We start from the raw sequence: 55,425 nt of genomic DNA, 5'->3' as shown, positions 1-55,425 counted from the left end.
CAAGGACGGCAAGCTCGGCACATCCGACACTCGCGACGTCAACGCTGAAAATCCACTCGGCGTCATCGCCACCGATGCCAACGGCCAGGACGATGTCGTAGTGGAAGCGGCCGACCTGCACCTCCCGGTTGGCAAACCGGTCAAGATGCTGCTCCGCTCGATCGATGTGCTGCACGATTTCTACGTGCCGGAATTCCGCGCCAAGATGGACATGATCCCGGGCTCGGTCACCTATTTCTGGTTCACTCCGACCAAGACCGGAACCTTCCAGGTCCTGTGTGCCGAACTCTGCGGCCAGGGACATCCGATGATGCATGGCGTGGTCATGGTCGATACGCAGGAAGACTATCTGGCGTGGCTTGGCCAGCAGCAGACTTTTGCGCAGCTGTCCGCGCCCCAACAGATGGGCTCGGCAGAGTAGGAAACCGAAACGACGGTGCGCCGTCGGGATTGAAAATGTGCGGCAGGCCCGAACTGTCGGGCTTGGCCGAAAAGGGCACGGAGGTGTTCCTATGGTCGATATCACACCTGCAGATGCGGTACCGCCGGCCGAAGTCGCGGAAATGGAACTCTACCATCCGCACAGCTGGTGGACGAAATACGTTTTCTCGCAGGACGCCAAGGTCATTGCCATCCAGTATTCGGCGACGGCGACAGCGATCGGCATGGTCGCGCTGGTGCTTTCCTGGCTGATGCGGCTGCAACTCGGTTTCCCCGGCACATTCGATTTCATCACCCCGGAAGCCTACTACCAGTTCATCACCATGCACGGCATGATCATGGTGATCTACCTGCTCACCGCACTCTTCCTCGGCGGCTTCGGCAACTACCTGATCCCGCTGATGGTTGGCGCTCGCGACATGGTCTTTCCCTATGTCAACATGCTGAGCTACTGGATCTATCTGCTGGCCGTGCTGGTTCTGGTGTCGAGCTTTTTCGCGCCCGGCGGACCGACGGGTGCCGGCTGGACGCTTTATCCGCCGCAGGCGATCATGACCGGTACGCCAGGCGGCCAGGACTGGGGCATCATCCTGATGCTCGTCTCGCTGATCCTGTTCATCGTCGGCTTTACCATGGGCGGCCTGAACTATGTCGTGACGGTGCTGCAGGGCCGCACGCGCGGCATGACGCTGATGCGCCTTCCGCTCACTGTCTGGGGTATTTTCACCGCCACCGTCATGGCGCTGCTCGCCTTCCCGGCGCTGTTCGTCGCCTGCGTGATGATGCTTCTCGACCGGGCGCTCGGCACCAGCTTCTTCATGCCGGCGATCGTCGAGATGGGCGAACAGTTGCAGCACGGCGGCGGCAGCCCGATCCTGTTCCAGCATCTGTTCTGGTTCTTCGGCCACCCGGAGGTCTACATCGTTGCGCTTCCGGCCTTCGGCATCGTGTCCGACCTGATCAGCACCCATGCGCGCAAGAACATCTTCGGCTACCGCATGATGGTCTGGGCCATCGTCGGCATCGGCGCGTTGAGCTTCGTAGTCTGGGCGCACCATATGTATGTCAGCGGCATGCATCCCTATTTCGGCTTCTTCTTCGCCACCACGACACTGATCATCGCCGTTCCGACCGCCATCAAGGTCTACAATTGGGTGCTGACGCTGTGGCGCGGCGATATCCACCTCACCATTCCAATGCTTTTCGCCCTCGCCTTCATTGTTACCTTCGTCAATGGCGGGCTGACCGGCTTGTTTCTCGGCAATGTCGTCGTCGACGTTCCGCTGTCGGACACGATGTTCGTCGTCGCCCATTTCCATATGGTCATGGGGGTTGCGCCGATCCTCGTGATTTTCGGGGCGATCTACCACTGGTACCCAAAGGTCACCGGCCGGATGCTGAACGAGACACTGGGCCGGTTCCACTTCTGGATCACCTTTCTCGGCGCCTATCTGATTTTCTTTCCCATGCACTATCTCGGCTTGATGGGCGTGCCGCGGCGCTACAACGAATTGACCGACATGACGATCATGACGGAATCGGCCCACCACCTGAACTCGTTTATCAGCATCATGGCTTTTATGGTCGGTTTTGCCCAGATTGTGTTTCTGTTCAACCTCATCTGGAGCATCCGCCATGGCCGTGAGGCTGGCGGCAATCCGTGGCGGGCAACGACGCTCGAGTGGCAGACGCCGCAAACACCGCCCGCCCACGGCAATTTCGGCAAGGATTTGCCGATCGTCTATCGCTGGGCCTATGACTACAGCGTACCGGGAGCCAAGGAGGACTTCATACCACAAAACGTTCCGGGCTCCTTCGCGCCCTCCAGGGAGCCGGCATGAGCGTAATCCTGGTCTTCCTGCTCGTGATCGCCGGTATTGCTGGGTGGTGGCTTTCCCATCAGCGGCTAATGACGAAGCCGTGGCTCGAGCAAAGCATGGCCGGGGATTTTGTCGCTCTGGACCGATCGGCGCTGCCGACCGCAAAGATCGGTCTCGGCGTCTTCCTTGCCGTCGTCGGCTGCCTGTTCGCGCTGTTCACCAGTGCTTACTTCATGCGCATGGCGCTGTCGGATTGGCGGCCTCTGCCCATCCCGCCCCTGCTCTGGCTTAACACCGGCGTACTGGTCTTGAGCAGCATTGCGATACAGTGCGCTTCGCTCGCGGCGCGCAAGGGTCAAGTGGACATGGTCAGGCTCGGCCTCGCCACAGCTGGACTCACGGCGCTCGTCTTCCTGATTGGACAGCTTGTGGCATGGCGGGAACTGAGTGCGGACGGCTATTTTCTGGCATCCAATCCGGCCAACAGCTTCTTCTACCTGCTAACGGGAATGCATGGCCTGCATATACTGGGAGGACTGGTCGGGCTGGGCAGAACGAGCGTCGGTGCCTGGAACGGAGCGCAGCCGCAGCGGCTTCGCCTCAGTGTCGAGCTGTGCGCGATGTACTGGCATTTCCTGCTTTTCGTCTGGCTCGCCATCTTTGCGCTTCTGGCCGGCTGGGCTTCGACTTTAATCGACATTTGCCGAGGGTTGCTGACCTAGGAGGAACGGGCGGATGGCAGAGACGACACTGGCCCACATCGGCCGAACAGAGCCGCGGCCCGCAGGCTGGCAAGGCATCGCCGCCGACTGGTCCTCGGATCAGCGGGCGTTCAAAAACGTGTCCTGGGGCAAGGCCATGATGTGGATCTTCCTGCTCAGCGACACGTTCATCTTCGGCTGCTTCCTGCTCTCCTACATGACCGCGCGTATCTCAACACGCGTGCCGTGGCCCAATCCGAGCGAGGTTTTCGCCCTGCGCATCGGCGGCTCCGACATTCCACTGATCCTTATCGCCATCATGACCTTCGTGCTGATCTCGAGCAGCGGAACGATGGCCATGGCGGTCAATTTCGGCTACCGCCGCGACCGCCGCAAGACGGCAGTCCTGATGCTCTTGACCGCAGCACTCGGCGCGACCTTCGTCGGCATGCAGGCCTTCGAATGGACCAAGCTGATCACCGAGGGCGTGCGGCCTTGGGGCAATCCCTGGGGCGCTGCACAGTTCGGCGCATCCTTTTTCATGATTACCGGCTTCCACGGCACGCATGTGACGATCGGGGTGATCTTCCTGATCATCGTGGCGCGAAAGGTCTGGCGCGGGGATTTCGACGTCGGACGGCCCGGCTTCTTCACCAGCCGGAGGGGGCGCTACGAGAACGTCGAAATCATGGGGCTCTACTGGCATTTCGTCGACCTGGTCTGGGTGTTCATTTTCGCATTTTTCTATCTTTGGTGAGAGGCAGGACATGGCTGAAGCAACCGCAAACGGCCTGGGACAACACGCACTGGACAGCGCCCATGGGCATGATGCGACGACGACCGGCGTTACCCCGGCGGAGGTTCATCAGGAGCACCCGATCAAGCTCTATCTGGTGGTGTGGGCATGGCTGTTCATCCTCAGCACCTGCTCCTATCTGGTCGACTATTTCGGTCTCCATGGCTATCTCAGATGGTCGCTGATCCTGATCTTCATGATGCTCAAGGCCGGACTGATCGTCGCCATCTTCATGCACATGGCCTGGGAACGGCTGGCGCTGACATATGCGATCATCCTGCCGCCCGTGCTGGTGCTGGTGTTCGTGACGATGATGGTCTTCGAAGCGGACTACACGCTGCTCACCCGAATGGCGTTTTTCGGGGCCGGGCCCTGACATGCAGTCCGGATCCACGCGGTCCGGTCCTTGAGGCTTAGCCTTGAAACAATCCATGGCTGGTCCATTTCTGTTGATATCGGAAACGACAGGCGATGCCGGCGTTTCCACATGCGTCGCGAACACGAGCAAGGGGCGCCCAAGATGACCATCGCAAACAGACTGAAGGACTTCATCGATAGGAAAGGAATTTCCTACGACACCGTCGAGCATCACCGCACCGCGACAAGCAGACAATCCGCCATTGCGGCACATGTGCCCGGCAGCATAATGGCCAAATCGGTGGTCGTTCACCACGACCGTGGCTACGCGCTCGCCGTGGTTCCAAGCACGCACAGGATAGAACTCGCGACATTGCAGGATGTCATGGAGAAGCCTCTTGGACTTGCCTCCGAAGACGAGGTGGTCTCGTTGTTCGGCGATTGCGACGTCGGCGCTGTGCCGCCGATCGGCGCTGCCTATGATGTGCCGGTGGTTCTCGATGAAAGCCTCGGCGACGCTCCCGAAATCTATTTCGAGGGCGGCGACCACAAGACGCTTGTGCATGTGAGCGGCAAAGATTTCCGCGACCTGACAAAGGACGCGCGCCAAGCCCGTTTCAGCCACCCCGCCTATTGAAAGCTCTGCCTCACCCTGCCCGCACCGGCACTTTCGCCGGTGCGGGCAGAGTGCATTTTTTCAGCTCACGGTCTGGTCGCCGGCGGCGATTCCACAACTTTCCGGTAAACATGCCAGGTGGCATGGCCAAGGATCGGCAGCACGACTGCCAACCCGGCGAACACTGGCAGCGATCCGATGATCAGGGCGACGGCGACAATAAGGCCCCACACCGCCATCACGATCGGGTTGGCCAGCACAACGCGCACCGAGGTGTGGATGGCTTCGTAGGCGCCGACATCGCGGTCGAGCAACAACGGGAATGCGACGACCGTGGTGCACAACACAACCGCCGCGAACACGAAGCCGATGGCGTGACCCAGGATGATGAGCGTCCAGCCGCGTCCCGTGGCGAATATTTCACTGATGAAGCTGGACAGCGATTGCGGCGGCGCCGGTCCGAACAGGGTCTGGTAAAATATCTGGGCCGTCAAAAGCCAGGCGATGAAGATCGCAAGCAGCATGACACCGACCGCTGCAATAGCCGGCAGCGCTGGAGAACTCCTGACCTCAAAGGCGTGTCTCCACGAGGCGTCGAGCCCGGCTTCCCGCCGCCGACTGATCTCATAGAGGCCGATCGCCGCGAACGGACCAATCAGCGCAAAGCCGGACACAAGCGGAAACAGCAACGGCAGCGTGTTGTTGCCTGATGTCCAGACAGCAAGCACGACTCCGGCAATCGGATAGATCAGGCAGAGAAATACGATGTGCGACGGCTTGACCATGAAATCATCGACGCCACGCCTGAGCGCATCAAAAAGATCGGAGACACCGATTTTTCGAATTCTGGTGTGTTCCAGCGTCTCGCTGGCGCCTGCTATCACGTGAAAGCTTGCCATGACCATTCCTCCAGACCAGGTCCGGTAAGGTCGCGTTTTACGGTGCTGCCGTTCTGCATGATTGGCCCACGCAAACCGCGACCTGCACCATGATCAATATACTCTCATGCGGGGGACTTGTCGCGCTTTGTAGGAAGGCCCGGGAGTAGGAGGTCCCGGGTAGCCCGACTAGCTACGGACGTGGTTCTTCGATATGCTCTTCTAGTCGAAGGTGAAGGTCATGGACGGAAGGACAGTTCTCATACTCGGCCTTGGCGTCGTTATTCTGCTGTTGCTGGGATTTTGTGCTCTGCCAACGTGATTTTTTGAGCCGGAGTCAATAGCCGGCTGAAGCGATCACTCGCATTACAATGGTGTCGGCAAGCAACGCCGCAAATATTGCGAAAAGATAGACAATCGAATACGCAAACAGCGCCTTTGCCGGCTTCATCTCCTTGTCGGCGACGAGAACCTTCCAAGCCTGCCAAATGAAACCTGCACCCAACGCGGCTGAAGCAGTGCCGTAATATCCGCTCGCGAAGCCGAAGCCCCAAGGCAGCACGCCGATTGGCGCCAAGAGCAACGAATAGGCGAAGATTTGTTTTCTGGTCGAGTGCTGGCCGGCCACATTCGGCATCATCGGGATGCCCGCCGCGGCATAGTCGCCGACCTTGAAAAGGGCCAGCGCCCAGAAATGAGGCGGCGTCCAAAGGAAAATGATCAGAAACAGAATGAGACTTTCAATGCCTATTGCGCCTGTTGCGGCCGCCCACCCGATCACCGGAGGAAGGGCACCTGCCGCGCCGCCTATGACGATATTCTGTGGCGTCGAGCGCTTCAGCCACATTGTGTAGATAACGACATAGAAAAAGATGGTGAACGCCAACAACGATGCGGCGAGCCACCCCACCAACACGCCGAGCGTCATGACCGACAGTGCGGAAAGCACCAGACCGAAGCCGAGAGCTTCGCCAGGCGTGACGCGACCGGACGGAATTGGTCGCTTGGACGTGCGAGACATCAAGGCGTCTATGTCTGCGTCGTACCACATATTGAGCGCGCCGGCGGCTCCCGCTCCAACCGCGATTGCGCCGATGGCGATTACGGCGATAACTGGATTCATCACGCCGGGCGCCATCATCAGGCCGACGAAGGCAGTAAACACGGCAAGCGCCATGACCCGCGGTTTCAAGAGCGCAATGAAATCGCCCGCCGTCGCCTCCGAGAGGCGGATGCCGGTATCCTTGAGACGGCTTTCTTCAGTCGACATTCAGACGACCACCGATGGGAACGGCAGCCTAGCCGGCCAATGTCTTTTTTGCAACGAGCCGCCCTCACCACCGACACTGCCGGCAGATTGCGGCCGAGGCTATGCCTCGACCTGTTTGCGATACCAAGATCCGGCGGAAGAGCCGCGCTATTTGGAGAATTGCTTCAGGTAGGCGATGACATTGGCGATGTCCTCGTCTTTCTTGAGGCCGGCGAACGCCATCTTCGTTCCTTTGACCATCGCCTTGGGATCGCGAAGGTAGGTCGTCAGCGTGGCTTCGTCCCATTTGACGCCCGACTTGCCGGCCTCGGTCATGGCCTTGGAATAGCTGAACCCTGGATGCGTGCCGGCCGTTCGGCCGATGACGCCGTTCAACGACGGACCGACCTTGTTCTGGTCCTTGTCTGCGACGTGGCAGACCTTGCATTTGGCGAAGACCTTCTCACCCGCCGCCGCATCCTGTGCCCGCGAGGGGCCGGCAATGACGGTGGCGACGGACATTACGATAAAAAACACAATGGCACGCATGGCATTTCCTCCCTGATCGCCAATTTGCCCTGGCTGACCTGCGCAGGCCCACCTTTAGTCCGCTGGCATGCGCTCTTGAATGGCAGAACGGATATCCACTGCCTGGAGTTGCGGCACCTACATACCACGGAACCCGGCCGGCAGGTAGAGTTCGATCATGCAATGGATTAATGCGGACAATCCGCTCAAGGCAATTTGGTGTTGCAGGTGGCGGCGATCCGGCCGACCGCCTCTTCAACTCCGGCGAGGTCAAACTCGGCTTTGCCGCGCCCCGACAGCAGCCCGAACCGCCAGGACAGCAGCAGCCGGTCCGCGGAAATCAGTCGCCTGATGCCGTCAGCACCGTCGCGGACCAGCATCTTGCTGTGCGGCCCGACCGACCAGCTTTCGTTGAGCTTGGCGGATTGGTCGACAGTCACCGACATGGCGATGGTTCGGCTGGCGGAAACGGTGTCGCTCAGCTGCAGCCATTCGCTCCAACGCGGTTCGCCGGCTGTCCGGCAGGCGATCGTCAAAACCGGGCTGTAGCTCAATGCGCCGCCGCCGGTGATGAGCTTGTTGGTCGCGTAAAGCGAGGCGGTGACAAGGCCATCGCTGCTCTTGTCGAACCGCCAGTTGGCGAGAACCGTATCAGCCTGGGCACTGCCGCAGACCGACGCAAGCAGGAACGCCGCCGCCACGCTTCCGATACCGAAGAACTGTCTCAACGATGCCTCCAACAACCGCTGCGATTTCGCAACCCAGCGCAGATAATCATCAAAGTTTCGTATCGCTACCTCGACCGCCAGATACGTGAAATCCGTTGCGTCTGCGCCACAACGAAAAAGGCCGCCTCGAGAAGGCGGCCTTTCGGAATTCAGCAGGAACGTTATTCAGCGTCCTTGGCGGCCTTCTTCTTCGGCGCGGCCTTTTTCTTCGGTTCTTCGGCGTCGTCGTCGGCCTTCTTTGCGTCCGCTTTTTTCGCAGCCGCCTTCTTCGCCGGCTTGGCCTTGGTTGTCTCCGTATCCTCGTCGTCGGCCAGCAGCTCTTCCTTGCTGACCTTGACATCGGTGACCGAAATCTGGCCGAGCAGATGGTCGACCACCTTCTCTTCGAACATCGGCGCGCGCAACGTGTTCAGCGCTTCGGGATTGTTGCGATAGAATTCGAAGGCTTCCTGCTGCTGGTTGGCCGGATAGCGGCGTACCTGCTCGAACAGGCCGCGCTGCAGTTCCTCGTCCGTCACGGTGACGCCGGCCTTCTCGCCGATTTCGGCGAGAACCAGGCCGAGACGCACGCGGCGCTCGGCAAGCCGCATATATTCGGCACGCGCTTCTTCTTCCGTCGTCTCTTCGTCGGCAAAGGTGCGCCCGGCAGCTTCGAGATCGCGATTGACCTGGTTCCAGATGTTGTTGAACTCGGCCTCGACGAGCTTGGACGGCGCCTCGAACGAGTAGGCAGCGTCGAGCTGGTCGAGCAACTGCCGCTTGACTTTCTGGCGCGTTATCGAGCCGAACTGGTTCTCGATCTGACCGCGCACCACCTCGCGGAGGCGCTCCAGAGATTCCAGGCCAAGGTTTTTGGCCATCTCGTCGTTGATCTCAAGTTCGCCGGGCTTCGACACTTCCTTGACGGTCACGTCGAAAGTGGCTTCCTTGCCGGCCAGATGCGTCGCCTGGTAGTTTTCCGGGAAGGTAACCGTGACCTGCTTCTCGTCGCCGGCCTTGCTGCCGACCAGCTGGTCCTCGAAGCCGGGGATGAATTCCTTCGAGCCGAGCACCAGCGGCTGATCGGTGCCGGCGCCGCCGTTGAAGGCTTCGCCGTCGATCTTGCCGACGTAATCGATGGTCACGCGGTCGCCCTCGGCGGCCTTGCCGGTCTTCGGCTCGTAAGTGCGGGCGGATTCAGCGACACGCTTGACCTGCTCGTCGATCTCTTCATCCGGCACGTCGAACACCTGGCGCGTCACCTTGATGTCGGAGAAATCCTTGATCTCGATCGGCGGAATGACCTCATAGTTCAGGCGGAACTCGAAGTCGGCACCGCCTGCCAGGATCTTCTCGGCTTCCTTCTCGTCCTCGGTCATGATCACTTCGGGCTGCATGGCAGCCTTTTCGCCGCGCCCGGTGATGATCGAACGGGTCGAGTCATTGAGGATCTCGTTGACCACTTCGGCCATGAACGATTTGCCGTAGACCTTGCGCAGATGCTGCACCGGCACCTTGCCGGGGCGGAAGCCGTTGATGCGGACCTTGTTCCTGGCATCGGAGAGCCGCGCCATCAGCTTGGCTTCCATGTCACCAGCCGGCACGGTGATCTTGATCTCGCGCTTGAGACCGGAGTTGAGCGTTTCGGTGACCTGCATCATAAAACCTTTGTTCCACCAATGAGGCCGTCAAACGGCCCCTGCCGTTTACAGCCTGCCGGTATGATCTTGCCGGGAATGGCTTTTGGTGCGGGACTTGGCGATCTGTCCGCTCAGCGCGGCACAAATCCTCCAGAAATACGCTCCAAAATGTGAATAAGTCTTTGTTTTTCCTACTTCTTATCACATTCTGCAGAAGCGGATCGTCGCGTCCCGTCACATTCGACACGCCTTTTGTCACAGGCGCGGCCGATTTTCAACCATCTTTGCATTCCGGCCAATGATGCCGATGTGGGCTCTGACATTGACAGAATGATGGCTACATGGGATTGGCCGGGCAATGCGGATGTGGCGGAATTGGTAGACGCCCTGGATTTAGGTTCCAGTGCCGAAAGGCGTGGGGGTTCGAGTCCCTTCATCCGCACCACCCTTCGCTCTTCGAGCTTCGGGTGGCAGGCCACTCGAAGCTCCTCCGAAGCCCTGGCGAAGGAGGGTCATTGGCAAGGCAGTAGCGATCTAATAAAGCGGCTCCTCGAACAGTGTCTTGTCGCCGTCCACCAGCGCCTTGATCTGCGCCGTGCCGTTGGCCGCGATCGCCACGCGGATGCCGAACGGCCGCACCCGCATGTCGTTCTGGATCGCTATCCCCTCGCCTTTCGGCAGATAGAAGCGCTCGATGCCGTACTCCGGCGCGATCGTCGTTGCTCCCTGGCTGATATCCCAGCCCTCGGAGACGTGTCCGACGATATCGGCTTCACCGGATGCTGCCGGCGCCGGCGCTTGCCCGAACCAAGCCGCGGTCGGCCCCCAATAGCCATCGGCGCCCTGCTTCAGCCTGACCACGATCGACGTTTCCTCGCTGGAAAGCTTGCCGGCCGGAATGTTGCCGATCAGTTTCACCGGTATGCGCGAAATATCGTAGCCGAGCAGAATGTAGTCACCGCGCAAGAGATCGCGCGGATCGATCGGCTCGACCCTGAGCAGGACCTGCTTGCCATCGCGCAGGATCGCCGCGCGTCCGGCGATGATCCAGCTCAGAAAGCCGATCTGGACGAGCGCCAGGACCAGCGCCGAGATGATCAGTCTTTTGCCGGTCATCATGCCGCCGCTCCTGTCATGTTCGAGGCGTTCATGCGCTTTTCTATGCGGATGATAATGAAAGCAAGAACGGCGAGAAGTACCGCCGCCGCAAGCAAGAAGCCTGCCGTGTCGAGCATTGATTGCAGCATCACCACATAAATGATGGCGAGTTCGAAGGCGAAGCCCGCATAAGCAACCCAGCGCAGTCCCCGGCTCTCGCGGCCGCCCAGCACGATCGCCGCGACGATGCCGGCCAGCGCAACAGCCGAGGCAATGGCGAAGCCGCCATTGTAGCTGCTTTCATCCGCCAGTTCGAATTGGATCATCGCCAGGCCGGTGAGAAAGCCGATCAGCGCGTGCAAGGGCAACCTGCCGCCGAGTTGCAAAACCCTCTCGACCGGCCCGGCAGCAAAGATCGCAGCGGTAAAAAGCAGCACCGATGCGGCAACGAGCGGGATGGCGACGTGCAGCGTGTCATATTCCATGGCCAACAGCACGAGGTAGAAAAGGACCGACAGGATGATCAGGTGGCGCGCCGCCTGGCTGCGCGTCCAGAACGAAACGGCGAACAGAATTAGCGCCATGACCACGAAGAGATGCGGAAATTCCGTGCGCCGGAAGTAGTCGAACCCTCTCAGGAACAGCCAGGCATCGGCGATGCCGACGGCAGCGACGGTCAGCGGGTTTGAACGCAGCGCCACCGCCGCCAGCGCCGTACCGGCGCCCCAGGTGATCAAGGCCGAGGCCTCGTCGCCCGACAAATGATACATCTGGCCGATCAGCGCGATCGATCCGCCGAACGCTGCTGCCGCGACGATCCACAGCGCCTCGCCGATCGCCGCATGGTCGCGCATCTTCAGCACCGCCCCGCCGACATAGCCGGCAAGGATAACGGCAAAAAGTGCCGCGACCCGCACCAACCGCGGGATGACTTCCCAGTTGGCGGCGATGAAGATGAGGATAGCGGCGCCGAACAGCAGCGCCGCCATCATCGCCAGGATCGAGCCGAAACTCAGCGATTTGCGTTCGTTTGCCTCGACGTCGCGCGTCAGCGCAACGGCTGTCGGCGCATCGATCAGGCCGGCCTGTTGCCATCGTGCGATATCCGACCTGACCCGTGACGAATAGCCCGCCATGCCCCTCCCCTCTGCTTGGTCCTTTTAGCTTGTCCGGCCAAGCGTTTGACCTAACGGCATTTTTCCGATCTGGGCGGAAAACCGGACGCGCGTTAATGTTGCATTGCACAAATTGCATTGCTGCCATGCACCAATAGCGCTTTTAAATCGATATGACCCCACCTATTTTCACGGTGCACACAAAGACGGAATGATCCGAAAGAAAGACGAAACGAGACTACCATGAACCTGATCCGCAACTATCGCAACTGGCGCCGCTATAGGGACACCGTGTCCGAGCTGAGCCGCCTGAGCACCCGTGAACTGACCGATCTCGGCATCAGCCGCAGCGACATTCACTACGTCGCCCGCAAGTCGGTCTAATCCTTCGGGCCGCAAATGGTCCGAACCAGTTTTGAAAAGAGAACGACAATGAACCTGATCCGCAACTATCGTAACTGGCGCGTCTACCGCGAGACGGTTACCGAGCTGGGTCGCCTGTCGAACCGCCAGCTCAACGATCTCGGCATCGTCCGCGACGAGATCAAGATGGTCGCCCGCAGGGCGATCTAACCACAAGAATTTCGCCAGGGTCGACCTCCTCCCCGACCCTGACGGATACGGTCAGCCTTCACCTCCTCCCGAGGGTTGACCACAAAAACGGCGCCCGCCGGACCTCCTCCCCCGGCGGGCGCTGTTTCCAGGTTGTTTCTAAAAGGGTTTCGCGCCCTTCAAATGGCGAAAAGAATTTCGTCAAAGCCGACCTCCTCCCCGGCAATGACGAATACGGTCGATCTTCACCTCCTCCCGAGGATCGACCAACAAAACGACACCCGCCGGACCTCCTCCCCCGGCGGGTGTTGTTGTTTTTGGGGCGGCTTCCCCCGTCAGCCATGCAATTGCAATCCTTGCGCCAAGCGACTATTTCGGCGCTCATGAGCAAAAATCCCATTCACGTCATCGGCGGCGGTCTCGCCGGCTCCGAAGCCGCCTGGCAGGCGGCCGAAGCCGGCGTTCCCGTTGTCCTGCATGAAATGCGTCCCGTCCGCGGTACCGACGCGCACAAGACCGACGGGCTGGCCGAGCTCGTCTGTTCCAATTCCTTCCGCTCCGACGATGCGCAAACCAATGCCGTCGGCCTGCTGCATGCCGAAATGCGGCTCGCCGGTTCGCTGATCATGAGCGCCGGCGACGCGCATCAGGTGCCGGCCGGCGGTGCGCTTGCCGTTGACCGCGACGGGTTTTCCGAAGCGGTGACCAGAACGCTCGAAGCCCACCCGCTCATCACCATCCAGCGTGAGGAAGTGCCCGGCCTGCCGCCGGCGGAGTGGGACCAGGCGATCGTTGCCACCGGTCCACTGACCGCGCCGTCGCTCGCCCAGTCGATCGCGGAAGCGACCGGCGCCGACGCGCTCGCCTTTTTCGACGCCATCGCGCCGATCGTCCATTTCGACACGATTGACATGGACATCTGCTGGTTCCAGTCGCGCTACGACAAGGTCGGCCCCGGCGGCACCGGCAAGGATTACATCAACTGCCCGATGGACAAGGAGCAGTACCTTGCCTTCGTGCAGGCGCTGGTCGACGGCCAGAAAACCGAATTCAAGCAGTGGGAAGGCACGCCCTATTTCGACGGCTGCCTGCCGATCGAGGTGATGGCCGAGCGCGGCGTCGAGACGTTGCGCTACGGGCCGATGAAGCCGATGGGACTGACCGATGCGCATAATCCGTCTGTAAAGGCGTATGCCGTCGTTCAGCTTCGCCAGGACAATGCGCTGGGCACGCTCTATAACATGGTCGGCTTCCAGACCAAGCTGAAGCACGCCGAGCAGGTGCGCATATTCCGCACCATTCCCGGGCTGGAACACGCCGAATTCGCCCGCCTCGGTGGCCTGCACCGCAACACCTACATCAATTCGCCGACGCTGCTCGACGCTTCGCTGCAGTTGAAGTCGCGGCCCGGCTTGCGTTTTGCCGGCCAGATCACCGGCTGTGAGGGCTATGTCGAGAGTGCCGCCATCGGCCTGCTCGCCGGGCGTTTCGCCGCCGCCGAAAGGCTTGGCCATGCGCCGTCCCTGCCGCCCTTGACCACCGCTTTCGGCGCGCTGCTCAACCACATCACTGGTGGCCATATTGTCTCTGACGACGAGCCGGGAAAGCGCTCTTTCCAGCCAATGAATGTCAATTTCGGCCTGTTCCCGCCCGTGGAGGCGCCAAAGATCGAAGGCAAGCGGCTGCGCGGCAAGGACAAGACGGTCGCCAAGCGGCACGCGGTGACATCGCGCGCGCTCGCCGACTGCCGCGAATGGCTGGGGCTGCCTGCAACAGCGCAAGCTGCGGAATAGATCTCGGTTTTTGCGGATTTCGCGGCGGAGAAGTAGGATAATATCCTACTTTGTATCGCGAGCCAAATCCCATGGAATCCGCTGAGAAACTGTCCGTCACCGTAACACCCGCCATGGCGCGAATGATCCGCGAAAAGGTCGAGGACGGCTCCTACGGATCGGCGAGCGAGGTCGTCCGCGCGGCTCTTCGCGCCTTCCAGCGCGAAGAGGAAGAACATGCCGAGCGCATGGCCTCGATCCGGGCGCGCGTGAAGGCCTCGATCGAGGACACAAGGCCAAACCTTTCAGGCGAAGAAGTTCGTGCCCGTCTTAGGGAATTCGTCGCGCAGTATTCGAGCCGCGCCGATGATTCGGCGCCTTGAGGTCGAATATCGCGAAGACGCCCAAAATAATTTGGCCGATATTTTCCGGCATATTGTTGAGACTGGTGGAAATCCTGACGTTGCATTGAAATCGTCCTGCGCATCGAAGATCGATGTCAAAACATCGGCAATGCACCGCGTGGCGGCCAGCCGCGCGGCGACATTGCGCCAGGATTGCGAACGGTGCCGTTCGAGCACTCGGCTATCACCCGCCTATGTTGTCGACGATGATGTCGTCCGCATCGTCAACATCTTCTATGGCGGTCGCGACTATGAAATGCTGATGCGCGATGGCGGATCAAGTGATCCATCATGATGGAAACTACTCAGCCGGGCCGATGCTCGCCGCAGGCCGGATTTCCTCATTAGCAATCAGCCTTCACACAGCCGGCCAGCCTTGCGTCGCACGCCGGAACAAGAGCCAATGCCGGCGCAAGGCCGAAAGCCGTACCGCGCCATCAAGCGGTGAATGGCGGGAGCCGTCCATCTGGTCGAGATAGGCGCGCGTCAGAGCCAGCGGCAGAAAGGCCGGGCGCAGTGAAACCGGCAGAGCGAACGCCCCCTGCTCGAAAGCGGAAAGATGCTCGCGTGCCAGCGCGATCATCGCGGCGACCGCGCGTTCCGCGCCCGGCCCGCCGTCACCTGTAACGAACTCTTGCGGCGACGATCCCGCCGCAGCCAAAATATCGGCCGGGACAAAGCACTGTCCCCGCTTGCGATGCAGCGGCAGCAGAAGCAGGAGACCGGTCATCGCCTGCGCACAACCTGCCCTGCCGGCAAGATCGGCAAAGCGCGGCGCTTGGACCGGATCGAGCACCATCGCCGCAAGCTGGATGAGTGCTGCGGCAGTCTCGCCGCAATAGCCTTCGAGGTCGGTGCGTGACGGCATCGGATCGTCATAGAGATCGAAGATGCGCGCTTCGAGCATATTGTCGAAAGCGGCCTTAGGCAGGCGGTGAGCGGAAATCGCCGTCCTCAGCGCGTCCGCCACGGGATGGCCGATCTGAGTCCGATCCTCTTCGGCGGCGATGACGTCGCGCCACCATTGCAGCCGCACCTCGCCCGGCAGCGCCTCGTGGATGCGATCGCGTACGCCGGCGATTTCGGCGTTGAAGGCATAGAGCGAAAACAGCGCGTCACGCTTGTTCTCGGGCGCATAGAGCACGCTGAGATAGCGGTCATGGTCGGCGGCACGCACCGTCTCCATGACGAGTTTGGTGTTTTCGGCCACGTCAGTCGACGGCGATGAGCGCTGCGGCCACGGCGCGATCTTCCGCCAGCAGCACATTATAGGTCCGCACCGCCGCCCCCGTCGACATCGGATCGGCGGAAATGCCCGCTTCTTTCAGTGCCGTACGCAGCGCGGCAGGCAATGGTCTCAGATCCTTGCCGCTGCCAACCAGCAGGATCTCAACCTTGGCGGCCTCGTTGAACAGCTTGGCGAAATCCGCTGCCGTCAGCGCCAACGGATCGGCCGGCTCCCAGCCATAGATGCCCGAAGGCAGGCACAGCAGCGAGCCGCGATGCGACATGTCGGCAAAGCGGAAACCGCCATTGCCGTAAGCCTCGATCGGTGCGCGGCCCGGGAAATGCGCCTCGCGGATGACGATGCCCTTGGCCACTTTTGAGGCAAGCCGTCAGGTAGCTATGGCTTTGCCGCCGCCCACCGGCTTTTCCTCATCGGACGCTGTGGCCTGCGGCCGCAGCTTGAACAGGATAAGCAGTGGCGCGGCGATAAAGATCGACGAATAGGTGCCGAACACGACGCCGAACAGCATCGCCATGGTGAACGAGCGGATCACCTCGCCGCCGAACAGCACCAGCGCCAGCAACGCCAGGATCGTCGTCACCGAGGTCAGCGTCGTCCTCGACAGCGTCTCGTTGATGGCGTTGTTCAGCAGTTGCGGCAGCGGCATTCGCTTGTATTTTCGCAGATCCTCGCGAACGCGGTCATAGACGACGATGGTGTCGTTGAGCGAATAACCGATGATGGTAAGGATCGCCGCCAGCGACGACTGGTTGAATTCCAGGCCGGTGATAACGAAGAAGCCGATCGTCATGACCACGTCGTGCACGGTCGCAACGATGGCGCCGACCGCGAACTGCCATTCGAAGCGGAACCAGACATAGATCAGGATGCCGAGCAGCGCGATAAGCATGGCGATGGTGCCTTGCTTGGCAAGCTCGCCCGAGACCGTCGGCCCCACCACTTCGACGCGGCGGAAATCATACTGATCCTGCAGCTCGCCGCGCACCTTGTCGATGACGGTCTGCTCAGCGTTCTCGCCGCCCGCCTGCGTGCCGACGCGGATCAGCACGTCGTTCGGTTCGCCGAACTGCTGAACCTGCACCTCGCCGATATTAAGTTCCGTCAGCCTGCCGCGGATGTCGGCCAGATCGGCATTGCCGACCTTGGACTGCACCTCGATCAGTGAGCCGCCCTTGAAATCGATGCCGTAATTTATGTCGATGGTCATGAAGCCGATGACCGACAGCACCGAAAGCACGCTGGACAGTGTGAACGTCCAGCGCCGGATACCCATGAACGGAATTTTCGTGCCTGGTGGAATGAACGTCACAGGCGCCCGCGGCAACTCCTTCGGACGGGCGCGGCGAAGCCAGATCGACACGAGCAGGCGTGTGAAGGTGAAGGCGGTGAAGACCGTGGTCAGGATGCCGATGGCATAGGTGACGGCAAAGCCCTTCACCGGCCCGGTTCCGAGCCAGAACAGCACCACGGTCGCGATCAGTGAGGTCACGTTGGAATCGACGATGGTCGCCAGCGCCTTGCTGAAACCGGTATCGATTGCCTGAATGACCGAGCGGCCGGCACGTCGCTCCTCGCGGATGCGTTCATAGATGAGAACGTTCGAATCGACCGCCATGCCGATGGTCAGCACGATACCGGCGATACCGGGTAGGGTCAGTGTCGCTCCAAGCAGCGACAGCAGCCCGACGATCATCGCCACATGCACCGCCAGCGCGATGTTGGCGAGGAAGCCGAGGAAACCGTAGGCGACGAACATGAATGCCACCACCAGGATCGACCCGATGATGCCGGCGACCTTGCCGGCATGGATGGAGTCCTGGCCAAGTCCCGGCCCCACCGTCCGCTCTTCGATTACCGTCAGCGTCGCTGGCAAGGCGCCGGCGCGCAGCAGCACGGCGAGATCGTTGGCGCTCTCGGCGGTGAAATTCCCCGATATCTGTCCGGTGCCGCCCGGGATCGGTTCACGGATCTGCGGCGCCGAAATCACCTGATTGTCGAGGATGATGGCAAACAGCTTGCCAACATTCTGTGCCGTCGCCTGGCCGAACCGCTGCGCCCCTTTCGAATCGAACCGGAACGAAACAACCGGCTCGTTGGTCTGGGAATTGAACGTCGCCTGGGCATCGACCAGGTTTTCGCCGGAAACGATGACGCGGTTCTCGATCAGGTACGGAACCGGCGGGTCGTCCTGCGAATACAGCACCGAGGATCCCGGCGGCGGGCGGCCGTTCAGCGCATCCTGCACCGGCATCGACTGGTCGACCATCTGGAAGGTCAGCTTGGCAGTCTGGCCAAGAATTTCCTTCAGCCGTTGCGGATCCTGCAGACCAGGCACCTGCACCAGGATACGGTCGTCGCCTTGGCGCTGCACGATCGGCTCGGTGGTGCCGAGTTCGTTGACACGACGCTCGACAACCTGGATCGCCTGCGTCAGCGCCGTCGAGGTGCGATATTTGATTCCCGCATCGGTGACGGAGAATTTGAGCAGGCCGGGCTCGGAATCATCCAGCGTCATCTCCTGGATGGAGCCGCCGCTGAACAGGCCTGCGGCCACCGGATTGGTCAATGGTTTCAAGGCTGTCTTGGCAGCGTCGATCTGTGCGGGATCGGTGATGCGGACCTGCACCGTGCGGCCCGTTCCGGAAAGGCCGGTATAGCCGATCTTGGCATCGCGCAGCAGCGTCCTGATTTCGTCGCGCGTCGTCTCCAGCCGATCCTTGATCAGATCGTTCGGATCCATCCTGAGCAGGATGTGCGAGCCGCCCTGCAAGTCGAGGCCGAGCGTCATCTGCCGCTTCGGCACCCAGTCGGGCAACTTGGCCAGCGTGCTGGCGGAAAAAAGGTTGGGCGCAGCGAGGACCACTGTGGCGGCCACGGCCAGCCAGATCAGGATCATCTTGAAGCGCGAAAAATAAAGCATCAGTTCTTATCCGTTCAGGCGTACAAGCGGCAGCATTCCGCCATCGGTCGGTTTGCGGGCATATTTCTAATTCTGACCACGGCCGGCCCTATCGTGCTTCCTCGGCGATTGTCAATCTTGCTGGCAAGGGGCCGGTGCGCAGCAGCAGGGCGAGGTCATTGGCGCTTTCAGCGGTGAAATTTCCCGATATCGGACCGGTGCCGCCTTCAATGGGCTCTCGGATAACAGGCGCCGAAATAACCTTATCGTCTAATATAACCGCAAACGGCTTGCCGATATATTGCGTCGTAGCCCATTTGAAACGCGCCGTACCCCGGGAATCAAGCCGGAATGAGACGACGCGTTCATCGGTCGCCAAATTGCGGGTTGCTTGCGCATCCAGCACATTTTTACCTGAAAGGATAACCCGATTTTCGATCAAGTAGGGAACCGGAGGATCGTCCATCGAATAAAAAACCGCCGAGCCGACGGGCGGGCGGCCGCTGATTGCCTCGTCGACTGGCATCGACAGATCAACGAGTTGGAAGCTCAGGTGACCGGGCCGGGTGAGAATTTGTCCTAGCCTTTGCGGATCGGCAACGCCCGACGTGCGGACCAATATGCCGTCTTCATTCGTTGACCGAACCACCGGGTGGGTGGCGCCCAGGTCGCGGATACGATCTTTGATGACTTCAACCGACTGTGCAAGCGCGGCCGAAGTTCGATACTTCAAACCTGCATCCGTTACGGTGAATTTGAGCAGGCCGGGCTCACTGTCGTCCAGGGTCATTTCCTGGACGCCGCTGTCCGCGACAGGATCGGTCACCGTTTTGATTGCCGCCTTGGCGAGGTCAAGCTGAGCCGGATCTGTTATGTGCACCTGAACGGTCCGAGCCGAACTGGCAAGGCCGGTATAGCCGATCCTTGCTTCGCGTAGCAGCGACCGGACCTCGTCGCGTGTCGCTTTCAGCCGGCCCTCGATCACGTCGGTCACATCCAACCTGAGCAGGATGTGTGGACCATCCTGCTGGCTTGCTTCAACTATTGACTGGCTTTCGGCAAGCCATTCGGGTCGCGTGGTATGCAAACCGGCGGCGAAGATATTAGTCGCGTGGAAGACAACCGTGCCGGCCAAGGCAAGCCACTTCAGGATCATCTTCAGGCGCCAAAGGTGGAACATATGCCGTCGTTCGTCAGAGCCCTGCCCGCGGATCGTTCCGCCGACAATTCGGTTATTTCTTGGCGTTCTGGTTCGCCACCGGCTCGCCCTTGACGCGCACGTCGGCGATCGTCGAGCGCAGCGCCGTCACCTTGGTACCGCCGCCAAGGTCGATCTCGAGCTCGTTATCGTCGATCACCTTGGTTACCTTGCCGACCAAGCCGCCACCGGTGACAACGGTGTCGCCGCGGCGAACCGCCGCCAGCATCTCGCCGCGCTTCTTCAGCTGCGTGCGCTGCGGCCGGATGATCAGAAAATACATGATCACGAAAATCAGAGCAAACGGCACGATCTGGATAAACATTGCGGACGAGTCCCCGCCGATGCCTTGGGCGTATGCCGGTGTCACGAACATCGAGGTACTCCTGAATTTTAAAAACAGCCGCAAACCGTTCTGGGAATTTGACGGCCCCGCCAAATTTGGCCGGAATATAGTCGGTAACGTTGCCAATGCAACTGCGCGGCCGGGCAAATCGGCTGCTTTTCCGGCCTGGTGAGCCGTGTTAGAGGGTGATCCCGAAAAGCGACGCTCGGTTTTCGCAAAAGATGATGCCCGAACAAATGCTTGGGACGAGTTTCGAAACCGCTGAAATCAGGTAGGTTGGCCTGCCGCACCGTCCCGAATGCGAACAAAAAGACAAGAGATGACCGACAGCACCATCGATATCCTGAGCCAGAAGCTCGACCGTCTGATCGAGGCGATCGCCCGCCTCGCGCCGCCGCCGGTGCCGCAAACCGACCTCGGCGACGCCGATTGCTTCGTCTGGCAGGCCGATCCCGGCTATCTGGAGCCGGTGCTCAAGGTCAACCGCGTCGACATCGGCCTGATCCGCGGGGTCGACCGCGTCCGCGACATATTGGTCGACAACACCGAGCGCTTCGCCTCCGGCTATGCCGCCAACAACGTGCTGTTGTGGGGCGCGCGCGGCATGGGCAAATCGTCGCTGGTCAAGGCCGTGCACGCCGCGGTCAACGCTTCGACCAAGCTCGACCTGCCGCTCAAGCTCATCGAGATCCATCGCGAAGACATCGACACGCTTCCGAAGCTGATGAGCCTGCTGAAGGCAGCGCCCTTCCGCTTCATCCTGTTTTGCGACGACCTGTCATTCGACCATGACGACACGTCCTATAAATCGCTGAAGGCAGCACTTGAAGGCGGCGTCGAGGGCCGTCCGGCCAACGTCATCTTCTACGCCACCTCGAACCGGCGGCATCTGTTGCCGCGCGACATGATCGACAATGAGCGCTCGACGGCGATCAATCCGTCCGAAGCGGTCGAGGAGAAGGTTTCGCTGTCGGACCGCTTCGGCCTGTGGCTTGGCTTCCACAAATGTTCGCAGGACGAGTATCTCGACATGATCGACGGCTATGTCCGCCATCACGATCTCGCCATCGATCCCGAGACGCTGCGCGCCGAGGCGCTGGAATGGGCGACGACGCGCGGCAGCCGTTCGGGCCGCGTCGCCTGGCAGTTCACTCAGGACCTGGCTGGCAGGCTCGGCAAGCCGCTGAAGGATTAGCCGCTCAAGGACTAACGCCAGAAGAAGCCCGCGCCTTGCGGAGCGGACTTCCTCGGCGGGCTGAAGGTCAGGTGGCCGCAAATCGCTTTTCGTCGTCTATTCGAGATAGGTCGAAGGATCGACCGGCGCCGAGTTCTTGCGCACTTCGAAATGCAGTTTCGGCGAGTCGGTGGTGCCGCTCATGCCGGACAGGGCGATTTCCTGGCCGCGCTTGACCTTCTGGCCGCGCTGCACCTCGATCGAGCTGGCGTGGCCGTAGACAGTGACCAGACCGTTTTCGTGCCGCACCAGCACCGTGTTGCCGAATTCCTTGAGGCCGTCACCGGCATAGATGACGACACCGTTTTCAGCCGCCTTGACCGGCGTCCCCTCGGGCACGGCAATGTCGACGCCGTCCTTGCCGCCGCCGAAGCTTGAGATCACGCGGCCGCGCACCGGCCAACGCATCTTGCCGATGCCGGTCGCGTCCGGCGCCACCGCATCGTCGTCCTCGGCCTGCTGGATGACTTTCGCATCCTTCTTCGGCGGCGTGTAGGAGGCGAGCGTCTGCGTCGGCGTGGCCTTGGCCGGCGGCTGGGTGGTAGCCGTCGTCACCGGATCGACCTTTGCCGGCTTCACGCCGGCGACGACAGCGGTTCCGCCTGCCGGCACTTTCAGGGTCTGGCCGATCTTGAGCAGTCCATCCTGCATGCCGTTCGCCTGCTTCAGCGCAACGACGCCGACGCCGGTCTTTCTGGCAATGGCGGACAGCGTATCGCCTTGCTGAACCGTGTAAGTGCCGCCGGTACCGGCCGGTTTGGCCGTCGCCGAAGCCACCTTCGCCGCAGTCTTTCCATCCTTCGGCTGGCTCGCGGCAGCCGAGGCGTCCACCTGCGCGGCAGACTTGCCTTCCCTGAGCTTCGGTTGCTGCGGCAGCACGGCCACCTTCGCCGGCGCCTCGGCCGGCTGGTCGTGCCTGGTGCCGTTCGCGGGCTTGGCGTCGGCGACTTTCGGCGCGGCGCCGTTGCTCGAATACGCATAGGCCGGGATGACGAGCTTCTGGCCGGTCTTCAGCCCCTTGGTCGCGCTCAGCCCGTTGACTTTCATGATGGCATCGGCCGGCACGCCGTAGCGCCGTGACAGGCCGGAAATGGTCTCGCCGTCCTTGACGACGATCTCGGTTGCATGCGGCGCGCCGGCGGCCGTCGCCATGCGCGGCGCGTCGGGCTCGGCGTTCTTGAAGGGCCTTGCCGCCGGAGCGACGGTGCCGGTTGCCGTCCTGTCGACACGAGGAGCGGCAGGCGCCAGGGCCGGCGCGGCAGCGGTACGCACCGGCCGGGCGGCAGGTGCCAGGGCGGGAGCCGGCGGTGGCAATTGCTGCGCCGTGACCGGTTCGAGGCTTGAGCGGCTGACCGACTGGGTGTGGCTGCCGTCGATCGGCGCGGCCGCAACATCGCCCGGATAGGGCTGGGCAGCATCCTGCTTGTCGATGATGGCGCGCTGGTTGTTGGTCGAGGCGGTGAACACGTCGTCGACGCTGTTGAACCGCGCCACCTGGGAACTACACCCCGTCGCAGCGCCTGCGATCATGAGGACGGCGCAGCCACGCGCCAGATTGCGTCCGTTTGCCTTCAAAACACTGAATTGCATCGCACTAACCCGCACAGACCCGGTACAACTGAGTGTGATTAAAGCGCGTTAATGTTACCGGTCGGTTAAACCTGTAGAATCAGGCGCAAATTTTCTTAAAATATTCCAGGATCCGGGCGCCGGGTGTGCCGAGATTCAGGTCAGGCCGAGCCGAAAATGGTAGGTTCCGAGAACCGGAGCGGAGCGTACTTTTGGGTACATGAGCACCGGAAGCGGAGGAAACCGCCATTTGCAGGCCGACCTCACCTGAATATCGACACAGCCTAGATCACTGCGGCGACACCGTGCAGGATCGGCTGCAGGCGCACCAGGCCGATATCCTCGCGTTCGAAGCGGCTGCCGACCTTGGTAAGCTTGGCCAGCACCTGCTCGCCCTCGTCGGGTCCGATCGGCGCGATGACGATGCCGCCGCTCGACAATTGATCGAGGAGAAAGCGCGGCAGGCTGTCGAAGGCCGCCCAGGCAACGATGCGGTCGAACGGCGCTTCGTTGGCCAGTCCGTTGGAACCGTCCGCCTGACGCACGATGACATTGCCGATGGCGAGTGCCTCAAGGCGCTGCCGGGCCTGTTCGGCCAGCGTCTTGTAACGGTCGATGGTGACGATCCGCGCGGCAAGCCGCGACATCACCGCCGCCGTGTAGCCCGACCCGGTGCCGATCTCGAGCACGCGGTTGCCCGGCTCGATCGCAAGTGCCGCGATCACCGCCGCCTGCAGGTCGGCGCCTTCGATGGCCTCGCCGCATTCGATCGGCAGCATACGGTCCGACCAGGCTATGGAGTGAAAATGCGGAGACAGAAAGCCGCGCCGCGGCGTCGCCTCAAAGGCGGCGATCAGCGCCTTCGGCACCGTGCCCCTGCCGCGCAGGCGAAGCAGGAAGGCAGCGAAACCTTCGCGCTCGTCGACCGTTGCAGCGTGGTTTGAGTTCATGCGAGCGCCTTGGCCAGTTGATCGCGGATTTCATGCGCGGTGAGATCGAGCTGCAGCGGCGTCACCGACACCAGCCGATTGCGCAAGGCATGGAGGTCGGTGCCTTGCTTGCCCTCGACCGGCTCGCGGCCGAAGCGCAGCCAGTAGTAAGGCAAGCCGCGCCCGTCGCGCCGCTCGTCGACCCACAGGCTGTGGACCAGCTTGCCCTGCGAAGTAACCACAGTTCCGGCGATCTCTTCCGGCGTACAATTCGGAAAATTGACGTTGAGCAGCACGCCGTCCGGCAACGGCATGGCGACGAGCTTTTCGAGCAGCGCCGGCGCCAGCGCTTCGGCGGTCTCGTAGGGAACGACGCGGTCCTCGCCGACATAGGAATAGGCCTGGCTGATGGCGATCGAGCGCACGCCGAGCAGCGCGCCTTCCATGGCGCCGGCGACCGTGCCCGAATAGGTGACGTCGTCGGCGATGTTGGCCCCGGAATTGACGCCGGACAGGATCAGGTCAGGCGCTTCGGGCAGGATCTTCTTCACGCCCATGATGACGCAGTCGGTCGGCGTGCCGCGCACCGCAAAGTGCTTTTCGCCGATTTTCCTGAGCCGCAGCGGCTCCGAGATCGACAGCGAATGCGCATAGCCGGACTGATCCTGTTCCGGTGCCACCACCCAGACGTCGTCCGACAGCGTGTGCGCGATGCGTTCGAGTGATGCAAGGCCCTCGGCATGGATGCCGTCGTCGTTGGTCAGAAGGATGCGCATTATGTCGATTCGATCTTTTCCAGACCGCCCATGTAAGGCCGAAGCGCTTCAGGAATGGTTACGCTGCCGTCCTCGTTCTGGTAATTTTCGATGACGGCAATGAGAGCGCGGCCGACGGCGGTGCCCGAACCGTTCAGCGTGTGGACGAAGCGGTTGCCCTTGCCGTCCTTGTCCTTGTAGCGGGCGTCCATGCGCCGCGCCTGGAAATCGCCGCATACCGAGCACGACGATATCTCGCGATAGGCATTCTGGCCGGGCAGCCAGACCTCGATGTCGTAGGTCTTGCGCGCACCAAAGCCCATGTCGCCGGTGCACAGCGTCACGGTGCGGAACGGCAGGCCGAGCCGCTTCAGCACCTCCTCGGCGCATTCGGTCATGCGCTCATGCTCGGCAACCGAAGTCTCCTGGTCGGTGATCGACACCAGTTCGACCTTGTAGAACTGGTGCTGGCGCAGCATGCCGCGCGTGTCGCGCCCGGCCGAGCCCGCCTCGGAGCGGAAGCACGGCGTCAGCGCCGTATAGCGCAGCGGCAGTTTTTCGTGCGGCGTGATCTCGTCGCGAACGAGATTGGTGAGCGGCACTTCGGCGGTTGGGATCAGGCCAAGCCTGCCGTCCCCGTGCCGAACGAAGAATAAATCCTCCTCGAATTTCGGCAGTTGCCCGGTTCCGAAAAGCACCTCGTCGCGCACCATCAACGGCGGCTGGATCTCTACATAGCCGTGCTCGGTGGTGTGCAGATCCAGCATGAACTGGCCGAGCGCGCGTTCCATCCGCGCCAGGCCGCTTTTGAGTGCGGTGAAGCGCGAGCCGGAAAGCCGTGCTGCCCGCTCGAAATCCATCATGCCGAGCGCTTCGCCGATCTCGAAATGCTCCTTCACCCAGTTCGGCCGCGTCGGCACCTCGCCGACGACGCGCTTGACGACGTTGTCGTGCTCGTCCTTGCCGACCGGCACGTCGTCGAACGGCACGTTTGGCAGCACAGCCAACACATCGTTCAGCGCCTTGTCGAGCTCGCGCTCGCGCGCCTCGCCATTCTGGATGAAGGCCTTGATCTCGCCGACCTCGGCCTTCAGCCTTTCGGCAAGAGCGGCGTCGCCCGAGCGCATGGCATTGCCGATCTCCTTCGAGGCGGCGTTGCGGCGTTCTTGTCTGGCCTGCAGCTCGGTCAGATGCTCGCGCCGCGCCTCATCCGCCGCGATCAAGTCGTCGACCGTGGACCGCGCATCCTCAGCCGACCACGAGCGCTTCTGGAGCGCTTCGACAAGGGCCTTCGGGTTGTCGCGAATCCATTTGATGTCAAGCATGGTCTGTTCGTCCTTGAGTAGGCCAGAAGGGGGTAAACCGCATCGATGCAAGGCGTCAAGGCAGAGTTCCTTCGCGCCCCCCTCTGTCCTGCCGGACATCTCCCCCACGGGTGGGGAGATCGGCCGTCACTGCGGCTTTCGCCAATCTCCGGCGCTGAAAAAGCAAGCCATCGGCGAAGTTGCCAATCTCCCCCCCAGTGGGGGAGATGTCCGGCAGGACAGAGGGGGGCGCTGTCCCGCCGACCTCAGGCGGCAACACCGGAACTTCAAAAGGAAGAAACAAAAAACCCGCCCTGAGTGGGCGGGTTTTTGGAGCCAATTGGCACCATAGCCAAATTAGTAGCATAGCTGCCGGCACAAAGCAAGAACAAAGTTGCAGCGGCTGGAAGAAAGATGCTGTCCGCTTCAACCGAACCTACGTCGATGACGCGTCCGCCGGCTTGTCGGCCACCTCTTCGGTGGCGTCCTGTTTCTCGCGGGCCACACGGTCGCGCTCCTTGCTGCGCTCGATCAACCGGGCCGACCAGATCGAGACCTCGTAGAGCAGGATCGTCGGAATGGCGAGGCCGATCTGGCTCATCGGGTCGGGCGGCGTCAGCACCGCCGCCACGACGAAGGCGATGACGATCGCCCATTTACGCTTCTCGGCAAGGGCCGTGGACGACAGCATGCCGACCCGCGTCATCAGGCTTGTCACCACCGGCAACTGGAACACCAGGCCGAAGGAGAAGATCAGCGTCATGATCAGACTGAGATATTCGGACACTTTCGGCAGCAGCGAAATCTGCACCTGGTCATTGGTGCCGGTCTGCTGCATTGCGAGGAAGAACCACATTACCATCGGCGTGAAGAAGAAATAGACCAGCGACGCGCCCATCAGGAACAGGATCGGCGAGGCGATCAGGAACGGCAGGAAGGCATTGCGTTCGTTCTTGTAGAGGCCGGGCGCGATGAATTTGTAGATCTGCGTGGCGATCAGCGGAAACGCTATGACCATGCCGCCGAACATGGCGAGCTTGACCTGGGTAAAGAAGAATTCCTGTGGCGCCGTATAGATCAGCTCGACCTTGTGCGGGTCGAGCCCGGCCCATTGCGTGGCCCATTTGAACGGAATGACCAGAAGGTTGAACAGCCGCTTGGCGAAAAAGAAGCAGACCAGGAAGGCGACGAAAAAACCGCCGATCGACCAGATCAACCGCCGGCGCAGCTCGATCAGGTGCTCCATCAGCGGAGCCGACGATTTTTCGATCTCGTCCTTTTCCTTGTCCGAAACGCTCACTTGGCGGCTCCCGCCGTTTTCCTGGCGGCCGGCTTCTTCGCTGCTGCCGCCGGCTTCTTCGCTGCTGACGACTGCGGTTTCGGCTCAGCTTTTGCGGCGGCCTTTGGCGCAGCGGTCTTTGCCGGCTTGGCCGGCGCGGCGGCCGCGGCTTTCACGGGCGCCGGCTTCTTCTTTGCCGCAGATGCTTTTTGCGGCACTGCCGCTGCAGCCGTTTGCGCCTGCACGGCCGGCGCCACGACGGACTCGTCCGTCATCGCCGGAAAAATCGGCGTGGCCGGCGTCGGCTCCGGCGGGCTGACGCCCGGCATCGTCGTTGCGCCGTTGTTCAGCGGCTCGGCTGCCTGCTCCGTCGAAGCGGCGGCATCGACGGCCGGCTTGGGTTTCATCACGGCATCGACCCCGGAACGGACGTCGGCGGCGGCCTGTTCGAATGGATTGAGCTGCTTCCTGATCTCGGCTGCCGGATTGAGACTTCTCAGCGAATCGACCGACTTCTTGACGTCGTCGAGTTCGGCTTCCTTTAACGCGTCGTTGAACTGCCGCTGGAAATCGGAAGCCATGGCGCGCAGCTTCGCCGTCGTGCGACCGAAGGTGCGCAGCATGTTGGGCAAATCCTTGGGCCCGACGACCACGATCATGACGATCGCGATCACCAGCATCTCGGTCCAGCCGACTTCGAACATGGCTATACGTTCCGACTAAAGTTTGGGCTCAGCTTTTGCTGGCCTTTTCCTTCGGTACCGAAACGGTTTCGTCGGCACGGTGTTCGACGGTGCGCTTGTCGTCGGCAGTCTCGTCGTCCGCCATGCCCTTCTTGAAGCTCTTGATGCCCTTGGCCATGTCGCCCATCAGCTCGGGGATCTTGCCGCGGCCGAAGACCAGCAGCACGATCACCAGAACGATCATCCAGTGCCAAATCGAAAATGAACCCATAGCAAATCTCTCTCGAACGGTTTCCCAGACGCTGATCTATGCGCTTTCGGGTTCGGATTCAAACAGAACTGCGACAGAGTTCATGAATGAGTCGCCGAAGTCACGCACTTTCGGCACGGCGGCCCGCTACCAATCGGCGCAGTTCCATCCTGCCTGTGGCTTTAAGATGGCGCTCGGCTCAATCTTCCGTGACGCGCGGCGTCAAAAGACCGAGTTCCTCGAGGTCGATATCGGTCAGCGGATCCTCGTCGTCGGTGAGCGCATCGGGATCGGCCGGCGGCAGCGGCACCGAGAAATTCGACGGCATACGGCCGGACAGCAGCCCCGCACCCTTCAATTCCTCCATGCCGGGGAGATCGCGTATCTCCTCCAGCGCGAAATGGTCGAGGAAAATATCGGTCGTGCCATAGGTGACGGGACGGCCGGGCGTGCGGCGCCGGCCGCGCATCCTCACCCATTCGGTCTCCATCAGCGTGTCGAGCGTCCCCTTTGACGTCTCGACGCCGCGGATGTCCTCGATCTCGGCGCGCGTTACCGGCTGGTGGTAGGCGATGATCGCCAGCACTTCGAGGGCAGCGCGGGACAGTTTGCGCTGCTGCACCGTGTCACGGCTCATCAGGAAGGCGAGGTCGCCGGCGGTGCGAAACGCCCACGCATCGCCGACGCGCACCAGATTGACGCCGCGCCGCGCATAGATCTGCTGCAGTTCGGCCATTGCCGCGGCAATGTTGATGCCGTCGGGCAGTCGCGAAGTGAGCTGTTTTTCGCTGACCGGCTCGGCGCTGGCGAATACGATCGCCTCGGCCATCCGTACGGCCTCCGCTATATGCAGCCGCTCGCCAGGATTCCGCGACAAATTTTGCCCCTGATTTTGTGCCGGATTCTCGGCGACCGCGCCTTGCTCGGCGTCGTCCTCGACCTTGAACGGAATGATCGAAGCGTTGGCGCGTTCGCTCATGATGTCACCTCGACTATCTTGATGGCCTGGGCGCGGCCGCGCAGATAAAGCGGCGCGAACACCTGGTCCTGCCGCATTTCCATCTTGCCTTCGCGCACCAGTTCCAGTGTCGCGGCAAACGAGCTGGCAACCGCGGTGCGCCGGTCTTCCGGGCCGGCCAGATATTCGACCAGGAAACTGTCGAGCGCCGTCCAGTCGCGCAGCGACCCGATCAGCCTGGTCAGCACGTCGCGCGCATCCTTGAGCGACCACACGCCGCGCCTGGCAATCGTCACATTGGTGATCGCCTGCTTCTGGCGCTGCTGGGCATAGGCGGTCAACAGGTCATAGAGCGAGGCCGAATAGGCATTGCGCCTCTCGACGATCACCATCTCCGGCATGCCGCGTGCAAACACGTCGCGTCCGAGCCGGTTGCGGTTGACCAGCCGTGCCGCCGCGTCGCGCATCGCCTCCAGCCGCTTCAGCCGGAACTGCAGCACCGCCGCCAGTTCCTCGCCGCTTTCGCCTTCGTCGCCGGGCTGCTTGGGGATCAGGAGCTTCGACTTGAGAAACGCCAGCCACGCTGCCATCACCAGATAGTCGGCGGCAAGCTCCAGCCTGAGCGCCCTCACCTTCTCGACGAATGCCAGATACTGTTCGGCCAGCGCCAGGATCGAGATGCGCGACAGGTCGACCTTCTGATTGCGGGCAAGATGCAGCAGAAGATCGAGCGGACCTTCGAAACCGGCCACATCGACGACCAACGCCGGATCGCCGGTCAGCCGGGAATCGTCGTTCTCGGCCCACAAGCGGTCCATCGGTGCGGCCTTGCCGGCCTTCAGGTCCAATGCTTCCGCCACTTAGCTTCCTTTGATGCTAGGCTACCGCGTCGAAATAACTGGCAAATTCGGCCCGAATCTCGGTCTCGTCCGCAACGTCACGGTTCCTGATATAGGTCAGCGCCCGCTCCGCGCGCTCAAACGACTTGCCTTCAAGGCCGGTCGTTCGCGATGCAATGCCGGCCATCTCCTCGAACACGCCGTTGCAGTGAAGGACCAGATCGCAGCCCGCCGCAAGGATAGCGGCCGCCTTTGACGGGAAATCCCCAGAAAGTGCCTTCATCGAAGTGTCGTCGCTCATCAACAGACCGTCGAAGCCGATTTCGCCGCGGATGATCTTTTCGATGACCTTGCCGGATGTGGTGGCCGGGTTCTTCGGGTCGATCGCGCTATAGACGACATGCGCCGTCATCGCCATCGGTAAATGGTTGAGCTCCCTGAATGGCGCAAAATCATGCCGCTGCAGGTCGCCGATCGAGGCATCGACGGTGGGCAGTTCGAAATGCGTATCGGCGAAGGCCCTTCCATGACCGGGAATATGCTTCATCACCGGCAGCACGCCGCCTGCCATCAGGCCTTCCGCCGCGGCGCGACCCAATTCGATGACGGCGCGCGGCTCCTTGCCATAGGCGCGCGCGCCGATGACGTCGCTGGCGCCCTCGATCGGCACATCGAGCACCGGCAGGCAATCCGCCGTGATGCCGTAGCGCAGCAGGTCGAAGGCATGCAGCCGCGCCATTAGCCATGCGGCACGGGTGCCGGCGTCATGGTCGTCGCGCCACAAGGCGCCGAGTGCACCGGCAGCCGGATAGTTTGGCGCCAGCGGCGGCCGCAGGCGCTGCACGCGGCCGCCCTCCTGGTCGATGAATACCGGCGCGTCCGCACGCCCGACGCAGTCGCGCATGGCGGCGACCAGATCGCGGATCTGCTCGGTCTCGCCGATATTGCGCGCAAACAGGATGAAGCCCCACGGGCATTCGTTGCGGTAGAATCGGATCTCGTCGCGGCTCAGTGATTTCCCGGCGCAGCCGAGGATCATGGATTTTGATTCGGTCATGCGGAACAGTTTAGAGCTTCGCGACGACAAAGGGAATCGCCCGCAATTGCCTCCAAAGGTTTCCGTTCACGCAAAAAAGCCGGCGCGGGCGCCGGCTTTTCGAGGGGCTTTGGTGCCGCTAGTGGGACACGAAGCAATTGCCGCCGGCGGCCTTGTAGCTGGTGCACAGTTTGATCGCCTCGTTGCGAGACTGCGCCGGAACGCGGACGCGGTAGAAGGTGCCCTTGCCGGCAATCTCGGCCTTGACGATGTTGGCGGTGCGGCCGGAAAGCACGCTGCCGTAGCGGCGCTGCAGATCCTGGTAAGTCGCCTGGGCGCTTTCGACTGTCGGCTGCGAAGCGATCTGTATCGACCACGAACCAGCGCCGGCAGCGGCCGGATCGATGGAAGCAACCTGATCGGGCTTGACCTCGCCGACCACGTCGACCGGCTGGTCGGACGGGCGCTGCGGCGCCACCGGAACCGTGGCCGGGGTGGTGGCCGACTGCTTGCTGGCTGACGCCTGGGCCTTGGCTTCAGCCTTTGTGTCGGGCTTGGGCGCCGGCTGCAGCTTGGAGGTTTCGGCCTGATCGCCGCTCGCCTGATCGCCACTCGGCTGGTCGCCAATCTTCGGGTCGCCAATCTTCGGGTCGCTTGTCATTTGGTCGATCAGGGGCACGGTGCCGGTCTGCGCGGCGGCGTCGGCCTGGGCGGCCGGAGCCACGTGCTGCGGCGCCGGATCGGCCGGCTCGGCAGCGGCCATCTGCGGGGCGGCTGGCGCCGGATCCTCGCGCGCCACCAGCGAGCCGTCAGGTTTCACGACCATGGTCCGTACCTTGCGCGGCGCAACGGCGACGGTCTCGGCACCCTTGTCGACCTCCTGCAGAACCTGCGCGATGCGATCCTCGGACTTGGGCGCTGGTGCGGCGGCGGTGTCGGTAGCGCCAGCCGCACTGGCGCCAAGCGCATTGGTGTCAGGCGCGCTGGTGTCAGGCGCGTTGGTGCCAGACGCATTGCTATCGGACGCCTCGGTGCCGGGTGCGTCGATATCGTCTGCGGCATCGGGGTCATTGGGCGAAAGATCGACGACGCGGCTCTCCGGTTCGTTGGCCTTCAGGTCCACAGGCTCTTCGGTGTTGGTGACCAGCTTCTGCTGAACCGGCTCGGCGGGCTTGGCGCCCTTGGCCACAGCGTCATAAACCTTGTTGTCCTGGTTCGGCACGACAGTGCCGCCTGGATTTTCCGGCTTGATCTTGATCGGCCTGTTGTCGGCTTTGACGATGACCGGCGCATCGCCGCCGCTCTTGCCGCCGAGGGTCAACGCAAAGGCGCCAAGGCCTCCGGCGATCGCAACGGCGCCGACCACCGCACCTATCAGCAGCCCGCGCCTGCGCGGCTGCCTTTCGGCCTCGCGTTCGGCGAGGCCGGGAACCGACATCTCCTCGTCCAGTTCGGGATCGTAGTCGAGTTCATCGAAGGTGAAATCGTCGGCTTGCGAAACCGGCTGGCCGCCGGGTAATGAGCCCAGATCGAAACCGTCCGCTGCATCCGCATAGGAAGCGGTTGCCGGGCTGACAGGGGCTTCCGCAGGCTTGGTGCCATAGGCGCGCGTCTCGCCGCGATCTTGCTTGTAGCCAGACGCGAAGCCGGCATCGTATTCATCGTCATAGCCAGCACTGCGCACCGGGGCCGGCGCTATATCCGTGGCATTCATTTCGGTGAGAAGGCTGGCAAAATCGGCATCGAGATCGTCGTAGGCGGGCGCCACCGGCTCGTCATCGTCGAAGTTGAGCTCCGGAATGTCGAGATCGTCCGCCAGCGCCACGACGCGCTCGGGCACGTCGACCGTCTCGACATCGGGCATCTCGTCATAGGCGGAAGGCTGTTGATGCGAGGTTGGCGCAGCTTCCATGTAGGTGGGCCGATCTTCATAGGATGACCTATCTTCACGGGATGCCTGGCCTTCATAGGACGGCCTCTCTTCGACCGGTGCGGCCCGATAGGATGGCGTTGCAGCCGGTTGCGGTGGTGGTGCCGGACGCGCCGAAGCCACCGGCTGGCTTGCAAAGGCGGGTTGAGGCTGTGCGACCGGCGTCACGCGGCTCCACGAGCGGGCCGGCTCGGGCGGCGTGGCGCGTGTCGTCAGCCAGTTCAGCGCATCGAGCGGGTCTTCTTCGGCGACAGCTGCCGCACTCTTGTCGGCCGAGTCATGATCCAGGCCGATGTTCCTGGCGAAGTCGGCGTCGAGCGCATCGTTGTCTAAGTCACCCGCAGGTCCGGCAGCGGCTTCAACACCGAAATCCTCGCCTTCAAGCTCATCGAGGAGGACACTGCCAAGATCGGCGTCATCGGCGGCACTGGACTGCTGCGGCTCAGCGGGCTCGTGCTCGTCGAGTTCCCAATCCAGCTCGTCGACAGCATGCACCGGGTCGTTGGCGACGTCTTTGACCGCCGCCATTGGCTGTTCAGCAGCCACTGCTGGCTTCTGAATTACCGGCGCGATGGGCTGCTGAACAGCCATCACGGGCTTCTGGGCAGTCTGCTGGGCAGGCTGCTGGCTTGTCTGAGGTTCGTTGACCGCTTGTGCCGGCCGTGTGCTCATCGCACCCAACAGCGCGTTCAGTTCGTCCTCCAAGCTGCGTTCCTCGGCCACTGGGGCCGTTGGGACGACGGCGGCGGCCTGGGCCGCTGGTTCGGCTGCAACGACCTGCGCTACGGGCTGTTCGGCGTGCTCGGCAGGCGCATCGTCGAAGCTCAGATCGAAATCGTCGTCGAGCGCCGCTTCAGCGGCCGTGCCGGAAAGCCGGGCGGCCTCTGGCTCGTCGATCGACAGCTCTTCGATAAACTCTGGTTCTTCGATTTCGGCAGGCTCGTTCGCACGAACGTCGAAGTCCATGTCGACATCAGCCATGGCATCATCGGCATGGTCGGCAAAATTCTCATCGGCCGCCTCAACCGGCGATACCGGGGCGGCGTTATCGGCCGGCTCCTGCTCGTCAAACATCCGCTCGTCTTCAAGCGAGCTTGCAACCGCGTCGTCGAACTCGTCATCGAATGCAGGCGCGGCGGCTTGCACCGCCGTTTCAGCGGCGACCCCCTGCTCCATCGGCTCATGCTCTTCGAGCATCAGTTCGTCTTCGAGCGAGCTTGCCACGGCGTCGTCGAACTCGTCGTCCAAGGCGGGGTCGAAGGCGGGCTGGTCGACCGGCTCGATCGCCTCGGCTGCGGCCCTAGGTTCGTCCTCGCCGGTCACGCCGTCGTCGAGCCGAAATTCCTGGTCGAGCGAGGCGGCAAGTTCGTCGTCACTCGAAAGGTCGTCCTCGAACGGCGACACGTCTTCGAGCGAGCCGGCGACGGCGTTATCGAACTCTTCATCGAACTCCGGCTCGACAGCGGGAGCGAACGCCCTTTCGGGGCCGGAGGCAATTTCGTCGGCGGCAACAGGAGCGGCCGCAACAGGAGCAACATCATCCACCGCACTGTCGTCGAACGCGAAATCCTGTTCGAATGAGGCAGCAAGCGCGTCCTCCATTTCGTCGGCGGCGGTCGGTTCGGGTGTCGGCTCGCGAAGCTTGGCAGGGGAAGCATTATCATTGGCGTCGGCGCCGAATTCGCCCATCAACTCCTTCTCGAGATCGATCTCGAAATCGCCCTCGTCCACCGACGGTTCGGCGGCAGCGGTTTTCGGCTGGGCCGGCGTTTGCGGTTTGACCGGCTGGCGCGGGTCGAACCCCATGATCCTGGTCAGTTCCGCGAACGGATCATCGTTGGCGATGTCGTTGTGGTCGGCTGCTCTCAGCTGGGTTCTGTCTGCCATTATTGTTCCCGAACTCGCACTCATTCGGACGCCATGGACGTCGCGTAGGGTTGGCCCTTACCAGCGCAATGTGGGCAAAAGGTGACAGGTTTTTTACTCAAACCTAACGCATTTCGGTGGGCGCATTGGCTCCGATCAGCGTCAGGCCGGACGTCAAAACGTCCGAGACAGCCTGCACCAGCCCTAGTCTGGCATACGTCAATTGTCGGTCGTTAACCTTAACAAAACGTAAGTCGGGATTGTCGGTGCCCCGGTTCCAGTGTCCGTGGAAGCTGGAAGCGAGTTCGTAGAGGTAAAATGCCAGCCGATGGGGCTCGAGCGCGAGGGCCGCGGCTTCGATTAGCCGAGGATATTCGGCGAGCTTCCTGATCAGGCCGATCTCACCCTCGTCGGTCAGCAAAGCCACTTCGGCGGCCAGCTGGTTGCGGTCGAACATGGCCTCGCCCAACTGCTCGCTCGCCTGCCGGAACACCGAATGGCAGCGCGCCGAGGCATACTGCACGTAGAATACGGGATTATCCTTCGACTGCTCGGTCACCTTGGCGAAGTCGAAGTCGAGCGGCGCGTCGTTCTTGCGATAGAGCATCATGAAGCGGATCGGGTCGCGGCCGACCTCCTCGACCACTTCGCGCAAGGTCACGAACTCGCCCGACCGCTTCGACATGCGAACCGGCTCGCCGGCGCGAAACAGCCTCACCAGCTGGCAAAGCAGCACGGTAAGCTTGACCTCGTCGCCGGCAATTGCCCGGGCAAGCGCTTCCAGCCGTTTCACATAGCCGCCATGGTCGGCACCAAGCACATAGATCAGATCGACGAAGCCGCGATCGACCTTGTCCTTGAGGTAGGCGACATCGGCGGCGAAATAGGTGAAGGTGCCGTCCGACTTGACCAGCGCCCGATCCATGTCGTCTCCGACTGCGGTCGAGCGGAACAGCGTCTGCTCGCGGTCCTCCCAGTCGTCCGGCTTCTCGCCTTTGGGCGGCGGCAGCTTGCCCTTGTAGATGTGCCCCTTCAGAGTCAGGTCGTTGATCGCCGAGCGGATCTTCTTCGCATTGTTGGCATGCAGCGTCCGCTCGGAGAAGAAGACGTCGTGATGCACGTTGAGCAGCGCCAGATCCTCGCGGATCATCGTCATCATCGCATCGATCGTCCTGTCCTTGACGATGGCAAGCGCCTCCTCGTCCGGCATCTGCAGCAGGGAGCGGCCGAATTCGCTGGCCAGCGCTTGACCAACGGGGATCAGATAGTCGCCTGGATAAAGCCCGGCCGGAATGTCGCCGATCTCATCGCCAAGCGCCTCGCGGTAGCGCAGCATGACCGAGCGTCCGAGCACGTCGATCTGCGAACCGGCATCGTTGATGACATATTCTTTGGTCACGTCGTAACCGGCGAAGGCCATCAGATTGGCGAGCGCGTCGCCGACCACGGCACCCCGGCAATGGCCGACATGCATCGGCCCGGTCGGGTTGGCCGAGACATATTCGACATTGGTTTTCTTGCCGCCGCCGATCGTCGAGCGGCCGTAATTGCGGCCTTCGCCGAGCAGCGCCGTCAGATGCGCCTGCCAGAAGCCGTCCTTGAGCCTGAGATTGACGAAGCCCGGGCCGGCGATCTCGGCGGCCGCGATATCCTCGTCGGCGCGCAGCGCCTCAGCCAGCCTTTCTGCCAGCGCGCGCGGATTCTGGCCGGTCGGCTTGGCCAACACCATGGCAGCGTTGGTCGCGAGGTCGCCATGGCTGGCATCGCGCGGCGGCTCGACAGCGATGCGCGACAGGTCCGGCGACGCGCCATCCTTGTCTTTCAAATCAAGCGCTTCGACGGCCTTTATGATTCGCGCGTTGAAATCGGCGAAGATGTTCATTGCTGTGGCTCTGACGGTTTTGCAGGGGTCCGGCTCGCTGGCCGGCAAAATCGAGCCCGCCCTAGCTCAAATCCGGCGTATGGTCAAACAAACGCCTGTGTTCCTTGAGCGCATAAGTGTCCGTCATGCCGGCCAGGAAATCGGCAACACTGCGCGCCTTGACGCGGTCCTCTGCCCGGTCGAGCCCTTCGCGCCAGCCATCCGGCATGGCGCGCGGATCGGCGAAATAGACGTCGAACAGGTCTCGGACGATCTGGTCGGCCTCGGCGCGCACCCGCATGACGTCCGCGTGCCGGTAGAGATGCTTGTAAAGAAAGGCCTTCAGCTCCTTTTCCGATACGGCCGTCTCGGCGGAGAAGCTCACCATCGTCTCGCCGGCCGCCCTTACCGCTTCGGCGCTGTCAGGCTTGATGCGCGCCAGATTGGCCGTCGTCGAGACGATCACGTCCTCGACCATGATGGTGATCTGCCGGCGCATCAGCTCGTGGCCGGTGCGTACGTCATCGAGCGCCGGATAGCGCTGACGCACGCCCTTGAGGATCGACCCCGGCAGCGAAACGCCCTCCAGCATATCGAGCGTCAACAGCCCTGCCCTCAGCCCGTCATCGATGTCGTGGGTGTTGTAGGCGATGTCGTCGGCAATCGCCGCGCACTGCGCCTCGATACCGGCGAAGCGGTCGAGCTCGAGGTCGTGCAGTTCGGAATAGTCGCGGATCGCCTGCGGCACCGGCCCCTTCAGCCCTTTGCCCTTGGCATCGGTCAGCGGGCCATTGTGCTTGACCAGCCCCTCCAGAGTTTCCCAGGTGAGGTTCAGCCCGTCGAACTCGGCATAGCGCCGCTCCAGCCGCGTCACCACGCGCAGCGACTGCGCATTGTGGTCGAAGCCGCCCCAGGCGGCCATCTTGTCGTTCAGCGCGTCCTCGCCGGTATGGCCGAAGGGCGTGTGGCCGAAGTCGTGCACCAGAGCCACCGCCTCGGCCAGGTCCTCGTCGCCGCGCAGCGCCCGCGCCAGAGCGCGTGCGATTTGCGCGACCTCGATCGAATGCGTCAGCCTCGTGCGGTAATGGTCGCCTTCGTGTGCGACGAACACTTGCGTCTTGTGCTTCAGCCGGCGGAACGCCGTCGAATGGATGATGCGGTCGCGGTCGCGCTGGAACGGCGTGCGCGTCGGGCTTTCCACCTCGTCGAACAACCGCCCGCGCGACTTTGCCGGGTCGCTGGCATAGGCCGCGCGCGGCCGATAGCCGAATCCGATGTCGCCCAACTCGTTGGTCATAGCGTATGCCGCAGTTGACTTGCCCCGTCGCGCTTCATACCTATCATACGAAACCGAATGCAAGGTGACGCCCATGGGCGCTGATGCCAAGACTGCCATGAAAGTCGAGATGACCGACGCCGCCGCCAGGCGAATTGCCAAGATTGTGGCGAGCGAAGCCGGTAAGACGGCGCTGCGCGTTTCGGTCGAGGGCGGCGGCTGTTCCGGCTTTTCCTACAAGTTCGATCTGGTCGACAGGCGCAATGATGACGACGTCGCCATCGAAAAGGACGGCGCCACCGTACTTATCGACGACCTGTCGCTGGTCTACATGGGCGGCTCGGTAATCGATTTCGTCGACGATCTGATGGGCCAGTCGTTCCAGATCAGAAACCCCAATGCGGTCGCATCCTGCGGCTGCGGCACCAGCTTCAGTATTTGAAAATATGAAGCCGCTCCTCGAGGGCCTTGAGGATCCGATGACGGTCCTTGTCGCCCGCGAGATAGAAGCAATTTCCGATGTCGATATCGTTGGTTGGGCCAACCGTCACAAGATAGCTCGGGTCTACTCAGACGATGCTGACTATGTGCAGCTCGTGCGGTGCAATCCGCGGAATGCTGTTAATCTTGCGGAAGCTCATGGTCATTTGAGGTCGCTGATCGCGCGGTATTTTCCCGATTTCAACGACAAGTCCGATGAAGCCAAGGAAATAGCACGTAAGCTGCTCCTTCGACGCATTCGGACTTACCTTGACAGCGACCTGGAACCCTTTCAGGTCTGCCGCATGGTCTCCCCCATCGAGCAGAAATACGACTTCCCGGTTTGGCTTGGCTGCCTCTTTGATGCCTGTGATTGGATGCACGAAAGCACGACGCGCGAGCAGGCATTGCATCTGCGGCAGGCAATTGAACAAATACTTGCGGAAAATGCCGAGCGCCAACCTTTCGGGAGCGAATGAACATGGGCCGCATAGGCGCGGTCCGTCAGGTCGCGCTTTCCGCCGGGCGCGACCTCGATGCGACGCTGGCGTTCTGGCGCGAAGTGCTCGGCATGAGCCTGCACGCGCGTTTCGACCCGCCGGGCATCGCCTTCATCCTGGCCGGTGACGTGCGCCTGCTTTTCACCGACGGCCTGTCGGCCGGCACCGTCTATCTCGATATATCGGGCCTCGAAGAATTCCACGCTTCGGCAAAGGCCGCCGGCATCCCCTTCACCGCGCCGCCGGCGCTCGTTCATCGCGACACCGAAGGCCTGTTCGGCCAGGCCGGGGAAAGCGAATGGATGGCCTTCCTAAAGGACCCGGCAGGCAATACGATCGGCCTTGTCGAACGTCATCCACCGGATCGCTAGTCTCCGGATCACCAGCCTATCGAGGCCGCCATGAAAATCGTCACCTGGAACATCAACGGCGTTCGCGCCCGCATCGGCAATTTGACCCACTGGCTGACGGAAAGCGCGCCCGACATCGCCTGCCTGCAGGAGATCAAGACGGTCGACGAGCAGTTTCCTCGCGCCGAGATCGAGGCGCTCGGTTACAATGTCGAGACTTACGGCCAAAAAGGCTTCAACGGCGTCGCTATCCTGTCGAAGCTGCGTTTCGATGAGGTCAATCGCGGCTTGCCGGGCGACGATGCCGACGAACAGGCGCGTTTCATCGAGGGCGTGTTCTCGACCGACAAGGGCGCCTTGCGCGTTGCCTCGATCTATCTGCCGAACGGCAACCCGATCGACGACGAGAAGAAGTTCTCCTACAAGCTTTCCTGGATGGCGCGACTTGAGCGCTGGGCTGAGGAGCGGCTTGCTCTGGAAGAGCCGCTGGTCCTGGCCGGCGACTACAATGTCATCCCCGAGCCAATCGACGCGAAATATCCGGAAAACTGGCTAAGCGATGCACTGTTCCAGCCCGCGACGCGGCAGGCGTTCCGGCGGCTGAAGAATCTCGGCTTCACCGAAGCCGTGCGTGCCGTCACCGACTCCGCGGACGTCTTTACGTTCTGGGACTATCAGGCCGGCGCCTGGCAGAAGAACAACGGCATCCGCATCGACCATTTGCTTCTGTCGCCCGAAGCCGCCAACTGGTTTTCCTCGGCTTCGATCGAGAAGCAGGTGCGCGCCTGGGAAAAACCCTCCGACCACGTGCCGGTGGCGATCGATCTGGCGCTGCGGCCAGCCTGACGGGACCTGCCGTCCGGCGGCACATTGATAAGTTGACCTCTTATCGCCACAAATCGCGCGCTTGATGCGAAATCATCATGGTGGCTGGGGTTCCCATGACTACTCGATTTGCACTCTGCCCGATTGGCTGCGCGCTTGCGATGGCGGTGGCGACGCCGGCTTTTGCCGATGCAGAGTGCCTTGCCAACGGCAAATCATTCCAGATCGGCCGGGTCGCCTGTCTGACGCCTGCCGGCCAAAGCTACCTCGCCCGTTGCGAGATGGTGCTCAACAACACGTCCTGGACAAAGCAGCGGGATGGATGCCCGGAGGACACGCCGGCCCCGCATTTGCAAGGCACACCGATCTCAACGCCGGCGCCCAGCGGCATGCCGGCGGAACCGAACGAGAATTGATCTCAAAACGGAATTTCTGCCGGCCTACTGGTCGCCGCCACCCTTGGTGAGGATGTCGTCGGCCAGCGAGATCGCGGTGCGGCGGTCGGCTTCGCCGGCGGCGGCAAACGCTTCTTCCTGCATGCCACGGATCCATGGCTGGTCGGCAGGTGAGGCCCGTTCGAGCGCCGCGGTCATCATCGCCAGCCCTCGCACGATCTTGCCGCTTTGGAAGAGCAGATTGCCGAGCGTCGCCTGCGCGCCCGCATGGCCCTTTTCGGCCGCCAGCTGGAACCAGCGTCCTGCCTGCTTGACGCTGGCCTTGACGCCGCCCTCACCCTTGAGGAACATCTGGCCCATCTCGAACTGGGCATTCGGATTGCGGTAGTTGGCGGCGGCACGCATGTAATATTCCTGGGCCGCCACCTCGTTCTCCTCGACGGGGCTGCCGGGAATGCCCTTCCTCAGATAGTCGCCAAGCGCCACCAATGCGTCCGAAACATAGCTTTCCTCGGGCGAACCGGGCTCGACATCCTGGTCGACGATCTCTGAGAAGAACTTGAACGCCGCGTAGTCGTCTCGCGCCACGCCATCGCCTTCGGCATACATGCGCGCAAGCTTCCAGGTGGCGCCGATCTGGCCGTTCTCGGCGGCATATTTATAGGCTTCCGCGGCCTGCTCCTTATGGCCGTTCTTGTAGGCGGAAAAGCCGAACTGGAACACCGCCCACGGGCTCGACTGCGGCTTCACGCCGGTCTTGTCGTCGAACACCTTGTCGTCAAAGGCCATGGCCTGGCCGACGGCGCCCAAGGTCGCGCCAAACGTGGCGAGCGCAACCATTGCCGAAAGGACAGACGACCTCAACAACTCAGATGTCCGCATAGCAGTGTGTTTCTTTGGCACCGCCGGGATGGGTGACCGCGCCGTCGCGGGCAGATCCGACCGTCTGTGCGTATTTCCAGATCGCGCCCGATTGATAGTCGGTCGTGCGCGCCTTCCATGCCTTTGCCCTCGCCGCCAGTTCGGCTTTGGACAATGCAACCTCGATCGTGCCGTTCACCGCATCGATCGAGATCAAGTCGCCATCCCTAAGCAGCCCGATCGGGCCGCCCACTGCCGCTTCCGGCCCGACATGGCCGATGCAGAAACCGCGCGTTGCGCCCGAAAAACGCCCGTCGGTGATGAGCGCCACCTTGCCGCCCATGCCCTGGCCGTAGAGAGCCGCCGTCGTCGACAGCATTTCGCGCATGCCCGGGCCGCCGCGCGGACCCTCGTAGCGGATGACGAGAACCTCGCCTTCCCTATAGTTGCGATGCGTAACCGCTTCGAAACATTCCTCTTCCGAATCGAAGCAGCGCGCCGGACCCGAGAATTTCAGCTCCGTCATGCCGGCGACCTTCACGATCGCGCCTTCGGGGGCAAGGTTACCCTTCAAGCCCACGACCCCGCCGGTCTGGGTAATCGGCCTGTTGGCGGGACGGACCACATCCTGGCTGTCATTCCAGGAAACATGTTCCATATTTTCGGCCAAAGTGCGGCCAGTCACCGTCAGGCAATCGCCATGAAGGTAGCCATGGTCGAGCAGCGTCTTCATCAAGAGCGGAATGCCGCCGGCCTCGAACATGTCCTTGGCGACGTACTTGCCGCCCGGCTTGAGGTCGGCGATGTAGGGTGTCTTCTCAAATATCCTGGCCACGTCGAAAAGATCGAACTTTATCCCGGCCTCGTGCGCGATCGCCGGCAGATGCAGCGCCGCGTTGGTCGAGCCGCCGGTGGCCGAGACCACGGTCGCGGCATTTTCCAACGCTTCCATGGTAACGATGTCGCGCGGGCGGATGTTCCTTGCGATCAGCTCCATGATCTTTTCGCCGGAAGCGAAATTGAAGCGGTCACGCATCTCGTAGGGTGCAGGCGCGCCGCAGGAATAGGGCAGCGCCAGGCCGATGGCCTCAGCGACGGTGGCCATGGTGTTGGCGGTGAACTGGGCGCCGCAGGAGCCGGCCGAAGGACAGGCGGCTTGCTCGATCTCGAGCAGCTCGGCGTCGCTGATGGTGCCGACCGAGTGCTGGCCCACCGCCTCGAACACGTCCTGCACGGTGATCTGCCGGCCACGGTAGCTGCCGGGCAGGATCGAGCCGCCATAGATGAAGATCGACGGTACGTTGAGGCGCACCATGGCCATCATCATGCCGGGCAGCGACTTGTCGCAACCGGCCAATCCAACCAGCGCATCGTAGCAATGGCCGCGCATGGTGAGTTCGACCGAGTCGGCGATGACCTCGCGCGACACCAGCGACGACTTCATGCCCTGATGGCCCATGGCGATGCCGTCGGTGACGGTGATGGTGCAGAATTCGCGTGGCGTGCCGTTGGCCGCCGCCACGCCCTTTTTGACCACTTGCGCCTGGCGCATCAGCGAGATGTTGCAGGGTGCGGCTTCGTTCCAGCAGCTGGCGACACCGACCAGCGGCTGCGCGATCTCGGCCGCCGACAGCCCCATAGCATAGAGGTAGGAGCGATGCGGCGCCCGCTCGGGACCAACGGTCACGTGGCGGCTCGGCAGCTTGGCCTTGGAGATCGCTCTGGTGTCCATACTCGTCCTTGCCGCGGGCGGTGCGGCCTGCCTCTTCGCCTAGCCTTTTGGCGCGTGTCCCGAGACAAATTCGAGGTGCGCCGCGTTTATGGCGGGAAATGGGCAATGTTCCCGGGCGGCCGGGTGGCGCGAGGGTTGTTCAGAAACTGTTGCCAAAACGTCACAATTACAGGAGCGAACATCTTGGGGGCAATTGTTGCGCCGCCGAATGCCGGACGAGCGCCGAACGAACCGACCGGGCAGTGCCCGGCCGTTTTGGCGTTTAAAAATCCGTAGTTAGAACTTGATCTTAACGGAAGCCGAACCGGCGAGAAGCAGGTCGTTGTCGTAAGTGTAGGTGACGGCATTTGCCTCGTCGCCGACACCGCTGAAAGTCGATGACCCGCTCGTCAGCACACCGATCGAGCCGCCGAGCCTGACCTCGATCTGGTCGTTCGGCGAATAGGAGACGCCGCTGGCCACGGCCCAGGTATCCGACTGATAGCCGGAGGTCGTCGAGGTGCCGCGATCCCAGGTCAGCGAAACCACGCCCGACAATTGATCGGTGAACTTGTGACCGATGCCGCCGGTGACCGTCCAGCCGTCGCGATAAAGCAGATCGAATGAAACGGGCGAGGGAGCACCGGTTACCGGACTGCGCACGCCATTGATGGCAATGACGCCAAGCTTGCTCCACTCCTGCCAGCGGACGGAACCAAAGGCCAGCCAGCCAGGAGCTATGCCGCTCTGCAGCTTGAATTCCAGAGCTTGAGGTATCTCAGCCGACGCCGAGACTGGGTACACGCCGGTAGAGCCGGGAATCAGATCCGCTGGAAAGGCGCCCCTGAAGCCGGTCGTGTCGACGGTTCCCGACAGCCCGTCATATTTGTAGCTCGAAGAGTACATTAGGCTGGCGCGCAGAGCGATCTCGGGGATCTCATAGGCTGCGCCTGCACGCCAACCCCATGCCTCGTCGGATAGTTTGAAGACGCCGAGGCCGGTATTGCCGAAGGCGAGCAGTGTCTGACGGGAAAGAAACGCGTCTACCTGCTGGTAGGAGACACCGCCGATGAATCGTATGGCGCCTTTGCCGACGTTCACCTTATAGGAGCAGGTGAGACCGAAATCGTCTGTGTCGACGGCGTATTTGACCGCTGTCGGCGAATAGGCGTTGTTCAGGCCGAAATTCGCGTCCGCACCATACGGTCTCGTATAGGTGGCAAGACAGTCTACGGGCTCAAAGATGTTGGCTTTGATACCGACATGCGGCACCGCATAATCGCCACCAACGTCCACCGCCGATGTCGACAAACCCGAGCCATCGAGACGCTGCACATTCTTGAGTTTGCGCTGTGGCGAAACATAGGTGACGCCCGCATCGAACGAATATGGCGCCGCGTCGAACAGCTGGTCGATGTTGACGCCGCCCCGGTCAAAGCCCCCGGCTTGCACCGTCCCAGCAAAAGCCAGCGAAAAAGCCCCCGCGCCCAGCAGCACTTTCAGACGCGAACAACACATGAATCTCCTCCCCGAAATGTCCTTGCATCAAGCTAGAACCAATTCAGGTTAACGGCGCAACAACGAATTCGCCGTGCGTACATGTATACCTTGGCGGACCGCATTTCCGACAAGGTGTCGGCCTTCTTACCGAGGCAGGAAAATGGCCGCCTCAATGCAAATCGACGAGAAAACTTGGTAAAACCGCCTAAATCACCAGGGAACAGGGAATTTTGCCTGCCCAGCCGGCCATTGTTACATTATGGCAACAATGGGGCAAAAACATTCAGTTTGCCTCAAGATTTACGCTGCGGAATGCCTGTTTTCGTGGCAGGCGGCCTAGCTGGAAAGCAGATTCGTGACCGGCGAATCTATTGCGGCCAGCCGGCCCGGTTTGTTTGATCAGCCCGCATCGCGCACCCGCGCCAATGCCACCGAAAGCTTCTCTTGCGCCTCGCGATATTCGGCGAGTTTTTCACGCTCGGCCTCCACTACCTCTTCCGGCGCGTTGGCGACGAATTTCTCGTTGGACAGCTTCTTGTAGAGCCGCGCTATTTCCTCGGTCACCTTGGCAAGCTCCTTGTGCAGGCGCGCTGCCTCGGCGGCAAGGTCGATCAGGCTGCCGAGCGGCAGGCAGATGGTCGCCTCGTTGACGACGATCTGGGCGGATCCCCTGGGTGGCGCCTCCGCTAGCGAGATGTCGCCGACCCGCGCCAGACGCTTGATGGCCGAGCCCTGACGCTCGAGCCTTTCGCGCGTCGTTTCGTTGGCGCCGATCACCACGAGCGGTGCGATCGCCGCCGGCGGCACGTTCATCTCCGAACGCACCGAGCGGATGCCGGAGACGAGATCGACCAGCCAGTTAATATCGGCGGCGGCCGCCTCGTCCTCGAAGTCGGGCGACGGCCAAGCCGCATGACAAAGCAGCGACGGCCGTTGCCTGCCCTCGCCGGCGGTTTCGGCCCACAGTTCTTCGGTCATGAACGGCATCATCGGATGCAGCAGCTTGTAGATCTCGTCCAGCACGAAGGCCACGCATGCCCTGCTCTCGGCCTTGGCGGCCTCGTCGGCGCCCATGAACACCGGCTTCAGCAGTTCCAGATACCAGTCGCAGAACTGGTTCCAGACGAACCGGTAGGCAGCACCCGCCGCCTCGTTGAAGCGATACGAGGTGATGCCGTCGGTTATGTCGCGCGCGGCTCGCGTCAGCTCCGTCAGGATCCAGCGGTTGACCGCCAGCTTGGCGTCCTGCAGCCAGAAATCGTCGTCGCGCGCCACTTCGTTCATCTCGGCGAAGCGCGTCGCGTTCCACAGCTTGGTGCCGAAATTGCGATAACCTGCAATGCGGGCCGGATCGAGCTTAACGTCGCGCCCTTGCGCTGCCATCACCGTCAAGGTGAAGCGCAGCGCATCGGCGCCGTATTCGTCGATGAGCTCGAGCGGATCGATGACGTTGCCTTTCGACTTCGACATCTTCTGCCCGTTCTTGTCGCGAACCAACGCATGGACATAGACGGTATGAAACGGCTCCTGATCCATGAAATGCAGGCCCATCATCATCATGCGGGCGACCCAGAAGAAGATGATGTCAAAACCGGTCACCAGCACGTCGGTCGGGTAATAGGTCTTCAGCTCCGGCGTCTGATCCGGCCAGCCAAGCGTCGAGAACGGCCACAGCGCCGACGAGAACCATGTATCGAGCACGTCCTCGTCGCGGGTCAGGATCTCGCCAGGCTGGAAATTCTCGAGCTTGTCCTCGACCCAGGCCTTCCACGGCCCTTCCAGCGCCAGATAATATTCGACGGCGGCACCGAGTGCCTCTTCCTCGGTCTTTTCGACAAAGACATGCCCGTCCGGCCCATACCAGGCAGGGATCTGGTGGCCCCACCAGAGCTGGCGCGAAATGCACCAGGGCTGGATGTTCTCCATCCAGTCGAAATAGGTCTTTTCCCAGTTTTTGGGCACGAAATTGGTACGGCTCTCGCGCACCGAGGCGATCGCCGGCTTGGCCAGTTCCGCCGCATTGACATACCATTGGTCGGTCAGAAACGGCTCGATCGGCACGCCGCCGCGGTCGCCGTGCGGCACCGTGTGGCGATGCGGCTCGACCTTCTCGAGAAAGCCGCCCGCCTCCATCAACTCGACGATCTTCTTGCGCGCATCGAAACGGTCCAGGCCGTCGAGGCTGTCCCATACGGCCTGGTGCTCCGGCGTCACTTCCAGCCCGGCGAGAAAGTCCTCATTGTCCTTGAGGCTCACCGCCGCATTGACGGCGAGGATGTTGACCGCCGGCAGCCGGTGGCGCTTGCCGACCTCGAAATCGTTGAAGTCATGCGCCGGCGTGATCTTGACCGCACCGCTGCCTTTTTCAGGATCGGAATACTCGTCCGCGACCACCGGGATCCTGCGGCCGACGATCGGCAGGATGAGTTTCTTGCCGACAAGATGCCGGAAACGCTCGTCGTCGGGGTGGACTGCGACAGCCGTATCGCCCAGCATCGTCTCCGGCCGGGTCGTCGCAACGGTGATGAAGGTCTTCGGATTTTCCGGATCGAAGGTCATGCCTTCGACCGGATAGCGGAAGTGCCAGAGGTTGCCGTTGACTTCCTGCTGCTCGACCTCGAGATCCGAGATGGCGGTCAACAGCTTCGGGTCCCAGTTCACAAGGCGCTTGTCCTTGTAGATCAGCCCTTCCTTGTAGAGCGTCACGAACACTTCGAGCACGGCCTTGGACAGGCCCTCGTCCATGGTGAAGCGCTCCCGGCTCCAGTCGGCCGAGGCCCCGAGCCGCTTCAGCTGGTTGAGGATGGCGCCGCCGGATTCTGCCTTCCACTCCCACACCTTGTCGATGAACTCATCGCGCGTCAGGTCGCGGCGGTGGATCTGCTTTTCCATCAGCTGGCGCTCGACCACCATCTGCGTGGCGATGCCGGCATGATCCATCCCCGGCTGCCACAGCACGTTCTTGCCGCGCATGCGCTCGAAGCGCACCAGAATGTCCTGCAGCGTGTTGTTGAGCGCGTGGCCCATATGCAGCGAGCCGGTGACGTTCGGCGGCGGGATGACGATCGTGAAGGCTTCAGCCCCCTCCTCGGCCCCGGCGCCGGCCCGAAACGCGTCGGCCTCTTCCCAGATCCTGGCAATCTTCGGCTCGACGGCTTTGGCGTCGTAGGTCTTTTCGAGCATGGGAAAACGGTCCGCGCTGTCCGGAATCTGTGGTCCGGTGTAAATCGGAAGGTTGTTGCCAAGTCAACCGCAACGGCGGCATGGCCAATAGATAGCGCCGGGATGGTTCGGTGCAACTCGCGCAACTGAATGTTGCAAGGCAATCGCTTCAGGTTTGCGCCGCCCTCATTGCCCTGCCGGGCATTTCTCCTCGTATGGTGACGGGGAGAAAGACGCCTGTACCGAAGCTTTCGCCAATCACAAACGTTGCGGAAAAGGCGCCCCAGGTTGCGGCCAATCCCTTCTCACTATGCGGGGAGAAGGTGCCGGCAAGGCGGATGAGGGGCAGCGCCGACTTCGACAATTCGCCGGTCGAGCCGCCTATCGGCGGCGTTTCCTCCGAACTGCTATTGTGCGCCGCGCGCGACGCGCTCGATTTCCTCGCGCACCAGCCGCTCGACCAGCGTCGGCAGGTTGTTGTCCAGCCAGTCCTGCAGCATGGGCCGCAGCATCTCTTCAGCCATCTCGTCGAAGGTCTTCTTGCTGCGGCTGGCAAACGCGTCGGAAAGCTCGCCGAAGGCGGCGGCAACCTGCCGGCCCGTATGCTCCGAAAGGATCGCCGGGCGTGCGGGCGGCGGCTCGCTCGCCGCCGGACGCGCCAATCCGACTTTCGAAGATTCCGGGCCGATTTTCGAAGATTCCAGGTCGATTTTCGAAGGTTCCGGGCCGAGTTCCGAAGGTTGCGGGCCGCCCTCCGAAAGCTCCGGCCCAATTTCCGAATGCTCCGGCGCAGGTCCAGCAGTCGCCTCGTCCTCGAAAACCTCGGCTTTCGGCTCGGCGTCCGGCGTCCGGGGTGGCTCGGCGCGCTCCGGCTTGGCCATCGCGTCGCCGACCGCGGCGATCTCGCGCCGCCAATCGGCAATGATGGTGTCGGTCGTCTCGCCAGCGTTGGCCATCGCAGGCCGATCCGGCTTTGCAGCCGGTGCGGGAGCGGCGTTCACCTCAGCCAGCGTCACCGGTGCTTTTACCGGGCCGGGGCGGAGCGGCGTTTCCAGGCGCTCAATAACTGATGCGGCCGTTGGCTGCACCTCGGCCCGCGTGGCCGGCTTGGCGATCTCCAGTCCGCCGCGCAGTTCGGAGCGGAACGCATCCGCCTCCGCTGTGCGTCCGGCTGCCGGTGCCGGTTGCAGATCCTGGCGCAGCTCGTCTGCTTCGCCCGGCTGCTTGCGGCCGGTATCGCTGTCCTCGATGATCCTTCTGATGGAAGCCAGTATCTCTTCCATGGAAGGTTCGCGCTGTACGCTGCTCGCCGTCGCCATCGTCACATCCGCCGCCCTTGTGACTCGTTCTCAGATTTCCTGTCCGGCAATGCCGGATTCGAATCATGGCAACAGCGTAACCGACGGAACGCCTTGCGAGAATCCCCAATCTGGCGACATCTCGGATTTCAACAGATTAGGGTCGGGAGTTGGAGCCCGCGCGTCGTTCGAGCGCGGGCTGAAGACACGGCCTGGCGATCAGCGGCCGTCCGGCGTGCGCAGGCCGATCCACTTGTCCTTGACGGCGTCGTAATGCTCTTCCGGCCTGTACTTCGTCACGTTGAGAGCAAGGCGGTCTGCCGACAAATGGCCAACCGCCGAGAGGATGGCATAGCTTGCCACCACCACATCGCGTTCGGCGCTGACAAGATTGATCTTGGCGGTGATGAGGGTCGCCTGCGCGTTGAGCACGTCGAGCGTGGTGCGCTGGCCGACATTGCGCTCCTCGATGACGCCGTTCAGGGCAAGCTGTGCGGCTGCGACCACCTGCCGATTGGCCGTGACGCTTTGCTGCGCGGCAGTGTATTGCGACCATGCGGAGGTCACAGCCTGGCGCACGGTGTCGCGGCTGACATCGACCTCGATACGGGCCTGGCTAAGTGATTCCTTTGATTGGCGAACCAGTGCCGAAGTGCGGCCGCCGGAATATATCGGTATCGTCAGTGTCGCGCCGATGTTCGCCGAATTGGTTACGCCATCCTGTGTCGAGGAGAGCGAGCCCGGCGCGGTGCCGCGAATGGCACTCGAAACACCCGCCGACGCCGAGAGCTGCGGCAGCAGCGCGCCTTCGGCAGACTTCACCGAAAACGCCGCCGCGTCGACCAGATGCGCGGTGGCGAGGATGGCCGGATGCTCGGCCGATGCGATCGCGATCGCCGCATCGAGGCTCGACGGCAACAGCTTCGACACCGGCGCAGCCGGCCTGAGCTTGCCCGGCTCGTCGCCGACGACCTGGCGATAGGTCGCAGCACTTGCCAGCGCCGTGGCGCGGGCGGCACTCAACTGCGCCACCGCGGAGGCGCGCTGGGCGTCGGCTTGCGCGACGTCGGTGCGCGTACCTTCGCCGACCTCGAAGCGCGAACGCGCCGCACGCGCCTGCTCGGTCAGGAATTGCAGGTTCTGTTCGGTCAGCACGGCGACCTGACGGTCGCGGATAACGTCCATATAGGCACTTGCCGCGTTGAAGAGAGTGTTTTCTTCGGCGTTGCGCAGGCTTTCGAACGAAGCGCGGACCCGCGATTCGGCGGCCGCCACATTGTTCCTGGTCTGAAAACCGTCAAACAGCGTCTGATCGATCTCGACGCCGAAGTTGCCGGTGGTTATCGAGATGTTTCGGTGCAACCGGTTGCTGTGGCTGGCGGTATAATCAATACTTCCGGAACCGGTGATGGTCGGGCGGTAGCCGGACTTGGCAATAGCAACGCCCTCGTCGGTGACGCGGGCGCCGGCGCGCGAAGAATTAAGCGAGGAATTGTTCTGGTAGGCTTTTGACAGCGCCCCGAGAATGGTTTCGGCCGAGGCGGCCAATGGAGAAAGCGCGGTCGCCGAAACGAGGACGGCGGTAAAAAGCAACTTGCGTACAGACGGCACGTTATATTCCCTCATTCGTTTTGCACGGGAACTGCGCCACGCTGGCTTCTCCTTCTGATCAGCCGGCGCCGCGTTTTTTATCGTTCCCCCGCTGAAAGCCCCAGAAACGCCCGGTTATGCAGATCAGCAACGATTGTTCAAACGCAAGCGATCATGACAACGCCTTCGCTGCAAGGCAAAATCACTCAGAATTCGAAGGCGGGAATGCGTTCGAATCCCGGTAGTGGCTTAATTGCCGCATTAAATGCGCGTCTTCCCGTTACAACCCCCCCAGTCTTAAAAAAAAGCCGGGCTACGCCCGAATTGCCCTGCCCTTCAACGGCGACGAGTCGGCCGCCTTCGGCAAGCTGGTCGAACAGCGCCGCCGGCACCTCGCCGACGCTGCCACCGATCAAGATGACGTCGTAAGGCCCATTGGCGGCATGGCCTTGCGGCAACGGTCCCTGGACCACGGTGACATTGCCGGAACCCAGCGCAGCAAGCGTCGAAGTGGCGGTCTCGGCCAGCGCCGGATCGCTTTCCAGCGCGACGACGGACCTTGCCAGCCGCGACAGGATCGCCGCCGCATAGCCGGTGCCGCAGCCGACATCGAGTGCCGAATCGCTTGGGCCGATATCGGCCAGCTGCATCAGCTTGGCCAATGGCGACGGTTCCATCAGATAGCGCGGACCATCGGCCGTATCGGCAATGCGGATGTCCTCGTCGATATAGGCAAGGTCACGCTGGCCGGGGGCAACAAAGGCCTCGCGCGGCACGACAAGCATAGCCTCGAGCAGCGGTGCGCTGGTCACGTCGGTGGTGCGGATCTGGCCGTCGACCATCTTCACCCGGCGTTCGGCAAAATCAGCGCTCATGTTCCAACCATCCGCTTGCCGCGCAAAGGCCGCGGCTGTTTCGACCGGAACTGAAGCCCCCTGGCGCTGACGCGCGGGAGCTCGGGCATTGGAGGCCTCGCCCGGAATCGAACCGGGGTGCAAGGATTTGCAGTCCTCTGCGTAACCACTCCGCCACGAGGCCTCATTGCTCCCGGCGTTCCACCCGGCTCCAATAGGTTGCGGCGAAAATGCCGTCAAGCGGCCACCATGCATTCCCAACGGTTCTTCCGACATCGAGGCACTGCTTATCAATGCAATGCCATGCTAGCAATAACATATTAGCTTATCGTTAAGGATGATCCTCGGCGACAGGAACCCGAAACCGGCGGCCACGTTGGGCAGAAAGAAGGGTTCCGCCATGGGTCGAGCAGCTACGAAAGACGGCACACCGCGCGGATTGTCGCAGTCTGCAGAGCTTGTGCGCTATGCCATCGATCGCCTCAGCATAGAAGGCGCAAACAGCCTGCCGCCGCGCGACCGGGCGCGGCTGGCATCGGCTACCGCCGTTCTCAAGGAGCTCTGCGAACGCCTGGAAAGCTGTTTCGACCAGCCTCGGTGATGACCACGCCGCTCTCAAACAATTGCCCTGTTTCCCGCCTGTCAGCAGGGCAACCTCAATCCGGCCGGCGGCGTCGCTCCCACCAGACGACGAAGCGGCGCCGGTGACGGCGCACCAACGCGAATTCGTAGGAGAGCACCAGCAATCCGATCGGCACCATCCAGAAACCCAGGATCGGCAAGAAGCCGAGAATGCCGCCGATGATCAGCACGACGCCGATCGCAATCCGGAGGCCGCGCGAGCGCGGCATGGTGAACTGGCGGCCGAAGACCGAGATTTTCCGGGCCGGTGGCTGGTCGTCGCTCATTGCCGTCATGTGAAATATCGATCCGTTTGCTTCAGTAGCACCACCATCACCCGGAGAAAGCCGCAACGGCCTTTTCCGTTCCGTGACAGGCGAGAGACAGCTCATATGAGGGCGCTTGCCGGCCACTGCCAGGATGCCCCGCGCCAAAAAGCGTCGAAAAAATGCGAAATGCTTCTTTGCAAAGCCGAAACGGGTTTGCTATAGGCTGCCCCACTCACGCAAGAGCCTCTGTTCCCCGGTAGCTCAGTGGTAGAGCAACCGGCTGTTAACCGGTTGGTCGCTGGTTCGAATCCGGCCCGGGGAGCCAATAATTTCAAAGGCTTAGAGGCGTTTTCGAGTTCCGCAGTTTTGCGCGATTGGCTGACTGGGCTACACCTAGGGCTACAGATGCGAGAGAAGCGGCCTTTCTACCGGGTCTTCACGGTCACCAAGCACGAAGCAGCGGTTCAACAGATCGAAGCCGCGATTGCTGCGTTCCACGCTGGGCAGTTTGCCGTCACTGTCACACTGGCGGGAGCTGCTGAAGACATGGGGCCTGAGAAGACGGGCGGCCTTTGGACGACCATTCGGGATAACCGATCTCGCCCTATCGAGGAAAACAAAGTCTGGATCCGGCGTCTCAACGAGACGCGAGACTGGCTCAAGCATGATAGGCCTGAACAAACGCGCGCTTTGGTCGCCTTCGAAGCTGGCCTGTTCATCTTGCGCGCCATGGACAAATGGGAGCCTTGGACGCTGCCCCTGGTCGCCTTCAGAGACCTGTGGTTCTCCTCACCCAAATTGGTGCACCCCGAGGACTATTCGCCAGAAGCTTGAGCACTCCTTGCATTCCTGCGCCTTCCTGCCACTATCGCCCCGGGACTTTGGGAGGGGATCATGGGCTGGTTGGGCAACAAGGTTCTTGGCTGGTCGACGAACGTTCAGAAGCGTGAATTGGAGGAGTTTGTCGGCCGACTTCGAGCCATGGATGGTTCCGAGGTCGGTATGATCGTGGCCTGCGCGACCAACCACAGGAATTTGGTAGCCCAAACGAGAGGTTGGAACCTGCTTGAGCCAGCCCTGTGCGAAATGCAGGAGCCCGCGCTTGCGCTGAAAATCGGGCAACTGATCAGGGATCTCCAGGCCAAAAATCGACCCGAGCTCGCCGTCGGATTTTTTGTGTGGCTGCACTCTGTCCGGTCCGCGAACAATCCAGATCTGCGGCAACTAGGCCGCGACATGTGGAAGGAGCTGGGCCGCGGCTTCGAGCACGTTGACGATGCTGCGGAAGGCTTCGAGGCCCTCACAGGGTTCGAGTTCAAGATAGACGGCTACAATGAATACCCAGCCGGTCTTACACCGGTGCCAGTATGAAGACGATGGTAGGTTATTCAGCAACGCTGGCATTGGCGCTTCTCGCGATAAGTGCGTACGCACCTTCAGCGCTTGCTGAATACTTCGAAGACGGCAACGCATTGAACGAGCTCTGCACCAATGGATCGGCTGGGAGTCGTGTCCTGGTGCGGGGCTACGCTATGGCAATCGCTGATGTCCAAGGTGTCAGTATGCGTTATAGATGATGCCACTGGCTCAAACGTTATCCCGAGGCGGTTCATTTGTGTGCCAATTGGTGCTTCCTCCAAACAAGTGGAGGATGTTACCTGCAACTACCTGGCTGCTCACCCAGAAATCCGTCACATGGCCGGTCCTGGCATCGTCCACAATGCGCTTCTCGCGGCGTGGCCATGCTCACAGAAGAAATAGGCAGGCAGCGGGCGCGAGTTCGGAGGAGTCTCAGAGGCAGCGTCCCCTTTTTGCCCCTCGACGAGGGTACGCCTCGCTTAGCTGGATAATAAAGCTCGCAGCGGTTGAAGCTCGGCATTTTCAAGCTGCGTGACTTTTCTGCCACAAGATAAAGCCCGCCACCGACCGTGAGGCAGCGGGCCGTCTGGACAATTTGTCCACTCGCTCAGTTCGCCTTCTCGCGCTTGCTCTCGACGATCAGCCGCTCGATCTGCTTGGGCAGTGGGTTGGCATAGCGTACCGGCCGCCGCGAGCGGTCGCAAAGCGCCTCCAACCCCTCTTGCCTGTAGCGGTTGAAGATCTTGTAGCCGGTCTTGCGCGAGATCCCGAACTCCCGGCACACCGCGCTCATGCCTTCTCCGTCGAGCAGGCGAGCCACAAAGCGAAGACGTTCCTCCATCACCGAACACTCTCTCCACGGCATCAACACCTCCCGGCAAAAACCGAAAAGTGTTACCTATGTGTCCGGTACAAATCGTCACCTATGTCTCGGGCCGCTCATTTCTACGCCAAGTCGCGATTTTGCATGCCGGCGTGCGATTTTTCCCTACGCTTCGATCTTGTGTCAGAGCGTCGAGGACGGATGCAATCAAGCGCAGAATAGCGGCCTCGCCCGCCCCCGCCTATTCTTTCGCAAGCCGCGATCGCAGGACTGGCGACTAGCGCGCGGAAATACTAATGATCGGCAGCTTCGCGCCCCATGGGCCGTTGAGGTGATCTTCGCTGTTGCCCGATGGCGGACGTTGCCGGCGACCATCTTGGACATCGTTGTTGCGCCATTTCCAGACATTCCCGACGCTTTTCAGGAGCGGACCTTCGCTTATCGTCCGGAACCGACCCGTTGACGACCTTGTGCGTTGCAGACTTGAACCTCCAAATCGAGGTCGGGAACCTGACCTTCAGCGCAAGAGCATTTGGCAGTGCGCTCGCGTGAGGTCATTCACCACATTTGGCGGCGACCCGCAGATGAATTTTTCGTGTTATGATGAGCTTGCAACACGCGTAATCTCGACCTCGGCAATATGGCAGAGGTCGAAAGCTATTGCCTTGGCACAGGAAGCTTTCGCCCCCGGC

Annotated in this window: 54 protein-coding genes, 3 tRNA genes and 1 pseudogene (1 of these 58 only partly in view); 23 read left to right on the top strand and 35 right to left on the bottom strand. The window is 61.9% G+C overall.

Features of this window, described 5'->3' with window-relative positions; genetic code table 11:
- The 6 genes from coxB to NKJ17_RS21970 form a co-directional block, all read left to right on the top strand.
- Positions 1–421 carry the 3' portion of a cytochrome c oxidase subunit II gene (gene coxB / locus NKJ17_RS21995; protein ID WP_352689957.1) on the top strand. Its footprint begins 395 nt before the window's first position, so the window shows 421 of its 816 coding nt (coding positions 396–816); its start codon lies beyond the left edge, outside the window; its stop codon occupies positions 419–421.
- Between the two features lie 91 nt (positions 422–512).
- Entirely contained in the window at positions 513–2,282 is a 1,770-nt protein-coding gene (gene ctaD, locus NKJ17_RS21990; protein WP_352689956.1) for a cytochrome c oxidase subunit I, read from the top strand.
- On the top strand, positions 2,279–2,983 hold the full coding sequence (locus tag NKJ17_RS21985; RefSeq protein WP_352508764.1) for a cytochrome c oxidase subunit 3: 705 nt from the start codon (positions 2,279–2,281) through the stop codon (positions 2,981–2,983). Before ctaD ends, NKJ17_RS21985 begins: the two co-directional genes overlap by 4 nt.
- 13 nt (positions 2,984–2,996) lie before the next feature.
- Positions 2,997–3,719, top strand: coding sequence for a heme-copper oxidase subunit III family protein (locus NKJ17_RS21980; RefSeq protein ID WP_254818344.1), 723 nt, complete (start codon positions 2,997–2,999; stop codon positions 3,717–3,719).
- Between the two features lie 10 nt (positions 3,720–3,729).
- Complete coding sequence (locus NKJ17_RS21975) at positions 3,730–4,134, top strand: cytochrome C oxidase subunit IV family protein (RefSeq protein ID WP_352689955.1); 405 nt, start codon at positions 3,730–3,732, stop codon at positions 4,132–4,134.
- A gap of 144 nt (positions 4,135–4,278) precedes the next feature.
- Complete coding sequence (locus tag NKJ17_RS21970) at positions 4,279–4,752, top strand: aminoacyl-tRNA deacylase (protein ID WP_254818342.1); 474 nt, start codon at positions 4,279–4,281, stop codon at positions 4,750–4,752.
- Between the two features lie 65 nt (positions 4,753–4,817).
- Here the strand turns inward: NKJ17_RS21970 and NKJ17_RS21965 are convergent, their stop codons facing one another.
- The 5 genes from NKJ17_RS21965 to tig all read right to left on the bottom strand — a co-directional run bounded on the left by NKJ17_RS21965 (position 4,818) and on the right by tig (position 9,751).
- The gene (locus tag NKJ17_RS21965) at positions 4,818–5,630 is read right to left on the bottom strand and encodes a DUF2189 domain-containing protein (RefSeq protein ID WP_254818341.1); all 813 of its coding nucleotides are present in this window, start codon (positions 5,628–5,630) and stop codon (positions 4,818–4,820) included.
- 316 nt (positions 5,631–5,946) lie between these two features.
- Positions 5,947–6,879, bottom strand: a complete 933-nt coding sequence (locus NKJ17_RS21960) for a heme o synthase (protein WP_352479773.1) — start codon at positions 6,877–6,879, stop codon at positions 5,947–5,949.
- A 147-nt stretch (positions 6,880–7,026) separates the two neighbouring features.
- Positions 7,027–7,380, bottom strand: a complete 354-nt coding sequence (locus tag NKJ17_RS21955) for a c-type cytochrome (RefSeq protein ID WP_502896050.1) — start codon at positions 7,378–7,380, stop codon at positions 7,027–7,029.
- A gap of 212 nt (positions 7,381–7,592) precedes the next feature.
- On the bottom strand, positions 7,593–8,114 hold the full coding sequence (locus tag NKJ17_RS21950) for a hypothetical protein (RefSeq protein WP_352689954.1): 522 nt from the start codon (positions 8,112–8,114) through the stop codon (positions 7,593–7,595).
- Between the two features lie 161 nt (positions 8,115–8,275).
- Entirely contained in the window at positions 8,276–9,751 is a 1,476-nt protein-coding gene (tig, locus tag NKJ17_RS21945) for a trigger factor (RefSeq protein WP_352689973.1), read from the bottom strand.
- 342 nt (positions 9,752–10,093) lie between these two features.
- Here tig and NKJ17_RS21940 point away from each other — a divergent pair.
- Positions 10,094–10,178: transfer RNA gene (locus tag NKJ17_RS21940), tRNA-Leu, on the top strand.
- 89 nt (positions 10,179–10,267) lie between these two features.
- On the opposite strand, the gene NKJ17_RS21935 is transcribed toward NKJ17_RS21940, so the two are convergent.
- Both NKJ17_RS21935 and NKJ17_RS21930 read right to left on the bottom strand, forming a co-directional pair.
- Positions 10,268–10,852 carry a GDYXXLXY domain-containing protein gene (locus tag NKJ17_RS21935; protein WP_352689953.1) on the bottom strand — a complete coding sequence of 195 codons (585 nt, stop codon included), beginning with the start codon at positions 10,850–10,852 and terminating at the stop codon, positions 10,268–10,270.
- Positions 10,849–11,967, bottom strand: a complete 1,119-nt coding sequence (locus NKJ17_RS21930; protein WP_352689952.1) for a DUF2157 domain-containing protein — start codon at positions 11,965–11,967, stop codon at positions 10,849–10,851. The genes NKJ17_RS21935 and NKJ17_RS21930 overlap by 4 nt, the downstream gene beginning before the upstream one ends.
- A gap of 222 nt (positions 11,968–12,189) precedes the next feature.
- Here NKJ17_RS21930 and NKJ17_RS21925 point away from each other — a divergent pair, with 222 nt between their 5' ends.
- The 5 genes from NKJ17_RS21925 (at position 12,190) to NKJ17_RS21905 (ending at position 14,969) form a co-directional block, all read left to right on the top strand.
- Entirely contained in the window at positions 12,190–12,330 is a 141-nt protein-coding gene (locus tag NKJ17_RS21925; RefSeq protein ID WP_254818335.1) for a DUF1127 domain-containing protein, read from the top strand.
- A gap of 48 nt (positions 12,331–12,378) precedes the next feature.
- A complete protein-coding gene (locus tag NKJ17_RS21920) occupies positions 12,379–12,519 on the top strand; it encodes a DUF1127 domain-containing protein (protein WP_023678914.1) in 141 nt (46 codons plus the stop codon).
- 362 nt (positions 12,520–12,881) lie between these two features.
- Complete coding sequence (gene trmFO / locus NKJ17_RS21915) at positions 12,882–14,291, top strand: methylenetetrahydrofolate--tRNA-(uracil(54)-C(5))-methyltransferase (FADH(2)-oxidizing) TrmFO (protein WP_352689951.1); 1,410 nt, start codon at positions 12,882–12,884, stop codon at positions 14,289–14,291.
- Positions 14,292–14,362: 71 nt separating this feature from the next.
- Positions 14,363–14,653: a type II toxin-antitoxin system ParD family antitoxin gene (locus NKJ17_RS21910; RefSeq protein WP_352505857.1), complete on the top strand. Its 291-nt coding sequence runs from the start codon at positions 14,363–14,365 to the stop codon at positions 14,651–14,653.
- A complete protein-coding gene (locus NKJ17_RS21905; protein ID WP_352505856.1) occupies positions 14,637–14,969 on the top strand; it encodes a type II toxin-antitoxin system RelE/ParE family toxin in 333 nt (110 codons plus the stop codon). Before NKJ17_RS21910 ends, NKJ17_RS21905 begins: the two co-directional genes overlap by 17 nt.
- A 63-nt stretch (positions 14,970–15,032) precedes the next feature.
- Here the strand turns inward: NKJ17_RS21905 and NKJ17_RS21900 are convergent, their stop codons facing one another.
- From NKJ17_RS21900 to yajC, 5 genes are all read right to left on the bottom strand, one after another.
- Positions 15,033–15,860, bottom strand: coding sequence for a phytoene/squalene synthase family protein (locus tag NKJ17_RS21900; protein ID WP_502896052.1), 828 nt, complete (start codon positions 15,858–15,860; stop codon positions 15,033–15,035).
- Between the two features lie 25 nt (positions 15,861–15,885).
- A complete protein-coding gene (locus NKJ17_RS21895) occupies positions 15,886–16,275 on the bottom strand; it encodes an Mth938-like domain-containing protein (RefSeq protein WP_352505854.1) in 390 nt (129 codons plus the stop codon).
- Between the two features lie 15 nt (positions 16,276–16,290).
- Positions 16,291–18,843, bottom strand: coding sequence for a protein translocase subunit SecDF (gene secDF / locus NKJ17_RS21890; RefSeq protein ID WP_352505853.1), 2,553 nt, complete (start codon positions 18,841–18,843; stop codon positions 16,291–16,293).
- An 88-nt stretch (positions 18,844–18,931) separates the two neighbouring features.
- Positions 18,932–19,978, bottom strand: coding sequence for a SecDF P1 head subdomain-containing protein (locus NKJ17_RS21885; RefSeq protein WP_352689950.1), 1,047 nt, complete (start codon positions 19,976–19,978; stop codon positions 18,932–18,934).
- A 76-nt stretch (positions 19,979–20,054) separates the two neighbouring features.
- Positions 20,055–20,396, bottom strand: a complete 342-nt coding sequence (gene yajC / locus NKJ17_RS21880; RefSeq protein ID WP_352451381.1) for a preprotein translocase subunit YajC — start codon at positions 20,394–20,396, stop codon at positions 20,055–20,057.
- A 289-nt stretch (positions 20,397–20,685) separates the two neighbouring features.
- On the opposite strand from yajC, the gene NKJ17_RS21875 reads away from it, so the two are divergent.
- Positions 20,686–21,561 (top strand): ATP-binding protein, encoded by an 876-nt coding sequence (locus NKJ17_RS21875; RefSeq protein WP_254818327.1) that lies wholly within the window; start codon positions 20,686–20,688, stop codon positions 21,559–21,561.
- A gap of 96 nt (positions 21,562–21,657) precedes the next feature.
- Here NKJ17_RS21875 and NKJ17_RS21870 read toward each other — a convergent pair whose 3' ends face one another.
- From NKJ17_RS21870 to NKJ17_RS21810, 13 genes are all read right to left on the bottom strand, one after another.
- A complete protein-coding gene (locus tag NKJ17_RS21870; RefSeq protein ID WP_352505852.1) occupies positions 21,658–23,190 on the bottom strand; it encodes a peptidoglycan DD-metalloendopeptidase family protein in 1,533 nt (510 codons plus the stop codon).
- A 263-nt stretch (positions 23,191–23,453) separates the two neighbouring features.
- Complete coding sequence (locus NKJ17_RS21865; protein ID WP_352479785.1) at positions 23,454–24,119, bottom strand: protein-L-isoaspartate(D-aspartate) O-methyltransferase; 666 nt, start codon at positions 24,117–24,119, stop codon at positions 23,454–23,456.
- Entirely contained in the window at positions 24,116–24,874 is a 759-nt protein-coding gene (surE, locus tag NKJ17_RS21860) for a 5'/3'-nucleotidase SurE (protein WP_352505850.1), read from the bottom strand. The genes NKJ17_RS21865 and surE overlap by 4 nt, the downstream gene beginning before the upstream one ends.
- Positions 24,874–26,178, bottom strand: coding sequence for a serine--tRNA ligase (gene serS / locus NKJ17_RS21855; protein ID WP_352689949.1), 1,305 nt, complete (start codon positions 26,176–26,178; stop codon positions 24,874–24,876). The genes surE and serS overlap by 1 nt, the downstream gene beginning before the upstream one ends.
- A 415-nt stretch (positions 26,179–26,593) precedes the next feature.
- Positions 26,594–27,457, bottom strand: coding sequence for a twin-arginine translocase subunit TatC (gene tatC, locus NKJ17_RS21850; protein ID WP_254818322.1), 864 nt, complete (start codon positions 27,455–27,457; stop codon positions 26,594–26,596).
- Positions 27,454–28,140, bottom strand: a complete 687-nt coding sequence (gene tatB / locus NKJ17_RS21845; protein WP_352689948.1) for a Sec-independent protein translocase protein TatB — start codon at positions 28,138–28,140, stop codon at positions 27,454–27,456. Before tatB ends, tatC begins: the two co-directional genes overlap by 4 nt.
- Before the next feature lie 28 nt (positions 28,141–28,168).
- Positions 28,169–28,390, bottom strand: coding sequence for a twin-arginine translocase TatA/TatE family subunit (locus tag NKJ17_RS21840; protein ID WP_292664900.1), 222 nt, complete (start codon positions 28,388–28,390; stop codon positions 28,169–28,171).
- A 178-nt stretch (positions 28,391–28,568) separates the two neighbouring features.
- On the bottom strand, positions 28,569–29,348 hold the full coding sequence (gene scpB, locus NKJ17_RS21835) for an SMC-Scp complex subunit ScpB (RefSeq protein WP_352689947.1): 780 nt from the start codon (positions 29,346–29,348) through the stop codon (positions 28,569–28,571).
- Positions 29,345–30,145: a segregation and condensation protein A gene (locus NKJ17_RS21830; protein ID WP_352689972.1), complete on the bottom strand. Its 801-nt coding sequence runs from the start codon at positions 30,143–30,145 to the stop codon at positions 29,345–29,347. Before NKJ17_RS21830 ends, scpB begins: the two co-directional genes overlap by 4 nt.
- A gap of 58 nt (positions 30,146–30,203) precedes the next feature.
- Entirely contained in the window at positions 30,204–31,223 is a 1,020-nt protein-coding gene (gene nagZ, locus NKJ17_RS21825) for a beta-N-acetylhexosaminidase (protein WP_352505845.1), read from the bottom strand.
- Positions 31,224–31,341: 118 nt separating this feature from the next.
- Positions 31,342–35,019: an SPOR domain-containing protein gene (locus NKJ17_RS21820; protein ID WP_352689946.1), complete on the bottom strand. Its 3,678-nt coding sequence runs from the start codon at positions 35,017–35,019 to the stop codon at positions 31,342–31,344.
- A 103-nt stretch (positions 35,020–35,122) separates the two neighbouring features.
- The gene (gene argS, locus NKJ17_RS21815; protein ID WP_254818316.1) at positions 35,123–36,880 is read right to left on the bottom strand and encodes an arginine--tRNA ligase; all 1,758 of its coding nucleotides are present in this window, start codon (positions 36,878–36,880) and stop codon (positions 35,123–35,125) included.
- A 61-nt stretch (positions 36,881–36,941) separates the two neighbouring features.
- Positions 36,942–38,156, bottom strand: a complete 1,215-nt coding sequence (locus NKJ17_RS21810) for a deoxyguanosinetriphosphate triphosphohydrolase (RefSeq protein WP_352689945.1) — start codon at positions 38,154–38,156, stop codon at positions 36,942–36,944.
- A gap of 73 nt (positions 38,157–38,229) precedes the next feature.
- Between NKJ17_RS21810 and erpA the strand changes: the two genes are divergently transcribed.
- The 5 genes from erpA to NKJ17_RS21785 all read left to right on the top strand — a co-directional run bounded on the left by erpA (position 38,230) and on the right by NKJ17_RS21785 (position 40,706).
- Positions 38,230–38,577 (top strand): iron-sulfur cluster insertion protein ErpA, encoded by a 348-nt coding sequence (gene erpA / locus NKJ17_RS21805; protein ID WP_254818314.1) that lies wholly within the window; start codon positions 38,230–38,232, stop codon positions 38,575–38,577.
- Entirely contained in the window at positions 38,534–39,094 is a 561-nt protein-coding gene (locus NKJ17_RS21800; RefSeq protein ID WP_352689944.1) for a hypothetical protein, read from the top strand. Before erpA ends, NKJ17_RS21800 begins: the two co-directional genes overlap by 44 nt.
- Before the next feature lie 2 nt (positions 39,095–39,096).
- Positions 39,097–39,486: a VOC family protein gene (locus tag NKJ17_RS21795; protein WP_352505840.1), complete on the top strand. Its 390-nt coding sequence runs from the start codon at positions 39,097–39,099 to the stop codon at positions 39,484–39,486.
- A 30-nt stretch (positions 39,487–39,516) separates the two neighbouring features.
- On the top strand, positions 39,517–40,311 hold the full coding sequence (gene xth / locus NKJ17_RS21790) for an exodeoxyribonuclease III (protein WP_352505839.1): 795 nt from the start codon (positions 39,517–39,519) through the stop codon (positions 40,309–40,311).
- 77 nt (positions 40,312–40,388) lie between these two features.
- Positions 40,389–40,706 carry a hypothetical protein gene (locus tag NKJ17_RS21785; RefSeq protein ID WP_254818311.1) on the top strand — a complete coding sequence of 106 codons (318 nt, stop codon included), beginning with the start codon at positions 40,389–40,391 and terminating at the stop codon, positions 40,704–40,706.
- A gap of 24 nt (positions 40,707–40,730) precedes the next feature.
- Here the strand turns inward: NKJ17_RS21785 and NKJ17_RS21780 are convergent, their stop codons facing one another.
- From NKJ17_RS21780 to NKJ17_RS21745, 8 genes are all read right to left on the bottom strand, one after another.
- A complete protein-coding gene (locus NKJ17_RS21780) occupies positions 40,731–41,567 on the bottom strand; it encodes a tetratricopeptide repeat protein (protein WP_352505838.1) in 837 nt (278 codons plus the stop codon).
- Positions 41,554–43,278: a dihydroxy-acid dehydratase gene (ilvD, locus tag NKJ17_RS21775; RefSeq protein WP_352505837.1), complete on the bottom strand. Its 1,725-nt coding sequence runs from the start codon at positions 43,276–43,278 to the stop codon at positions 41,554–41,556. Before ilvD ends, NKJ17_RS21780 begins: the two co-directional genes overlap by 14 nt.
- 276 nt (positions 43,279–43,554) lie before the next feature.
- Positions 43,555–44,775: an OmpP1/FadL family transporter gene (locus NKJ17_RS21770; protein WP_352505836.1), complete on the bottom strand. Its 1,221-nt coding sequence runs from the start codon at positions 44,773–44,775 to the stop codon at positions 43,555–43,557.
- Between the two features lie 381 nt (positions 44,776–45,156).
- Positions 45,157–47,940, bottom strand: coding sequence for a valine--tRNA ligase (locus NKJ17_RS21765; RefSeq protein ID WP_352505835.1), 2,784 nt, complete (start codon positions 47,938–47,940; stop codon positions 45,157–45,159).
- Between the two features lie 386 nt (positions 47,941–48,326).
- Complete coding sequence (locus tag NKJ17_RS21760; protein WP_352689943.1) at positions 48,327–49,238, bottom strand: DUF2497 domain-containing protein; 912 nt, start codon at positions 49,236–49,238, stop codon at positions 48,327–48,329.
- Between the two features lie 198 nt (positions 49,239–49,436).
- Positions 49,437–50,828 (bottom strand): TolC family outer membrane protein, encoded by a 1,392-nt coding sequence (locus NKJ17_RS21755; RefSeq protein ID WP_352505833.1) that lies wholly within the window; start codon positions 50,826–50,828, stop codon positions 49,437–49,439.
- Positions 50,829–51,013: 185 nt separating this feature from the next.
- Positions 51,014–51,682, bottom strand: a complete 669-nt coding sequence (locus NKJ17_RS21750; RefSeq protein ID WP_352689942.1) for a protein-L-isoaspartate O-methyltransferase family protein — start codon at positions 51,680–51,682, stop codon at positions 51,014–51,016.
- An 89-nt stretch (positions 51,683–51,771) separates the two neighbouring features.
- Positions 51,772–51,845, bottom strand: a tRNA-Cys gene (locus tag NKJ17_RS21745).
- 216 nt (positions 51,846–52,061) lie between these two features.
- On the opposite strand from NKJ17_RS21745, the gene NKJ17_RS21740 reads away from it, so the two are divergent.
- Complete coding sequence (locus tag NKJ17_RS21740) at positions 52,062–52,262, top strand: hypothetical protein (protein ID WP_352505831.1); 201 nt, start codon at positions 52,062–52,064, stop codon at positions 52,260–52,262.
- Positions 52,263–52,317: 55 nt separating this feature from the next.
- Here NKJ17_RS21740 and NKJ17_RS21735 read toward each other — a convergent pair whose 3' ends face one another.
- Positions 52,318–52,578 (bottom strand): hypothetical protein, encoded by a 261-nt coding sequence (locus tag NKJ17_RS21735; RefSeq protein WP_254818304.1) that lies wholly within the window; start codon positions 52,576–52,578, stop codon positions 52,318–52,320.
- Positions 52,579–52,801: 223 nt separating this feature from the next.
- Here NKJ17_RS21735 and NKJ17_RS21730 point away from each other — a divergent pair.
- The 4 genes from NKJ17_RS21730 to NKJ17_RS21715 all read left to right on the top strand — a co-directional run bounded on the left by NKJ17_RS21730 (position 52,802) and on the right by NKJ17_RS21715 (position 54,312).
- A tRNA-Asn gene (locus tag NKJ17_RS21730) sits at positions 52,802–52,876 on the top strand.
- An 80-nt stretch (positions 52,877–52,956) separates the two neighbouring features.
- Positions 52,957–53,385 carry a hypothetical protein gene (locus NKJ17_RS21725; RefSeq protein ID WP_352689941.1) on the top strand — a complete coding sequence of 143 codons (429 nt, stop codon included), beginning with the start codon at positions 52,957–52,959 and terminating at the stop codon, positions 53,383–53,385.
- Positions 53,386–53,445: 60 nt separating this feature from the next.
- Complete coding sequence (locus NKJ17_RS21720) at positions 53,446–53,922, top strand: hypothetical protein (RefSeq protein WP_352689940.1); 477 nt, start codon at positions 53,446–53,448, stop codon at positions 53,920–53,922.
- A gap of 120 nt (positions 53,923–54,042) precedes the next feature.
- Complete coding sequence (locus NKJ17_RS21715) at positions 54,043–54,312, top strand: Rap1a/Tai family immunity protein (protein WP_352689939.1); 270 nt, start codon at positions 54,043–54,045, stop codon at positions 54,310–54,312.
- 214 nt (positions 54,313–54,526) lie between these two features.
- On the opposite strand, the pseudogene NKJ17_RS21710 reads toward NKJ17_RS21715, so the two are convergent.
- A pseudogene (locus tag NKJ17_RS21710) lies at positions 54,527–54,775 on the bottom strand (helix-turn-helix domain-containing protein); the annotation flags it as partial.
- Between the last annotated feature and the right edge of the window lie 650 nt (positions 54,776–55,425).

Source organism: Mesorhizobium sp. M0208 (assembly GCF_040322015.1).
In the GTDB taxonomy this organism is placed as follows: Bacteria; Pseudomonadota; Alphaproteobacteria; order Rhizobiales; family Rhizobiaceae; genus Mesorhizobium.
Note: the sequence above shows the minus strand (reverse complement) of the source record. Positions and strands in the feature narration are given on the sequence as shown.

What these genes read in the sequence shown, in the direction of transcription:
- ctaD (WP_352689956.1), top strand. Translation starts at nt 513, where the DNA reads ATGGTCGATATCACACCTGCAGATGCGGTACCGCCGGCCGAAGTCGCG.
- NKJ17_RS21985 (WP_352508764.1), top strand. Translation starts at nt 2,279, where the DNA reads ATGAGCGTAATCCTGGTCTTCCTGCTCGTGATCGCCGGTATTGCTGGG.
- NKJ17_RS21980 (WP_254818344.1), top strand. Translation starts at nt 2,997, where the DNA reads ATGGCAGAGACGACACTGGCCCACATCGGCCGAACAGAGCCGCGGCCC.
- NKJ17_RS21975 (WP_352689955.1), top strand. Translation starts at nt 3,730, where the DNA reads ATGGCTGAAGCAACCGCAAACGGCCTGGGACAACACGCACTGGACAGC.
- NKJ17_RS21970 (WP_254818342.1), top strand. Translation starts at nt 4,279, where the DNA reads ATGACCATCGCAAACAGACTGAAGGACTTCATCGATAGGAAAGGAATT.
- NKJ17_RS21965 (WP_254818341.1), bottom strand. Translation starts at nt 5,630, where the DNA reads ATGGCAAGCTTTCACGTGATAGCAGGCGCCAGCGAGACGCTGGAACAC.
- NKJ17_RS21960 (WP_352479773.1), bottom strand. Translation starts at nt 6,879, where the DNA reads ATGTCGACTGAAGAAAGCCGTCTCAAGGATACCGGCATCCGCCTCTCG.
- NKJ17_RS21955 (WP_502896050.1), bottom strand. Translation starts at nt 7,380, where the DNA reads ATGTCCGTCGCCACCGTCATTGCCGGCCCCTCGCGGGCACAGGATGCG.
- tig (WP_352689973.1), bottom strand. Translation starts at nt 9,751, where the DNA reads ATGCAGGTCACCGAAACGCTCAACTCCGGTCTCAAGCGCGAGATCAAG.
- NKJ17_RS21935 (WP_352689953.1), bottom strand. Translation starts at nt 10,852, where the DNA reads ATGATGACCGGCAAAAGACTGATCATCTCGGCGCTGGTCCTGGCGCTC.
- NKJ17_RS21930 (WP_352689952.1), bottom strand. Translation starts at nt 11,967, where the DNA reads ATGGCGGGCTATTCGTCACGGGTCAGGTCGGATATCGCACGATGGCAA.
- NKJ17_RS21925 (WP_254818335.1), top strand. Translation starts at nt 12,190, where the DNA reads ATGAACCTGATCCGCAACTATCGCAACTGGCGCCGCTATAGGGACACC.
- NKJ17_RS21920 (WP_023678914.1), top strand. Translation starts at nt 12,379, where the DNA reads ATGAACCTGATCCGCAACTATCGTAACTGGCGCGTCTACCGCGAGACG.
- trmFO (WP_352689951.1), top strand. Translation starts at nt 12,882, where the DNA reads ATGAGCAAAAATCCCATTCACGTCATCGGCGGCGGTCTCGCCGGCTCC.
- NKJ17_RS21910 (WP_352505857.1), top strand. Translation starts at nt 14,363, where the DNA reads ATGGAATCCGCTGAGAAACTGTCCGTCACCGTAACACCCGCCATGGCG.
- NKJ17_RS21905 (WP_352505856.1), top strand. Translation starts at nt 14,637, where the DNA reads ATGATTCGGCGCCTTGAGGTCGAATATCGCGAAGACGCCCAAAATAAT.
- NKJ17_RS21900 (WP_502896052.1), bottom strand. Translation starts at nt 15,860, where the DNA reads ATGGAGACGGTGCGTGCCGCCGACCATGACCGCTATCTCAGCGTGCTC.
- secDF (WP_352505853.1), bottom strand. Translation starts at nt 18,843, where the DNA reads ATGCTTTATTTTTCGCGCTTCAAGATGATCCTGATCTGGCTGGCCGTG.
- NKJ17_RS21885 (WP_352689950.1), bottom strand. Translation starts at nt 19,978, where the DNA reads ATGATCCTGAAGTGGCTTGCCTTGGCCGGCACGGTTGTCTTCCACGCG.
- yajC (WP_352451381.1), bottom strand. Translation starts at nt 20,396, where the DNA reads ATGTTCGTGACACCGGCATACGCCCAAGGCATCGGCGGGGACTCGTCC.
- NKJ17_RS21875 (WP_254818327.1), top strand. Translation starts at nt 20,686, where the DNA reads ATGACCGACAGCACCATCGATATCCTGAGCCAGAAGCTCGACCGTCTG.
- NKJ17_RS21870 (WP_352505852.1), bottom strand. Translation starts at nt 23,190, where the DNA reads ATGCAATTCAGTGTTTTGAAGGCAAACGGACGCAATCTGGCGCGTGGC.
- NKJ17_RS21865 (WP_352479785.1), bottom strand. Translation starts at nt 24,119, where the DNA reads ATGAACTCAAACCACGCTGCAACGGTCGACGAGCGCGAAGGTTTCGCT.
- surE (WP_352505850.1), bottom strand. Translation starts at nt 24,874, where the DNA reads ATGCGCATCCTTCTGACCAACGACGACGGCATCCATGCCGAGGGCCTT.
- serS (WP_352689949.1), bottom strand. Translation starts at nt 26,178, where the DNA reads ATGCTTGACATCAAATGGATTCGCGACAACCCGAAGGCCCTTGTCGAA.
- tatB (WP_352689948.1), bottom strand. Translation starts at nt 28,140, where the DNA reads ATGTTCGAAGTCGGCTGGACCGAGATGCTGGTGATCGCGATCGTCATG.
- NKJ17_RS21840 (WP_292664900.1), bottom strand. Translation starts at nt 28,390, where the DNA reads ATGGGTTCATTTTCGATTTGGCACTGGATGATCGTTCTGGTGATCGTG.
- scpB (WP_352689947.1), bottom strand. Translation starts at nt 29,348, where the DNA reads ATGAGCGAACGCGCCAACGCTTCGATCATTCCGTTCAAGGTCGAGGAC.
- NKJ17_RS21830 (WP_352689972.1), bottom strand. Translation starts at nt 30,145, where the DNA reads ATGGACCGCTTGTGGGCCGAGAACGACGATTCCCGGCTGACCGGCGAT.
- nagZ (WP_352505845.1), bottom strand. Translation starts at nt 31,223, where the DNA reads ATGACCGAATCAAAATCCATGATCCTCGGCTGCGCCGGGAAATCACTG.
- NKJ17_RS21820 (WP_352689946.1), bottom strand. Translation starts at nt 35,019, where the DNA reads ATGGCAGACAGAACCCAGCTGAGAGCAGCCGACCACAACGACATCGCC.
- argS (WP_254818316.1), bottom strand. Translation starts at nt 36,880, where the DNA reads ATGAACATCTTCGCCGATTTCAACGCGCGAATCATAAAGGCCGTCGAA.
- NKJ17_RS21810 (WP_352689945.1), bottom strand. Translation starts at nt 38,156, where the DNA reads ATGACCAACGAGTTGGGCGACATCGGATTCGGCTATCGGCCGCGCGCG.
- erpA (WP_254818314.1), top strand. Translation starts at nt 38,230, where the DNA reads ATGGGCGCTGATGCCAAGACTGCCATGAAAGTCGAGATGACCGACGCC.
- NKJ17_RS21800 (WP_352689944.1), top strand. Translation starts at nt 38,534, where the DNA reads ATGCGGTCGCATCCTGCGGCTGCGGCACCAGCTTCAGTATTTGAAAAT.
- NKJ17_RS21795 (WP_352505840.1), top strand. Translation starts at nt 39,097, where the DNA reads ATGGGCCGCATAGGCGCGGTCCGTCAGGTCGCGCTTTCCGCCGGGCGC.
- xth (WP_352505839.1), top strand. Translation starts at nt 39,517, where the DNA reads ATGAAAATCGTCACCTGGAACATCAACGGCGTTCGCGCCCGCATCGGC.
- NKJ17_RS21785 (WP_254818311.1), top strand. Translation starts at nt 40,389, where the DNA reads ATGGTGGCTGGGGTTCCCATGACTACTCGATTTGCACTCTGCCCGATT.
- NKJ17_RS21780 (WP_352505838.1), bottom strand. Translation starts at nt 41,567, where the DNA reads ATGCGGACATCTGAGTTGTTGAGGTCGTCTGTCCTTTCGGCAATGGTT.
- ilvD (WP_352505837.1), bottom strand. Translation starts at nt 43,278, where the DNA reads ATGGACACCAGAGCGATCTCCAAGGCCAAGCTGCCGAGCCGCCACGTG.
- NKJ17_RS21770 (WP_352505836.1), bottom strand. Translation starts at nt 44,775, where the DNA reads ATGTGTTGTTCGCGTCTGAAAGTGCTGCTGGGCGCGGGGGCTTTTTCG.
- NKJ17_RS21765 (WP_352505835.1), bottom strand. Translation starts at nt 47,940, where the DNA reads ATGCTCGAAAAGACCTACGACGCCAAAGCCGTCGAGCCGAAGATTGCC.
- NKJ17_RS21760 (WP_352689943.1), bottom strand. Translation starts at nt 49,238, where the DNA reads ATGGCGACGGCGAGCAGCGTACAGCGCGAACCTTCCATGGAAGAGATA.
- NKJ17_RS21750 (WP_352689942.1), bottom strand. Translation starts at nt 51,682, where the DNA reads ATGAGCGCTGATTTTGCCGAACGCCGGGTGAAGATGGTCGACGGCCAG.
- NKJ17_RS21740 (WP_352505831.1), top strand. Translation starts at nt 52,062, where the DNA reads ATGGGTCGAGCAGCTACGAAAGACGGCACACCGCGCGGATTGTCGCAG.
- NKJ17_RS21735 (WP_254818304.1), bottom strand. Translation starts at nt 52,578, where the DNA reads ATGACGGCAATGAGCGACGACCAGCCACCGGCCCGGAAAATCTCGGTC.
- NKJ17_RS21725 (WP_352689941.1), top strand. Translation starts at nt 52,957, where the DNA reads ATGCGAGAGAAGCGGCCTTTCTACCGGGTCTTCACGGTCACCAAGCAC.
- NKJ17_RS21720 (WP_352689940.1), top strand. Translation starts at nt 53,446, where the DNA reads ATGGGCTGGTTGGGCAACAAGGTTCTTGGCTGGTCGACGAACGTTCAG.
- NKJ17_RS21715 (WP_352689939.1), top strand. Translation starts at nt 54,043, where the DNA reads ATGGATCGGCTGGGAGTCGTGTCCTGGTGCGGGGCTACGCTATGGCAA.